We start from the raw sequence: 55660 nt of genomic DNA, 5'->3' as shown, positions 1-55660 counted from the left end.
GCCACCAGGCTTCGGTGCCTGGATCTTCTCGTCGAAGTTCGCGCCGATCGTCAACACGATCGCCCCGCCCAGGTCCGCCGACCCCTCCACCATCTCCGCACCGGGCACTGCGGCCTTGAGGGTCGCGGCCTTGTTCTCGTTGCCCTTCGCGTACGTGATGGTGGTCTTGGCCGAGTTCGGCGCGTTGTCCCGCCGGACGACCTTGAAACCGTGCTGCTGCAGCTCGTTCGACGTCCTGGCGACCGCGCCGCCGTTCGTCGGGTCACCGTTCAGCACCTGGACGTTGACGTCCTTCGGGTCGACCAGCGTGCCCGGCTGGACCGGGGTGTTCGCCTGCTCACCGGGCTTCTGCTCGGCCGGCTTCTCCTGCGGCAGCGGCGTTCCGTCGATGATCGTCTGGAACAGCGCCCTGACGTCGTCGTCCTTCAGTCGCTGAACGTCGTCGTCCGGGACGTTCTTCAACTTGTTGTCGTCGGTCCAGTGCGGCATCGTCACGAACGAGACGCGGCCCGCGTCGAGGCTCTGCAACGAGTTCGCGAGCTCCAGCAGCGACGTCACGTCGATGTTGTCGCCGGCCGTGGACTTCGTGAGCGCGCTGATGAAGTTGTTGAGCTTCGACGGGCTCAGCAACACCTCGTTGGACAGCGCCTGGCGCAGCATCGCCGACAGGAAGCCCTGCTGCCGCTTGATCCGGTCGAAGTCCGTGCGGCCGTCGCCCTTGGCCTGGACCTTGCGTGCGCGCACGTACTGCAGCGCCTGGTCGCCCTTGAGCGTGTACTTGCCCGGCTTGTCGAGGATGACGCCGAGCTCGTCGTCCACGATCGCCGTGGGCGAGCAGATCTGCACGCCGCCGATCGCCGTCGACATCTCGCGGAAGCCGACGAAGTCGATGCTCACGAAGTGGTTGATCTTGAGGCCGGACAGCTGGGTCATCATGTTCGCGACGCACTCGGGACCACCATCGTTGTAGATGGAGTTCGCCATGACCTGCGTCTCGGGTGCGAGAGGCCCGGCGTACTGCCCGGTGTCCGGGTTCCAGCTGCGGCAGGCAGGCCGGTCGACCCGCACGTCCCGCGGCAGGGAGACGATGACCATGCGCTTCCGGTCCGCGGGGATGTGCGCGAGCATGATCACGTCCGACCGCGCGCCGCCCTCCTGGGCCTGCGTGCCGACGTTGTCCCCGGCCTTCGCGCCCGCCCTCGTGTCCGAGCCGACGAGCAGGAAGTTCTCGTCACCGAGCTGCTTCTCCGCCTGCTGCACGGCCTGGGAGTTGCCGCCCAGCGCCTCGATCTTCTGGAACTTGGAGTCGGTCCACAGCGTTGCGGCCCAGGCGAAACCGGTCGACGCGAACACCGCGGCCGCGGCGGCGATCGCCGTGACCTTGGCGCCGCGCATCAACTTGCGCTGCTGCGGTGTGCGGCCGACGGGCTTCTTCTCGCCGTCCTCTTCGGCCTCGCCGAGGACGACCGGGTCGGCGAACTGGGTCGCCTCCTCGTTCTCGTCCTCGTCCTTGACCCACGGCATGAGCTTGGCGCGCCGCTCCTTGCGCTGGCGCTCCTGCTCGAGCAGTTCGTCGTGCACCGCGGAGAACCGCGCGAGGGTGTGGTCCACCTCGCGGCGCTTCTTCACGTCGTCGCCGATGGCCTCCATCTCGGTGGTGAGGCACATCTGGTCCATGTCTTCGCGCTTCTCGACCTTGGCCACCCCGGCCGCCGAGGCGATCTGGGTGGCTTCGGGACCGGGCGCGTCGGCCTTGGGCTCCTCGGCCGGTGCGTCCGGCGTGACGCCGAGCCGGTTGGAGATGGCCGCGCCACCTCCTGCCGCGGCAGGACGAGGCATCGGACGGGGTCCGCTGGACTCCGCGCGCGACGGCATGGGACGACGGCCGGCCGCGTCCGGCCCCTCGCCGGGGGCGGGAGGGCGCGCGACGGTGTTCGGCGATGGCGCTTCACCCGCGAGCAGGCGGCGGGGTGCGCCGGGCTCCGGCGTCCCTCCGGGTGCGGGGGGACGCGGCATGCCGTTGGCCGTCGTGTCGGGTGCCGGTGGCCGTGCGATCCCGTTGGCCTTGTCGGGCGCCGGCGGCCTGGGCATGCCGTTGGAGGTGACGTCGCCTGGTGTCAGCGCGCGTCCGATCCCGTTGGCCGGCATGTCGCCGGGTGCGGGAGGACGCGGCAGGCCGTTGGCGGTGTCCGGTGCCGGTGGGCGCGGGATGCCGTTGGACGACGGTGCGTCGCCGGGAGCGAGCCTGCGCGGCGGTGCGCCGTTCACGTCGGGTGCCGGGCGGCGGATGGTGCCGCTGGGCATGCCGTTCGCCTCGGGCGCGGGACGGCGCGGGACGCCGTTCGACGGCGGTACGTCACCAGGGGGCATCCGGCGCGGATCGCCGGTTGGCCTGGGCATGCCGTTCGACGTGGCATCGCCGGGCGCCGGGGGGCGTGGCATGCCGTTGGCCGTGCCGTCGGGTGCCGGTGGGCGCGGGATGCCGTTCGACGACGGTGCTTCTGGCCTGCGCGGCGGCGCTTCGGGCGCCGGCGGCCGAAGCAGGCCGTTGGACGACGGCGGGTCGACGGGCGCGGGCCGGCGAGGAGTCCCGTTGGGGCCCATCTCGCCGGGTGCGGGACGTCGCCGGGCACCGGTCGCGTTCGGGTCCGCGGGCGCCGGGCGGCGCTGCATCCCGGTCGCGTCCGGTCGCGGGCGCGGTCCGGTCTGCTCGCCGGGCACCTGGTAGGCGCCGGTCTGCCCGGGGTTCTGGACCGGGTTCTGGGCAGGCCTGGGCCGCGTACCGGTCTGTTCGACGGGGGCGTCCGGCCTGCGGCGCCTGCCCGTCTGGTCACCGGTGAAGTTCTGCGGGTCGGCCATCGGCGGCCGCGGGCGCGTACCCGTCTGCTCACCAGGCCGGTGGGCGACGGGCGGCTGCTGCCGCGGTTGCTGAGGCTGTGCCTGCGGTTGCTGTGGGGCCGGCGGGTCGGGAAGTGCGCGCCTGCCGGTCGCGGGGGGATCGGGCAGGGCACGCCTGCCAGTCGTGGGCACGTCGGGCGAGCCTGGCGGGACGGGTCGGGGGATGTTCGTCCTGCTGTGCTGCTCGATGAGGTCCGAGACGCTCAGGCCCCCAGAGCCTTCCATCGAGCGACGTCTACGGCCGGTCGGCTGGTCCTGGGGATCCTGATCACCACGGGAAGAGGGGCCGCCACGTCGGGGGTCGTCGGGCACCCAATCTCCCTTCTGGGTCAGAAGCTCAAATAGCGGTTCGTCATTACGAAGTGACGACGACCGGGACACAAGGGTTGCATCACCGGCGTGTCAGTTGCGCCCGCGATACTACGGATGTAGCCGACTTCTGACGACCACTCCGGGTGATACGGGTTTGACCTGTACGCGATTACGCGCAGTCCGCTTGCCCTGAACGGGTGAGCCAGCTCACTCAGTAGTAACCGAGAACACGTGTCTCAGTGATGGCACGGCGACCTGACGCCGCGCCTGCGAGGCGGACCCGTCCGTCCGCACGGTACGCCACCGCGTTCCGTCCAGACTGCTTGGCGGTGTACAGGAGGCTGTCGGCCCGCAGCAGTTGCTGCTCGGCGCCGACCGCCGGGCGTTGCGGAGCCTCGTCCGCAGGCGGCTCGTAGGCGAGGCCCGCGCTGACCGTCACGCGCAACCCCGGCGCGATCTCCTGCCAATCGTGACGCTCGACACGTTCGCGGGCCGCCTCGGCGATCTCCACGGCTGTCGCGGCGTCCACCCGCGGCAGCACGAGGACGAACTCCTCACCGCCGTAGCGGGCGCAGAAGGCGCCTTCGGGCAGACCTTGCTGCAGCAGCTCCACCACGCGTTGCAGCACGCGGTCGCCCAGCAGGTGGCCGAAGTTGTCGTTGACCTGCTTGAACCAGTCGAGGTCGATCAACGCGATGGCGAGCCCGTGCCGGCACGCGCCGTGCTCGGTCAGCAGGTCCATCAGCCGTTGGTCGAGGTAGCGGCGGTTGTAGGAGTCGGTGAGGCTGTCGCGCAGACTCTGCTCGCGGGCCTCGGCGTGCTCCCGGCGCAGCCGGTCGACCTCGCGGCGCAGCTGTTCCGGAACGTGCGGTTCCTCGTCCTGGTCGGCGTGGACGAGGTCGAGAGCGGAACGCAGGTGCTGGTAGGCCTGGCGCCACTGGCCGCGGGAGGCGAGCAACGTCGCGATGGACTCGTGCAGGCCGACCAGCCCGGGACCCTGCCTGTCGACGCTGGCGTCGGCCTGCTGGGTCTCTGCGATCTCGGGTCGCAGCGCGGTCATCGCGGTCACCTCCTTACCTGCCAGGTGTCGTCCCCTCAGAGGCGACGCTTGAGCAATAAGGACACGTCGAGGGGTGATTTCCCCCGTCCGGTTGACCGTCAACTGCTCCGATCCAGTGAGCTTGAATGATCAACAACCCGCTCAGCCACCGAGGCAGGGCGCGAACCCGTACACCTCGTCGTCGAGGAGCACGACGTGCAGCGATCCGATCTGGCTGCCCATCACCGTGTCCTCCTGCCGCAACGTGACGGTGACCGCGACGACGTAGACGTCCCCGCGCGGATGAGCCTTCTCGCCGGGGGGTGCCCAGTCGGCGTCCGTCCGAAGCGTCGACCAGGTCGGTTCCACCTTGATGGTGGCTCCGCGAAGATCGCAGGTCTTCTGCCGGAAGTCCGGGTGCTGGGTGTCCTTCAACAGCTTCTGCTGCTGCGGGGCACCCTCGTCGCCCGCCTTGTTGAGGCTCTCGTAGAACGCCTTGAACTTCGCTTTGTCGCCGTCGCTGAGCTGGACCGGTCGTGCCGTGCCCGTCACCGGACCGGCGCAGCCCGCGAGGAGCGTGAGCGAGGCGAGGAGGACCGCGACGCGTTCAGCCACCGGAGTGCATCACGTCCGCACCGGTCGGAACCGTCGCGTCCTCGGGGTCGTCCAGCCAGCCCTCCGGCAGCACTACCTTCGCCGCCGACCCCTGCCGGCCACGCGGGCCCTCGGCGTGCTCGGGGAAGGGAACGCTCTTGTCGAGAGTGCCGATGAGGTCGTCCAGCTGCTGCAGGCTCGACACCATCGCGAACGCCCGGCGCGTGTCGCCGCCCACCGGGAAACCGTGCCAGTACCAGGCCATGTGCTTGCGCAGGTCGCGCAGGCCCTTGTCCTCACCGTCGTGCGCCGCGAGCAGCTCAGCGTGCGTGCGCAGGACCTCGGCGACCTCGCCCAGCGTCGGCCCCTGGGGAACCGGCTCGCCGCGGAACGCCGCCTGCAGGTCGCGGAACAACCAAGGCCGGCCGAGACAGCCACGTCCGACGACCACGCCGTCGCAACCGGTCCGAGCCACCATGTCGAGCGCGTCCTGGGCACTGAAGATGTCGCCGTTGCCCAGCACCGGAATGCTCGTCACGGCCTCCTTGAGCCGGGCGATGGCAGTCCAGTCGGCCTTGCCGGAGTACCGCTGCGACGCCGTGCGCGCGTGCAGCGCCACGGCCTGTGCGCCCTCGTCTGCCGCGATACGTCCCGCGTCGAGGTACGTCAGGTGGTCGTCGTCGATGCCGATGCGGAACTTCACGGTGACCGGCATGTCTCCGGCGTTCCGGACGGCGGCCCGCACGATCTGCCGGAACAGCTCCCGCTTGTACGGCAACGCCGCCCCGCCACCCTTGCGCGTCACCTTGGGCACCGGGCAGCCGAAGTTCATGTCCATGTGGTCGGCGAGGTTCTCGTCCACGATCATCTTCGTGGCCTCGCCGACGTTCTTCGGGTCGACGCCGTAGAGCTGCATCGACCGCGGGTTCTCACCCTCGTCGAACGTGATCATGTGCATGGTCATCGGGTCACGCTCGACGAGCGCCCGCGCCGTGATCATCTCGCACACGTAGAGCCCGGCCCCGTACCGACGGCACAGCTGCCGGAACGCCACGTTGGTGATGCCGGCCATGGGGGCGAGCACGACGGGCGGGTCGACGGCGAACGGGCCGATCTTGAGGGTGGCGGGAACGGACACGCCCTTCAGGTTACGGCACTGACCAGCCGCGATCTTCGCCGAGCGCGGCCGCTACCAGGTCCTGGCTGCGACGTTCGTCACGCCGGTTCAGCCAGTCCGGCGGTGAGCGCCCGGCAGGTCTCCTCGTCGAACGCCACCAGCCGGATCCGGTCGATGATCGGCAACGATCGCACTGCCTTCGTCGCCACCTGTGCCGCCCGCTCGGTGGGAAAGCCGTAGATCCCGGTCGCGACGGCGGGAAAGGCGATGCTCTCGACGTGGAGTTCCGCGGCCAGTTGAAGCGAGTTCAGGTAGCAGTTCGTGAGCATCTCGTCCTCGCCCTGGTCACCGCCCTCCCAGACCGGTCCCACCGCGTGGATCACGTACCGCACCGGCGCGAGGTCGAACGCGGGCGTCGCGACCGCCTTCCCCGGTTCGCACGGCGCCAGTTTCGCTCCGGCTTCGGCGAGCCTCGGCCCGGCCGCGCGGTGGATCGCGCCGTCCACGCCGCCGCCACCGAGCAACGACTCGTTCGCGGCCGTGACGATCGCTTCCACCCGTTCGGCGGTTATGTCGCCCAGCACCACTTCGATCGTCCCCATGCCTCGCAGCCTGTCACCTGCGCGGTTCCGTTCGGGCGGACTTCACGCAGCGCGAACAGACCCCGGTGCCCCGATCGGGTGTCAGGGCCTTCTGCCAACATGCCCTTGGAGGTGCCTAAGCGTGGGGGCGGTTCAACTGATCAGGTCCGGGTTCGAGCGGTTCTTCGTCGACGGGCCCGTCGGCAAGCCGACCGGCGGTGGTGAGCAGCAGGTCGTCGCTGTGCAGCAGGTGGGCGAGCTCGCCCTGCCGACCGGCAGACTCGTGGCGGCAGACCCGTTCGTGGTGTGGCCGGATGACGCCGAGGCGTTCACGGACGTGGTCGAGCCCGGCACGTACCCGGTGTCGGTCTCCCTCGTCTCGTGGGTCGACGGCGACGGGTTCCCGGATCTCCGCCAGGGCTATCGCGTCGCCGCGGCCAAGGTGACGGTCCGGGACGAGCCCGCGTACTCGTGGACCCCGGCGGTGCGGCCCGGCGAGCTCGTGCCGATGCACGAGGAGTTCGGCTACGAGGTGAAGTCGAGCACCGGCGCGTTCTTCGACCTCGCCGCCGCTCCGGCGGTCGACCGGCTGGCCAGCGACGACGAGGTGGGCAACTGCGACCTCATCGACGCGCTCGGCAAGGTCGGTGGCGGCCGCGGTCCCGCCAACGTCACGGACTTCGAGTCCGGCCTGAACGTCGTGGCGTTCTCGACCGGATGGGGTGACGGGATCTACCCGACCTGGGTCGGCCGCAACACAGCGGGCGACCCGGTCGCGTTCGTCACGGACTTCTTTGTCATCAACCGTTTTTAGAACTGCACGTTCACACACGCGAGGCGGGGTCCGGCCGTACCCGCCTCGCCGGGCTTGGTGTGCGTGTGTTCGTTGTGGAGCACCACGGACTGCGCGTGCCGTTCGGTGAACTGCCAGTCCACAGTGGACTTGGTGAGGGCGAACCCGTGGGCGTCGGTGTGCACGTCGAGCCAGATCTCGTTGTCCGGGTTGGCATACGCCGGGTCGACCGACGGCTGCACCGGGTCCACCACGTTCTGGAAGTGCGGCCCCGCGTCCGCCGGCGCCGCACCGCATTTCTTCACGTGCACGTGCGCCCCGTACGCGCGATCCGGCAGCAATCCTTTCAGCATCAGCAAAACAGTTGTTCCACCATTGAAGGTCGGTACGCCGACGACGGTCACCTTCGCGCCGTTCGGCACCTTGGCGTCGTAGGTGATGGCCTCGGCCGTGTCGCTGAAGCTCTCGAACTTGGCAGACGTGTGGGCCACTCTTGCCGGTTCGGCATGCGCGGTCCCGGTGAACACGAGCGCGGTGGCGACCGCGATTGCAAACGTCTTCATGGGTCTATTGCTTAGTGGTACCTGGGCTACTCCGCCATTTTTGAGACCCGGCGTTTCAACTGGCCCTGACGGGGTATGCGTGCGACGTGAGCGAAGCCGAGGAGTCGAGCCAACGCAGACTCGCCCGCAACGTGAACGAGCTGCTGCAGGAGCTCCGCGTGGCTCAGGCCGGCGTGCAGATCCTGTTCGGCTTCCTGCTCTCCATCGCCTTCACCGACAAGTACGCCTCCACCAGCGGTTATGTCCGGGCGACCCACCTGATCACGGTCATGTGCGCCGCCGTCGCCGTGGCCTTCCTGACGGCCCCCGCCGCCTGGCACCGGATGTTGTTCCGCCAGGGCCGCCGCGAGGACGTGGTCCGGTCGGGCAACACCTTCGCGCTGGTCGGCCTCGCCTTCCTGGCCCTGGCGATGACCGGCACCGTCCTGCTGCTGGCCGAGGTGATCCTGGGCGGCTGGCCTGCGGTGATCGTCGGCGTGGTGGCGTTCGTCGTCTTCACGGGACTCTGGTTCGCCCTGCCGTCGATCTCATCCCATGGTGCTGAGGACCGCGAGCGCCCCTAGACCCACCGCCGCCGGCACCGTGATCAGCACCTGTCGCCGGGTGGGCCGGGACTGCTCGGCGAGCACCCGAATCCCCAACGGCACCAACGCGACGCATAGTCCGACGGTCCCCACGAGCGACACCACCTCGGTGCCCTTCAACACCCCGAGCGGCAACAGCCCCATGGTAGCCAGCGCTGCCGAACGGACGGCCCCGAGCACGCCACTCCGATAGGCCGCGAACGCCAGCACGAACCACCCGAACATGATCGTGAACGACAGGAAGCTGAACAGGTGCAGGTCGCCGTACCCCTTGGCCACCAGCTCCGTTGCCCCGTCGACCCCCAGGCGCCTGGTGGCGCTGAACGCCGCGTGGTCCACCCCGGCGTGAAAGGTCCGCTCGAACAGCCCGACGATCACCAGCGCCCCGGCCCAGGCAGCCCATGCGGGCCGCGTCACCCCGATCCGTTGCGCGAGAAAAGCCACCGCCGCCCACATGACGACGTTTCCCGCCAGAAACGACGTGTAAGCCGCCGTCATCAACGCCGGATGCTCCACCACGGCCCGCAACTGGTCCGGGAAGAAGAAGTTGAACGGCGACCGCAACAACGTGCCGGCCAGGAGCAGCGCCGGCCCCAGCACCAGCGCTGCCCCACCACCCCATGCCCCAGGAAATCTCATGTCTGAACGCTGTCACCGGCGACGCCCCGCCGGATCGGCCCGTGGTCCGGTCCGCTGACTCGGACCACGGTCCGAGTCAGCTCAGGGCCGCGGCGGCGATCTTCTGGACGATCAGCGGCTGGCCGTCCGGCGACTTCGTGGTCGGGTTGACCGAGTACACGAGCTTCCGCTCCAGGTCACGGGTGGCGAAGACGCCGCTTGAGTACCCGTGCCGGCTGCCGGTCTTCCCCCACACCTCGACGCCGTTCACCACGATCCTCATCAGACCCTGGCTGTAGAGGGCGGGGCCGCCTCCTCCGAACGTGGGCACGTTCGGAACGGTGAAGAGCCTGGTCACCATCTCGTTCCCAAGCAGCCGTCCGCCGAACAGACCGGTGATGAACCCGTCCAGGTCCTCAGCGGTGGAGATGATCCCGCCGGCCGCACCGGGGATCGACTGGTTCATCACGGTCGCGTCGACGAGCTCACCGTCCACGTCCAGGTACCCGCGAGCCGCCGGGTTGGGCAGGCCGGGGTCGTCCTCCGGGTAGTAGGTGTGGCACAACCCGAGTGGCCCGGTGATCCGTTCACGCAGGTTCCGCGTGTACGAACGACCGGTCACCTTCTCGACGAGCATGCCGGCCGTGACGTAGGAGGTGTTCGTGTACTTCTGGGCGGTGCCGGGCTGGAAGTCGATCGGATGCCGCAGGGCGGTGTCGAGCACCTGCTGCGGGCTCCAGTGGTCGAAGCGGTGTTCCAGGACCCAGCGCGGGTCGTTCAGGCCGGGGATGTCCACCGACGGCAACCCGGACGTGTGATCGAGCAGCGTGTACACCGGAACCGCCGGGTAGTCGGCCGGCAGCAAGCCCGGCAGGTACCGCTGCACGGGCTCGTTGAGGTCGATGCGCCGCTCCTGGGCCAGCTGCAACACCATCACGGCGGTGAAGACCTTGGTGACGCTGCCGATCCGGACGCGCCCACTCGCCTTGACCGGCGTGTTCGTGCGGATGTCCGACACGCCGGAAACCCCGGACCAGGAACCCGCCGACCCGGTGATCCGGACCAGCGCCCCGGTCGTTTCGTGGGTGGGCAACCCGCTGATCGCAGCTCGCAGCGCGGTGTCGTTGGGCGGCGGCACCTGGGTGGCCGCACCAGCCGGTACCGCGCTGATGGCGGCCGCGGCGGCGGCGATGATCGTGACAACTGCGGTTCTCATGCCGATGAGCTTGTCGGCCAGGGACGCCGCGAACCATGGAGCTTCCCCGAGCTTCGATGGTGGGGCCTGCCGGATCATGGCAACCGTGAACTCAAATCTCCCGGACTGAGTTGTCGATCCGCGCTCTCGCCGTTCGACGCATTGGCAGAAGGGCAAGGCCCCGGTCCGCCGAAGGCGAAATTCGGGTGAGAGCGACGCGGCGATGAGGAACACTCGGGTAGACCGATGAGTTCTGTCAGACCTGCCGGTCTCACCTGTGTCACCTCGACACCGGCGGCCTTGGCCGCGACACGACTGTGCCAGCAACCTAGTGAGGGCCTGACATGCCTGCTGCGATCCAAGACCGGCCGACCGAGAAAGCGAGCGGAACACCACTGGTGGTCCGGCTGCTCGTGCTGGCCACGTTCGTGGTGATCCTCAACGAAACGCTCATGATCAACGCCATCCCGCGCCTGATGGAGTCGTTGCAGGTCACCGAGCAGGCCGCGCAGTGGGTCTCCACCGCGTTCATGCTCACCATGGCCGCCGTGATCCCGGTGACCGGCTGGTTCCTGCAGCGCGTCACCACCCGCCAGGGCTACGCGATCGCGATGGGCGTGTTCATGGCGGGCACGGCCATCTCCGCCGCCGCGCCAACGTTCACGGTGCTGCTGCTCGGCCGGATCGTGCAGGCCGCGGGTACGGCCGTGATGATGCCGCTGCTGATGACGACGCTGATGACCGTGGTGCCCGAACAGGACCGCGGCCGCGTGATGGGCAACGTGACCCTGGCGATCTCCGTGGCACCCGCGCTGGGCCCGGCCGTGTCCGGCCTGATCCTGCAACTCGGCTCCTGGCGCCTGCTGTTCGTCGCCGTCCTGCCGATCGCCGGCGCCGTGACCTACTTCGGCCTGCGCCAGCTGGCCAACATCGGCGAGCCCCAGGTCAGCTCCATCGACTGGTTCAGCGCTCTCGCCGCGACCCTGGGCTTCGGCGGCCTGGTCTACGGCCTGAGCCTGTTCGGCGAGAAGGGCTCCCACCTGGGCCAGAGCATCGCCTTCGTGGCCGCCGGCGCCACGATCATCGCGATCTTCGTGTTCCGCCAGCTCAAGCTGCAGCGCACCGGCGCGCCCCTGATGGACCTGCGCACCCTCGGCCACCGCACCTTCGCCCTGGCGCTGGTCCTCATGTGCGTCGCGTTCCTGGCGATGATGGGCTCGATGATCCTGCTGCCGCTCTACCTGCAGAACCTCCGAGGCCTGACCCCGCTGGAAACCGGCCTGCTCCTCATGCCCGGCGGCCTGGCCATGGGCCTGCTCGGCCCGGTCGTCGGCAAGCTGTACGACCGCTTCGGCAGCCGCCCGCTGGTCCTGCCCGGTTCCATCGCCATCGTGCTGGCCCTGGCCGGCTTCACCCAGGTCTCGACGACCATGCCGTACTGGCAGATCCTCGGCCTGCACGCACTCCTGATGGTGAGCCTGGCCGCCACCTTCACCCCCATCTTCACCCTGGGCATGGGCGCCCTCCCGCCCAACCTGTACCCGCACGGCAGCTCGATCCTCGGCACCCTGCAACAGGTGGCAGCGGCCCTCGGCACCGCGCTGGTCGTGACCGTGATGTCCGCCCGCGCAGGCTCTCTGGTCGCCGAGGGTGCTTCCAACGCGGCGGCGCAGCTGAGCGGCATGAAGCTGGCCTTCGTGGTGGCCACCGTCCTCGCCGTGGCCACGATCGTCGCCGCTGCCCTGCTGCCCAACCGAACGAGCAGCACCACGACCCCCGCCCACTGACCTCGCCGCGCCGCGCAAGCCTCCCGTTCGCAGGCCCCGAACGGGAGGCTTCGTGCTGTCAGGAGGGCTGCGCGTCGGTCCCCACTGTCGCCCGCCGGTTCGGCCGTCTGGTCAACGCGAATGTCACGACCAGGCCCGTAACGGCGAGGACACCCAGCGCCTGCGCGAGACGGGTGGTCCTCCCGACCATGCACTTGTGCACGAAGTCGTCCCAGTAGTGGCGCTCGCTCGCGTTCGCGTAGCCCTGCGAGTCGAACGTCAGCGTGCTGCCGCAGTTCGTCATCTCGTGATCGCCCGGCGCCCGGAACGAGATCGGGGCCACCAACAGCAACCCGACGAACACGGCTCCAGCCAACGCGATCCGGACAGGAGTGAACCAACCCAGCACCTTGATCCCCATCGCACCGATGGTAGGCGTGGTTGCCGGCTGGGCCGGGAACCGCAGTTCCCTCGTCACCTCGCGCGGGTGGGGCCCCGGACATGTCCAGTCCAGGGCCCCGTTTTGCCGCCCATTTGCGCACACCAGCGACGTTTAAGAGTCGGATCAGTCCTTAGGTCGCCGCGCTCTTCCGTTGAGCTACGGCCGCATGGTTGGAGCGGCCAGAGGGATTCGAACCCCCACCTCGGCGAGTCTTGTCCGTTCTCGGGCGATCTGGCGTTCGGCGGAAATGCTGAATCTGGAGCGAGAGTCTGAGCTTGATCCCGGCTGCCTCTACCAATTGGGCTACCCCGGCGTGATGGTGCCGGGAGAGGGATTCGAACCCCCACCTGTGACCGAGTGGTTCAGGCTGACGTTTCAGTTTCAGCTTTCACGCTCCCAACGGGAGCGCACCCCCGCGCTCCAGCGGGGGAGTCTGTTGGCGTTACCGGAAAAGGTAGTCGAAGACCGTCTGACCGACACGCTGGTCAGTGATCTCCAGGCCGTTGGCTTCCTCCCGGGCGAACTTCACCGCGTGCTGCAGCTTCTCCACCCGGTCGACGAGCTCGTTCACCCGCCGAGCAGGCAGGGCACCGGAGAACTTCACCGTGGTCCAGTAACCCACCGGAATGTCCTCGTAGTACACCTCGACCTGCGCCGGGTGCTTCTCCGTGGCCTCGGCCTTGACGTGGTTGCGCGGCACCTTCTTGGTGCGGATGGTCCGAACCTGCTCGGTGCGCCAGTAGTCGGCGGACTGGTCGAAGTTCCAGTCCTCGGCCGCGTCCAGCAAGGGCAGCTTCTTCACGAAGGTGTGCAAGTCGGTCAGCTGCTTCTCGAGGAAGAGCAGGTACGACACAGGCACGTCGCGAAGCAACGCCTGCCCGTCAACCACGACATCGGCCTTCGCAACGCAGTTGGCCCAGTCCTTGGTAGCCGTGACGTCGAAGAGCCGAGTCATCACCGCGGCGGTCTTCCGCAACACGTCCTCGGCGTTGACCTGCACGCGAGTGGACTCCGGCGGCAACACCTCGCCGTCCTCGTCCTTGGGCTGGTACGTCCGGGAGATACCGGCCAACAACGCGGGCTTCTGCAACCCGTGATGCGCGTCGGTGAGGTCCCGAAGCGTGCCCCCTTTGACACTCTTCTCCACCGCGATGATCTGGTTCAGCTTCGTCATGCCGCACCCCCCTTTGGTCTCGCGGCACCCTACGCACCGAAAAGCCATGCGTGCACGCGATTTCCGCTCGGGGTCAACGCCGTGACCCCGGGAAAACGAGGGGGCGGTTCGTGCAATGACCAACTCGGTCGGCCGCTAGGGACTCGCCCCCGAAGCTGAGGAGTAATGGCCTTCGCTTGGTGTTGTACGCGGAACTTCCCCGACAGTGCTCACTACCTGCATAGATGCGGTCTTGATCTGAGCACTGTGGACAGTCGCTTCTCGACGCTTGCCGTCGTTTTCTGAGGCTAAAGCGCGCCGTCGATCTTGCTCCTCTGACTGCCCACGCCTCTGCCATCATCCCGACACTGAGCCTAGAACGCGGCCGGTGGCGCTGGGTCAAGGTACTCGTTCCAGCCTTGACGCGGCGTCGCTGTCGCCTGCAGCGCAGAAGTGGAACAGGTTATCGCGCTGACGATTGGCGAACGCTGCGTTCCCGTACGACCGAAATGCGGCATGCGCGGACGCGTTGCCCTTGCGAAAACCATTGGTGACCGACTTGCTCCGCTGATGTACTGATGGCCACCGTGAGTCTGCTGCGTGACGGAGGTAGCAGTTGTGAGTGGCTACAACGCGCTTGTCGAGGTGTACGAGTGGCTCATCTCAGATGCAAAGCTGGCTCCGGCCGAGTTCGCTGCGTCGTTCGATGACGTCCTCAGTCTTCTGCCGTCGAACGCTCACGTCCTCGATTGTTCGTGCGGGACCGGACAGTTGGCGGTTGGCCTCGCCGGTCTTGGCATGCACGTTGTCGCAACTGACGCCAGCGAAGCGATGGTTCGTCGGACTGCGGAGTTGTCTGAGGAGTTCGGGGCCTCTGTCCGGACGGTGCGGGCGGACTGGCAAGAGTTGCCCGACCATTTCGATGACGACACCTTCGACATGGTGTTCTGCGTTGGCAACTCGCTGCACCATGCCGAGGGCGCGCGAGGCAGACTTGCTGCTCTGGAGTCGATGTCACGGCTTCTGCGCCGTGGCGGGCGCTTGGTACTCACCTCCCGCACTTGGGAACTCGTGAGGGCCAGAGGTTCCCGGCTGGACATCAGTGACCGACTCGTCCGCCGGAACGGTCGCGATGCCGTCGTGGTCTACCGCTGGGACATTGCGCCTAACTGGGAGGACGAGCACCACATCGAGATTGCGATCGCGCAAGTGGATACGGCTGGGTCGGTTCTTGCCCGCTCGGAACTGCTGTCGAGCTGGCCCTATCGATACGAGGAACTCGAAGTCGAGTTGCACCGGGTCGGACTCCAGACGGAAATGTGCACGTTCAACCTTGAGGCCGAGAACTACATGGTGGTGGCGAGCAAGGTATAGACAACGGGCTCTCAGTCCGTGGCCGGACCGCGGTTGCAACCAGGAGGCTTGCGTCCTCTCGTTGGCATTTCCGGACGTTTGGGTCGCCGGCCGTTGTCATGCTCGCGGCGTCGGGTGGCTCGGTCTGGTGCTCGTTGAGCGTTCCCGCAGCTTCGTCCCGGCCCTGATGAGGTGGCAAGGCGGCGCAGCCGTCACGGCAGTCGAGCACCGCGCCCAACGGCCCGTGGTGACCCACTGGCGCTCGCAGGGAGCTGCAGGACGACTCAGCTCTATGGGTGAGCTCGTCGGCTGGCGTAAGGCCCGAGTTGCGGCGCGCAGCGCCGCCAGTGGCGGCGCCTTGAGGACGGTCCGCCCGATGCCGCAGCTTGAGAGTCAGAGGGGTAAAGCGTGTCAAAGGTGTGCCAGCGCGCCTGACATGCGAAACCCCCAGGTGGTTGACCTGGGGGTTTGGTGGGCCGCCAGGGACTCGAACCCTGAACCCGAAGAGTAAGAGCCTTCGCTTGGCGTTGTTCGCCGATCTTCTCCGACAGTGCTCGCTACCTGCGCGGATGCGATCTTGATCTGAGCACTGTGGACAGTCGCTTCTCGACGTTTGCGATCGTTTTGTGAGGGTTAAGTGTGGGTTGATCTTCTGTGCTCTCGCCTTGTAACCATGTGTGCTGTCACTGCGCTGAGGACAAGCGCGTCGCTGCGTCGAGCCCGATCTCTAACCGAGGGCTTTCCACAGCTTCGTCCGGGGACCTTATTGGCGATCAGAATTCGCGCAAGGCTACGGCTCTACTGAGCTGGGAACTGCCACTCCCAACCGCCCGAAAGGTTGATCGCTGGCGGCCTGTAGGTGATGGTCCCGCTCGTGTTGCGGCTGTCGAGCGGCAGCTTCCCGCGATAGGTCGAGGCGGGCGCGTACGGGTCTGTAGTCAGCTGTTCCGCCTCAGCGAGGCATGAGTACGCCGCTCCGGTAACGAGAGCCGTCTCGGTGACGCCGTCAGGGCCGACGATCTCGAAGTCGTGGCCAGTGATCATCCAGGCCTGTTCGGCGAGGTAAGCCGGCGTGGTCTTGACGGTGAAGGTCAGCACGATGACGTGCCCATGCTCGGGCTTCTCGACGTACGGCCCGGTGCACTTCGGGTCCACTTCGACCGCATCGAGTGTGAAGTCTGCCTGCTGCGCGCCGGACTTCTCGTTGGAAAAGCCGGCCGTCTGCCCGACGGCCTTCACGAGGAGCCCGCGGGGCGACTTCGACGGCGATGCCGGGCTGGTACTCGGCGCACTTGAGGTCGTCGAGGCTGATTGGGAGCTGGTGGGCGGCCCTGTCAGCGGCGGAGGTGTACCTGAGCAGGCGGTGGCGGCTGTGGCAACGACGGCTAGCACGGCGGTACGGCGCATGCCGGTGTGTCGGTCGAGTTCTGAAGCCTGTTACGTGTCGCCATCAGGTCCCACCTGACCGTGCACCGCGTCGAGCCGTCAACACTGCGGCCATCTCAATCGGTGGCAAGGCGGCGTAGCCGTCGCGGCAGTCGAGCGCCGTGACCAGCCGACCTGTGGTGACTGCGCTGGCGCTCGTGGGGAGTCTTGGGACGAGTCAGCCCGGATTGGGCAGTCCAGTCAGCTGGTGTTCGAGGTCCGGCGCGTAGCGCCGCCCGGCCGACCGGCGCAGCGAAGCGGATGCCGGGAGTGCCGGGATGGATGGAGATGCGCTCGGCCTGTAGGCGCCGCTCGGCGGCGCGCTTGATCCTGTAGAGCGGAATTCGGCAAGGCACGCACCTCACCTCCACTGACCTAAGGCCTGGCAACCCCACCTGCTGCTGATCGCGATCAATACGTTCCGCTCTGCTGCCGCGTCAAACGCTGGTTCCTGTGACTGGGAAGCTAGCCTGTAGTGGCACCGTGCCTGCTTAGCCGCGCTGAAGGGACCGACCGGTGATAACCAGCCTATCGCTCGAAAATTTCAAGGCTTGGGAAGATACGGAGACGGTTGACTTCGGTGCGATCACTGCCTTCTTTGGCAGCAACTCGTCTGGGAAGACTAGCTTCCTGCAGAGTCTCCTCCTGTTGAAGCAGACCGCAGATTCAGCGGACCGCGGCCGCGTGTTTGACCTGGGAAGTACGAACTCGCTGGTCAATCTTGGCACCTTCAACGATGTGATCTACGCGCATGACGACCGGCGATCACTAAGGATGGAAATCGAATGGCGTGAGGAACAGCCATTTCGGATCCTAAGCACAGAGAAGAAGGGCCAGCCTGTAATAGCGGAAGATCGCGACTTGAGCCTTGCAGTCTGTGTAGCTTCACTGCGGCGAGGGCCGATCGTCGACTATGTTGAGTATGGTCTCGGAGATAAGACCTTCACTCTTCAGCGTACCTCTAAGAGTGACTACACCCTTGAAGCGGAGAACTATAAGTTTCTGCGCGTGCAAGGACGGGCTTGGCCGCTGCCTCCACCCGGAAAGTTCTATAGTTTTCCGGACCAAATTCGGGCGTACTACAAGAACGCGGCGTTCCTCTCTGACCTTGAACTCCAGTTCGAGAAGCTCTGCGGCAAGATCTTTTACCTTGGTCCTCTTCGTCAGGATCCTGAGCGCACCTACACCTGGGGAGGGGGTCGCCCGTCGGACGTAGGTAAACGCGGTGAGCTCGCTGTGCAAGCGTTGATCTCCTCGCAAGCTGAAGGAAAGAGGGATAACGCCCGCGGGTTCATTCGTCGGCGCGACGGGGTTTGGAGGAGTGCTCTGATAACCGTTGAGCAGCACGTGGCCGCATGGCTTCAAGAACTAGGGCTTATCTCGTCCTTCGATGTAAAGCCTATTGACTCTCGAAACACGATCTATCAGGTTCTTGTCAAGCGCACTCCGGCGAGTCCTGAGGTTCTTCTTACGGATGTAGGGTTTGGCGTTAGCCAGGTGCTTCCGGTTCTGGTGCTTCTCGCATACATTCCAGAGGGATCAATAGTGCTGCTGGAGCAGCCGGAGATCCACCTTCACCCGGCAGTTCAGGCTGGGCTAGCAGACATAATCATCGAAGCTGCAAAGGTTCGGCGACTCCAAATAGTCTTGGAGAGCCATTCTGAGCACTTGCTCTTGCGGCTTCAACGCCGTCTAGCTGAGAAAGAAATGGAGCGCAACTACTCCCTGGAGCCAGACGACTGCCGACTCTACTTCTGCCAAGCAACGGGGACCGGGTCGACGATCGAGCGTCTCGACCTGGACGAATTTGGCAACATTAAGAACTGGCCAGACGACTTTTTTGGAAACTCGTTTGGGGAAGTAGCGGCAATGAACAAGGCGGCGCGCAAGCGTGCAGTTAGAGAGAGGAATGCATGAACCTTCCTCTGCGCGTAGCGATCGACACGAACGTGCTGAAAGTCGCCAATGGTCAGGCGCCTCAAGCCAGCGGGCAGTGCGAGATAGCGACCATCGAGTTCTTGGAGCACGCCGAGCAGAACTGCATCATCCTAATTGATGATCTGTACCAAATATTTGACGAGTACAAAAAGCATTGCAATTTCAGTGGTCAGCCGGGTGTTGGCGATCACTTTTTCATGTACCTCTACCGTGCGCAGGCCGATCGGCGACGTGTCAACACTGTGTCGATCCATCCTGATGGAGATGGCTCCTATCAAGAAGTTCCCGCAGCGCTGGCAAAATTTGACCCTTCGGACAAGAAGTTCATTGCCACAGTAATTGCGGATGCACGCAATGCGCCAGTGGTTAATGCTGTCGATTCGGACTGGAGTGAGTCGAAGGAGGCACTGCAAGAGTGTGGTGTCGACGTTTATGAACTCTGCCCGGGCTGTCTCAAGTCAACTTAAATGTGACTAATTCGAGCGTGCGCTTCAGGTCAGGGTGTCGATTGGTTATTGGTCAGAAGGTTGTCGAGCCAGAGAAAAAGGTTTGTCGCTGTTAGTAGGAGTTTTCCGGTTTCCTGTTCGTCGATCGCGTGGCCTCTGTGAATAATCAAGTTTCTCGCGGTCACCAGATCGTTGACCTGCCGAAATAGGTCGTTGTTGTCGATTCGAAGTGACGTGCCGACCACTGCTTTCAAGGTCTCGTCTAGCAGTGGTCCTAAGGTTGACTGCCTCCTTAGTAGAAGCTCGACGGTGTCTCGATTGGAAGCTGGAGATAGATCCCGAATGGACTGCTTGGTCTTTATCTCGCACGCGGTTGCTGCGGCTAGGACTGCGCGAGAATTGTCTGGTACTGAGTGATCGTCGGCCAGTGCCTTCGCGTCGGCAAGTAGAGTGAGCGCAACCGGAGCCGGCGTGTCTGTCAACGCGCCGGTAGCTGCAGTTTCAAGCTGGTGCGCGTCGGCGGCGAGAAGATCGGATCTCCAGGTCAATTTCTGCTTCGGGCCCCATGATCCTAGGCGGATGTCAGAGTCGATGTCGACAAGGTGGCTTCGTCCGTGTTGCTGAGCTGGCTCGGTCGCTATGCCAAGCCAGGGTTGGCCGGTCGTGGCTCGAACCCACTGTAAGAACAACTCTGCCACTTTTTGTGCGATTTCAAACGCCGGAGCCCATTCGCTCTCTGCTGCATCAAAGAACGCTTGAATTTGCTCTTTGGTAGCGCAGTTTCGTGGCTTGTTGAGTCCGTTTATGTCCGATTCGAAATCGACTTCTACTTGAAGTAAGTGAACCTGAAAGACCTGGCCGCGGTCGCCAAAGGTACCTGGCGCCTTTGAGATCGATGGGATTCTGACTGTTTCCGGCTCGTCGACGGCGGTAAAGTCGTGTTGGTTGACGGGGAAGTGCATCCGGACGTCATAGATACCGCGCGTGCCTGTAAATATCTTGCCAGCGCATTCGGGGAGAATCCAGAGTTCATAACATTGGAAGTTTGCGATGGCTCTTAAGCGTGACATCCGGCTACCTCCTGGACGCGTCAGCCTATACGACTCGGTTGGCTCGCGGTAGGGTCGCTCCATGCATGTCGATGTGGATCGCGCTTTCAGGCTGGCTGAAGATGTGCTAGGCACCTCGCTTCCTCGACGATGGAATCATGTACGGGGCGTAGCAAGTCGCGCGATGTTGTGTTGTCCTTTGTTTGCGGATGAGGATAATTCAATACTTGTCTCCGCTGCTGTTTTGCATGATATTGGGTACGCTCCTTCGCTGGAAGTATTCCGATTTCATCCGCTCGATGGTGCGCGGTACCTTCAAGAACGCGGATTTATGTCGAGGTTGTGCGCGTTGGTTGCACATCATTCTTGTGCATACCGAGAAGCTGAGCTCCGCGGGTTCTCTGCCGAACTTGCTGAATGGGTTGACGAGGAGACGCCGCTACGCGACGCCCTCTGGTGGGCGGACATGACAACGACGCCAGACGGTGAGCCGACGAACGTGCATGATCGGATCGAAGAGATCCAGAAGCGGTACGGGCCCGAAGATCTGGTTACGTTCTTTATCCGCCAGGCGGAGCCTGAACTTGTCGCTGCGGTTGAGCGGACTGAAGAGCGGCTTCGTGCGGCAGGGGTCGACTACACGGCGAAGTAGGGCGTCGAGCGCGCCTCGAACCCGTGCTCGATCCGGAGACGGATTGACGGGTGGACGTTCAGAGTGTCCAGGTCTCCGCGGCTGACCCAGTGAACTTCGCTCGACTCGTTGCTTGTCCGCAGTTCCCCGCCGATGAATCGCGCGCGGAAGCAGATGGAGAACTGCTGCCGCACCTCGCCGTCGGTGTACGCAATGACGTGCTTGGGGTCGGAGTAGACGCCGATGATGTCGACTGGCTCGACGTCGATCCCGGTCTCTTCCTTGACCTCGCGGATGACGGTGTGCCCGATGGTCTCGCCGACGTCCTGCATCCCGCCGGGGATTGAGTACAGGTCGTTGTCGGTGCGCCGGATCATCAACAGCCGGCCGTGCTCGTCCTGCACGAACGCGGTCACCGCCACGACGATGTTGGTTGCCTTGGGGGCGTTCGGGTCGTTGTAGTGATCGGTGCGCGCCATGCCTACTTGCCTACCACTTCGGCGGCTTCGCGCCGTCCCACACGCCCTGGAAGCTCTCGGCGTACGTCTCGAACAGGTCGCCGCCGGACAGTCGTCGCAGGTGCAGGACCGGGGCGTGAGCAGCCATGAAGCCGTGGACGTGTGTATTCACGAGCATCTCGTCGTCAAAGCGGTAGATCGAGTTGTAAAGCGTCGTACCGTGCACGCGGATCTCAGCGCCCGGCGTCTCGGCCAGCGGCTTGTAGACGGCCAAGGCGTTTCGGATCTTGGCCGAGAGCGTGCCCTTGCCGATGCCCTCTTCCTCGCTGCGGCGCGCTACCTCGCGGCTCGTGGGATCACCGAGCAACAGGCGGATCTTCACGCCCTCCCCAGCCTTCTGCCGGAGGGTCTTGAGCAGTGCCGGGTTGTCCACCAGGAACATGCCGGCGTAGACCAGGATCGAGATGCTGATCTTCGACTGCTCGATCAGGTGCGTCCAGATGTCCTGCGGTACCGCGTGGCGGTGCGCGTAGACCTGCACAACCTCGGACTCGTTGATCTCTTTCTTCTTCTCCGGCGCGACGGCGTCCGGCCAGAGATATGTCTCCGTCTCACGAACCATGGCGGCGATGGCGTGCCGGTGGCGTGGGTACGGCGTGCGGTCCTGGGTGATCCAGCGTTCGACCGTCTTCGGATCGACGCCGGTTGCCTTGGCTACCTCATCGAAGCCCAAAGTGTTGCGTAGCAACGCATCTCGTAGGCGTTGGTTTGGCATGGCCGCACCCTCCGTACAACTAGGGACGTCTTCAAGCTAGCAGAGACGTCTGTAGTTGTCCTGTTGTGTGGTGTTGACGTCCTGCGGATTCGTCGAAAGTCGTAGGTGTCGAGATGTCGGGGAACGGCCCCGACCGGCACGAACGACAGGAGAACGACGATGGCGATCACAGGTGGGAGCAGGCTCCCGGCGGGTCACGACTTCGTGTTCCCGAGGGGCGCGCTCGTGATGGGTGTCGAGCCGGTGCTGAAGTTCCAGTCCGCGGAGGACCGCGCCAAGGGCCTCCCGGTCGAGCAGGAGACGGACAAGGAGTCAGGCCTCCTCGTGTGGTCCGTGCTGGTGATCGACCAGGCGGCCGAGCGCAAGACTGACGCGGCGGTCACGGTCAAGATCTCCGCACCTCACCGGCCGGTCCCGCCCGAGGCGATCCCCGGCACGGACATCCGGCCGACGGTGTTCGAAGGGCTGACGGTCACGCCGTGGATCGATGACAAGGGCTGTCGCGCCACGCACGCCGGTGAGCGTCACCGTTGCCGCGCCAAGCTCGGCTACAGCCTGCGCGCCTCTGGCATGAAGTCCGCGGTCGCGGCCAAGCCTGCATCTAAGGCGGCGTGATCCGTGGCTGACCTGATGCGCCTGCACCTGACGGCGAACCTGCCGATTCGGGTGGAACCGCTGGTGTTCGCGGGGCGGGTCGAGTTCCGGCTTGGCAACGCCTTCCCGGCGGTCCTGGTCGTCGACGCCGAGGCGCTACCCCGGCTCGCTGAAGCGATCGCGGAGGGACAGGCCGCGCTCGACGCTGCGCCTGGTCGCTCGAAGGGCGGTCAGTGATGGGGTTCAACGCCACCTGCACGCCAGGCAAGGACGCGGCTGCGGCAATGGTCCGGGTAACGCCCGAGGTACCCGCTTTGGCGATCTTCCTCGACCCGGTCAACATCGCGATCCAGCTTCCGCCCTTCCCTGGTGGGTCGGACGTGCTGATGCGGTTCTGTCGGGAGCTGTCGCGAGAGGCGGCCAAGCTGGCTGATCACCTCGGCAGCCAGGAAGGTCGTCACGCACTTGCGGAGGGAGACCGGGATGTCCGCGGTTGATGCCGTGCAGTGGGGCCTGGCCGAGCAGGTCACGACGCTGAGTCAGGCGCATGACGTGTTGAGCAAGCTCATGCCCAACCCCAAGGCCAAGCCTGAGGTGCTGAAGGACTACTACCTGCGCTCTGCTGCTGTGTACGCGCGGATCGCCGAGATTGATCGGACTCACCACCACGAAGCCCTCTACTGGGCCACTCGTGAGCGCGAGAAGGGTGAGGCGATCACGACCGGCAAGCGCTAGGTCAGTCCTGTTTAGACGGAGCGCGTGACTCTGTTGGGTCATGTGGCGATGCCGCACGTCTTGTTGCGGCGCAAAGAGAACGTGAGACGCAGGAGCGGAACCGGCTACCAACCTTGCCGCTCCTGCGTTGTCCACCCAACGTGGGAGTGAACAAAGATGAGCGTAGAGCCTGAGCGCATCCGTGCGCTAGACGGGGCCACGAAGCAACTGCTGTGGGATCGGATGATCTCCAGCAAACAGATCATCTCCAGCTACGTCGTGATGCTCGACGGCGGCTCCTTGGAAACGATGGAACTCACGGCCGCGCAGGCTGAGGGCTTCGAGTGCCTGACCTGCAAGGCGCAGTGCACCACGGGGACCGGCGCGTTCCAGACTGTTGGACGGATCCCGAGCGTCGGAAGCGTCTTCCAGTGCATCAAGTGCGCGGGCGGTGCGCGATGAGCGGCAACCGATGGATCGATCCCGCGCCGTTCGAGGGCGCACGTCCTCAGTTTCCTTGGTGGGTATGGCTTCCCGGCTGGGTCAAGGTCGTGTTCGCACCGTTCGTGCTGCTGTGGCTGACGGTCCGCCTGGCCGTGAAACTCGTGGTGCTGACCGTTCGGTACCCGGTTGCAGTCACGGCCGGCGTCGGCGGCTACGTCGGCTATCGCCAGTTTGGCCTGTCGCCGCTGGTGCTGGCGCTGCTCTCGCTCGTGTGTGCCCTGACCGTCTGGTACGGGCTCGACAGGGCGTCGTTCCTGCGGCGCGGCTGGTACCGGCTGCTGACTGAGTGGCGACGACTCACGGTCTACGTGCCGCAATGGCGGACTGTGATGCGCCTGGCCGAGCTGGCCAAGGAAGTCCGCGGGAAGGAGTACCTCCCGAAGCTGCGTCATGTTCGGTCCGAGGGGTGGCGGGACAAGGTGCGGGTGCGGATGATCCCGGCGCAGTCTCCGGAGCAGTGGGAATCGCGGCGGGACAACCTGGCGCACTCCTTCAACGCTCGGTCCTGCCGTGTGCGAGTGGTCAGGCCGCGCGTGCTTGAGCTCGACTTCATCCACGCTGACCCGCTGTCGCGTCCCGTGGCGGTGCCGCAGCTCGCTGACGCGGGAGAGGTCGACCTTAAGCGCGTGGTCGTCGGCCGTACCGAGACCGGGAAGCCCTGGCGGCTGAAGCTCCTCGGCTCACAGGTGCTCGTGGTCGGTGTGCCTGGCGCTGGCAAGGGCTCGGTGCTGTGGTCGATCGTGTGGCAGCTCGCCCCGGCCATCAAAGCTGGCATGGTCCAGCTCGTCGGGATCGACCCCAAGGGTGGCATGGAGCTGGGCCAGTGCCCGGACGCGTTCGAGAAGGTCATCTTCGACAACGGCCCGGAAGCTGTTGCGCTGCTTGAAGAAATCGCCGCAGAGGTCAAGGAGCGCGCCTCTCGTTACCGGGGCATTCGGCGGCTCTGGGCTCGCAACACTGGTGAGCCGTTCACCGTCCTGATTGTGGATGAGCTGGCGGACCTGATCGCTTACCAGCCAGACCGGAACCTCCGCGAACGCGCCACGCGCGCTGTTCAGACGATCACTTCGCAGGGCCGTGCTCCTGGCTATGCCGTTGTCGGCTTGGTCCAGGACCCGCGCAAGGAAGTGGTCGCCTTCCGGCACCTGTTCACGACCCGTGTAGCGCTGCGCCTGGACGAACCGGTGCAGGTCGACATGGTCCTGGGTGACGGCGTGCGGCAACGCGGCGCGGCTGCTCACGAGATCAGTGAGAGCACGCCCGGTGTCGCCTGGCTCAAGGAGGACGGACAGCGCGAACCCGAGCGGGCTCGGGCCTTCCACGTCACCGATGCGGACCTGGTCGAGCTGGCCGTCTACCTCGCTCCGGCCACGGTGCACGAGTTCCCCGAACGGTCCGAGGGGAGTGCTGCGGCATGACCGAGTATCTGAACCGCTCGGAGCGGATGAAGCAGCCGGCCGCGCTCGATATCGCTCGCGCTGTCGCCGAGGAACACGGCGTGTGCGTTCGGCCGCTGGCCAAGGAACGGATCGACCTCGACACCGGACGCGTGGACATCGTGCCCGTGCCGTGCGGCGCGACGGTCGCGAGTGTCTGCCCCACCTGCGCGGAGAAGAACCGGCGTCTGCGGATGGCGCAGTGCCGTGAGGGATGGCACCTGACCGACGAACCGGACTTCACGCCGAACGCGCCGAGCAACGAACAGCGGGAGCTGACTGAGTACCGGGCTGACCTGGTCAAGGCCTTCCGCCTGGCCCTCGACGAGGGCGATGAGGTCGGCGCGGAGGAAGTGCGGGAAGAGGTCGCGGAGGTCGACGCAGAACTTCGGCAACTCGGAGTCCGCGGCTCACTCCCCTCTCTGGAAGTCCCGCTCAAGGCTGCGCGGAAGCGGTCGACCAAGCGGCGTCAGGACGCTCCGAACCTGCCTCGACGGCCGGTCAGCAAGCGCACCGTTGGCAAGGTCTTCGGCGGCAAGTACCAGCCCTCGACGTTCCTCACGCTGACGCTCGACAGCTACGGCAAGGTGCGTAGCGACGGCACGCCTGTCGATCCCTCGCGGTACGACTACCGCCGTGCGGCTCGGGACGCCGTGCACTTCGCGGCGCTGCTGGACCGGTTCGTGCAGAACCTTCGGCGCTGCGTCGGCTGGGAGGTCCAGTACTTCTCCGCCGTCGAACCACAGCGGCGGCTCGCTCCGCACTGGCACGCGGCGGTTCGAGGCAGCATCTCCCGCGCTGAGCTGCGGGCGGTCGCTGAGGCCACGTATCACCAGGTCTGGTGGCCTGCGCACGACGAGATCAAGTACAGCGGCGACAACCTGCCGGTGTGGGACGTCCGGACCAAGGGCTTCGTGGATCCGCACACGCGAAGGGCCTTGCCTACCTGGGAAGAAGCCCTTGACGAGGTTGAGCGACCGGCACACGTTGCGCGGTTCGGGGTGCAGGTGCACTCCAAGGGCATCCTAGGCGGCACGGAGGAAGCCGGCCGTCACATCGGCTACCTGACGAAGTACCTCACCAAGAGCATCAACGAGTGCTTCGAGGCGCAGACGGCACGTCAGGAAGACCACGCTGAACGTCTCTGCGCTGAGCTCGCGGTCACGCCCTGCTCGCCGCAATGCGGGCTGTGGCTGCTCTACGGCGTCCAGCCTCGTGGGGCTCGGCTGTCGACAGTGCCGGGCAAGTGCAAGGGGAAGGCACACAAGCGGACCACGCTCGGCGTTGCTGGGCGTCGGGTCCTGGTGTCGCGGAAGTGGTCTGGGAAGTCGCTCGCGGACCACAAGCACGACCGGAAGGCATTCGTTCGGCAACTGCTGGCCGACGTCGGGATCAAGCCCGATGACCAGCCACAATGCCTCGTCTGGAACAACGTCCAGCCTGGCGACCCGAACGTGCCGCCACGGGCGCACCTGCTGTTGAGCGCTGTCGCAGAGCGCCGCAGGTGGAAGGCCGAATACACGGCTGCGCTGCTCGCATCCGCCGGACCTCCGGGGAGTTCGGCAACACCGCAAGCTGCTTGATCTAGGGGGAGAACATCATGGAAGCACGCCAATTTGAACCACTGTGGACAGTGAATGACGTTGCTATCTACCTGAACGTCCCGGTCCACACGCTCTACGGCTGGCGAACGAAGAACTACGGCCCGCCTGCTCGGCGCATTGGCAAGCACCTGCGATACCTGCCGTCCGAGGTGCGGAGCTGGTTCGAGCACCTGCTTGAGGAGGCGGCCTGATGGGACGTCCGCCTTTGGACATCGGCACGTACGGCGCGATTCGTTGCTATGAAACGGATTCAGGCTGGCGTGCGACCACGAAGTATCGCGACTACGACGGCAAGACGCGGCCGGTCGAGCGGTGGGGGAAGACCAAGAGCGCCGCAGAGCGGAGCCTCAAGAAGGCGCTCGCCGAGAGGAAGGGACCGTCCGGCAGTTCGCTGACGCGCGAGAGCCGGTTCAAGGAAGCCTTGGACCAGTGGTTCACGAAGTTCCAGGCGCTCGCTGACGCTGGGAAGAGGTCGCCGAGCAGCGTCGACACGTACCGAAGCATCATGGATCGGCACGTGCTTCCTGGCCTCGGTGAGCTGCGCATTCATGAGATGTCGGTGGCGCGGATCGACGCTTTCCTGAGCGCGTTGTGGCGGTCGGTCAGCGTGGACACGGCGAAAACGGCTCGCTCGGTGATCTCGGGGGCTCTGCGGATCGCTGTCCGGGACAAGGCGCTGGACACGAACCCGGTCAGGGAGGTGGAGCCGCTGGAGGCCGGCCGCAAGAAGAGTCCGCGGGCGCTCACTCTGGAGGAACGGGTCCGCTGGCTGGAGATGCTGGAGTCGGACCCCAGGGCTGTGAAGCGGGATCTGCCAGATCTCTCGCGCTTCATGATGGCCACGGGCGTCCGCATCGGTGAGGCGTTGGCCGTCTACTGGGAGGACGTCGACTTCGAGGCCGGCACGGTCGCCGTGAACTACACGGTCATCCGGGTCAAGGGCATCGGACTGATCCGGAAGTCGACCAAGACGGAGGCCGGCGAACGCACGCTTCTGCTGCCGCAATGGGCGCTCGACATGCTGCGGCGGAGGCACAAGGCCACCAGCTTCCCGAACGGCCCGATCTTCCCGGATGCCCTCGGCGGCCTCCGCGACCCGTCCAACACCCGGAAGGACCTCCGGAACGCTCGTGGCGGGGACGAGTTCGCCTGGGTGACCTCGCATGTCTTCCGGAAGACGGCGGCCACCATCCTCGATGAGTCGGGGCTCTCTGCGAGGCAGGTCGCGGACCAGCTCGGCCACGCTCGGCCGTCGATGACGCAGGACACCTACATGGGTCGGAAGACGGTCGACCGGCGGGCAGCTGACGCCCTGGAAGGGGCGCTCGGAGAGCCCAAAGATGATCAGGCGGAAGACGACGAAGTTGAATGACCAGCGGTTTTGTGTGGGTTAAGTGTGGGGAGACCCGGACAAAGCGAAACCCCCAGGCCTGTGACCTGGGGGTTTGGTGGGCCGCCAGGGACTCGAACCCTGAACCCGAAGATTAAAAGTCTCCTGCTCTGCCAATTGAGCTAGCAGCCCTCGACGCGACAGCCTACCGATCGCCATCACCGGATGTCGCTCGGGTTGTCTATGTCGCACCTCACGCACCAATCGCGCCCAAACGACGAGTCAAGCCGCCAGTGGGAGGATTAGGCAAGACCGCGAGCGGATCTCAGTACCGCCAGCCCCAGGCGACAGCTTCCATTGGAGCAAGCCAAGAACGACTCCAAGGAGCCAAGAAGATGCCTCTCGACCACTACGTCACGCTCGGCCGGTCGGGCCTGCGGGTCAGCCCCTTCGCCCTCGGCGCCATGACCTTCGGCGAGGACCCCGGGGCTGCCGGGTGCAGCGTCGAGGAGTCCGAGAAGATCCTCGCCGCCTACCTCGACCGCGGCGGGAACTTCATCGACACCGCCAACTTCTACACCAACGGGCACTCGGAGAAGATCCTCGGCGACTTCTTCAAGGGCCGGAACAACCGCGACCGCGTGGTGCTCGCGTCCAAGTTCTTCTTCAACATGCACCCCGGCGATCCGAACGGGGGCGGCGCGGGTAGGAAGGCAGTCAGGGATCAGCTCGACGAGACGCTCCGGCGGATGAGCACCGACTACCTGGACCTCTACTGGATGCACAACTGGGATCGGCACACGCCGATCGAGGAGACGCTGCGGACGCTCGACGATCTGGTGGGATCGGGCAAGGTCAGGTACATCGGGTTCTCCAACGTGCCGGCTTGGGTGACCGCCAAGGCGCAGACCATGGCGATCCTCAGGAACTGGACGCCGTTGATCGCCTTGCAGGTCGAGTACTCGCTGCTGGCGCGGACGGTGGAGGGGGAGATCGCGCCGATGGCTCGGGATCTGGGGATGGCGCTGGTGCCGTGGAGTCCGCTCAAGAACGGGTTCCTCAGTGGCAAGTATCGGAGGAACGTGCAGGTCAGCGACTCGGAGCGAGCCAAGTACGTCAGCCCGCCCAGTGAGGAGGACTTCAAGGTCATCGACGTGGCCGACGGGATCGCTGAGCAGCTTGGCACGACTACCGCGGCGGTGTCGTTGGCGTGGCTCAGGCAGCGGGAGGGCACGGTGGTGCCGATCATCGGGGCGCGGCGGCTGAAGCACCTGGAGAGCAACCTCCAGGAGGTCACGCTCACCGAAGATCAGCTCAGGGCGCTGGACGAGGTCTCCGAGCCTGACCTCAACTACCCCGCGCCGCTGCACGGCGGGTTGCGGGCGATGTTGCAGTTCGCGGGTACGACGGTCGACGGTGAAGCGTCTGGCATCTACCCGCCGCTGCTGCAGAGCAGTGTCAGGTACTGAGGTAGAGCCTGCTCCACCTGATCAACGGCAGCGTGCGTGACTGTGCCGCGCAGCCGAAATTGAAAGCCTTGCCTCAGCCACGAAACGGGGAGGCACAGGATGAAGAAGACGTTGGTAGGTGTGTTGGCGGCGGCCATGTTGTTCAGCGGAACGGCGATGGCCGCGCCGGCCACCACGATCCAGAAGCAGCTCGACGGGCTCGTCAAGGAGCACGAGTTCCCGGCCGCGCTGTCTACGGTCACCGAGGCCAACGGCAGGAGCACGGCCCTCACCTCGGGCACGGCGGAGCTGAACAAACGTGTGCCGGTGCCCAAGAACGGGCAGGTCCGCGCGGGTTCCAACACCAAGGCGTTCGTCGCCACCGTGGTCATGCAGCTTGTCGCCGAAGGCAAGGTCGAGCTGGACCAGCCGATCACCAAGTACCTGCCGGGCGCGATCAAGGACGAGCGGATCACCGTCCGGCAGTTGCTCAACCACACCAGCGGGCTCGCGAACTACACGGCGTACATGGGGCTGGAGAAGTTCGAGGAGGTGCGGCACCGGTACTACGAGCCGCGCGAGTTGCTGGACATCGCGAACGCACACGAAACGACCAACCAGCCGGGCGAGAAGTTCAAGTACAGCAACACGAACTACCTGCTGCTCGGCCTGCTCACGCAGAAGGTCACCGGTCGCCCGATCGCCGAGAACGTCGACCAGCGGATCATCAGGAAGCTGAACCTCAGGGACACCTACTGGCCCGGCGTCGGCGATCAGACGATCGAGGGCAAGCACCCGCACGGATACGCCAGGACCAGCAACGGCGTGGAGGACGTCACCGAGCTCGACCCCTCGTGGGGCTGGGCCGCCGGGCAGATCATCTCCACGACGAAGGACCTCAACACCTTCTACCGCGGGCTGCTCAAGGGTGATCTGCTCCCTCAGGCCCAGCTCGAGGAGATGCAGAAGACCGTCGACACCGCGGGTGAGATGTGGCCCGGTGTCGAGTACGGGCTCGGCATCGCCAGCTCTCCGCTCACGTGCGGTGGCCGGTACTGGGGCCACGGCGGCGACATCCACGGGTACGAGACGCGTGGTGGTGTCACCGCGGACGGCAGGGCGTTCTCCGTTGCTGTCACGGCATTGCCCGGCACGGTTCAGGGCACGCCTGAGGCGGCCGACAAGGCGCACAACGCGGTTCTGGCCACTGTGGACGCTGCCCTGTGTGGTGCCAAATGATCGTGGCGGCGATCACTGCTCTGACCTTGCTCATTCCTCAGCAACTCGACCAGATCGTCCAGGACGGCACGCCCGGTGTGGAGGCGCATGCCAACGGCCACAACTACGCCAAGGGCAACGCGCCGGTCAACGGACGGGTGCGCGTCGGCAGCATCACCAAGTCGTTCGTCGCGGTCACCGCGCTGCAGCTCGTCGCAGAGGGCAAGATCGAGCTGGACGGCCCGGCCAGCAAGTACGTCTCGTACGTCAAAGACGACCGCATCACCGTGCGCCAGCTCCTGCAGCACACCAGCGGCCTGCCGGACTACCCGTTGGCCATCGGGGTCAACAAGATCGCCGACATCCGGAACAGGCACTTCGAGCCGCACGAGTTGCTGGATGCGGCACTGAAGCAGCCGCCGCGGTTCCAGCCGGGTGAGAAGTACGAGTACAGCAACACGAACTACGTCGTGGCGGGCCTGATGATCCAGAAGGTCACCGGCCGTCCGGTCGCGGAAGAAGTGCAGCGCCGCGTCATCGATCGGGCCGGTCTCAAGGACACCTACTGGCCCAAGCAGGGCGAACAAAGCATTCGTGGACGGCACGCCCGTGCGTTCGCGGTGAGCGACTTGCTCGACCCGAAATCGGAGGTCGTCGACGCGACGGAGCTCGACACGTCCGCGGCTTGGGCGTCCGGGGCGATGGTTTCCACGCCGAACGACGTCGCGAAGTTCTACAGGACGCTGCTCCAAGGCGGTCTGCTGCAACAGAAGCAGCTCGACGAGATGCGCAGGACGGTTCCGGTCGACGAGCGGAGTGCCTACGGGCTCGGGCTGGAGAGCACCAAGCTGAGTTGCGGTGGCGTCCACTGGGGGCACGGCGGCACGATCCACGGCTGGGCGTCGCTCGGCGGCGCGACCGACAGCGGCAAGAGCGCGGCCATCACGCTGACCGCTTTGCCCGGCACGTTCGACAAGGATCCGGCCAAGACGTTCCAGCGGATGTTCGACGTGCTCGACACGGCGCTTTGCAAGAAGTGATCAGTCGCGGACGAACCGGAGCACCCAGAGCATGTCCTGCTCGGTGACCGGACCGTCCGCGACACACGCCGTCAGCCAGTCGGTCAACGAGTCAGGATCGATGCCCGCCCCGATCAGCACCAGCTGCGTCGGGGCGTCGTCGACCCGCGTGAACGAGACGTACCCGCCCACGGTGTGCAGCATGAACGTGCCGTGCTCGAAGCGCACGAAACCCTTGGCGCGGAACAGACCCTCGGGCCGCGCCTTGAGGAAGTCCATGAACAGCTTGGGGTGAAACGGCTCAACGGACGAGAAAGTCACGCTGTCGTAGGAAGCGTGCGCGTGCGTCGAGTGGTCGTCCAGATCGTCGAACGACAGCTGCCGCGGTCCCATGTCCGGCGGCCGCACCTCGAACAGCAAAGCCGGATCGACGCGCCCGAAAGAAACCGGCAGCATCGGCACGTCGAACGAAGGCAGCGAAGCGACCCGGTCGACCTTGTTCAGCACCACCAGATCGGCGAGCTCGAGATCCCGGGACAGGTGCGGCACGGCGGCGAACTCCACCGCGTCGACCACGTAGATCAACCCGCCGTACGACACGCCTGGTGCCTGCAACACCATCCGGACCAGCGCGGACGGCTCGGCCAGACCGGACGCCTCGATCACGATGACGTCCAGGTCCGCCGCGGCCAGTTTCGCCAGCATTCCGTCCAGCTCGGTCCCGTCGACCGCGCAGCACAGGCAGCCGTTCGACAGCGACACCATCGAGTCGACCTGCGCCGACACCGCGAACGCGTCGATGTTGATCTGCCCGAAGTCGTTCACCACGACACCGATCCGCGTGCCGCCGGACGTGCGCAGCAGGTGGTTGAGCAGGGTGGTCTTGCCGGCACCGAGAAAGCCGGCGAGCACGACTACGGGGATCACGACGACCGAGGTTAGCCAATGAACTCCGCGTTCCGGTGCAGCACCTCGTCCACGGTGCCGTCGAACATCGGCGGGTAGATCACCAGCTCGTCCACGCCGAGGTCCTCGTACTCGCTGATCACCGCGGCGGACAGCGGAACCTGCGCGGACACGCTGATCCGGAACCCCTCAGGGCGCTCGGGAAAACGCGCGAGATGGCCGCGGATGTCGTCGGGCGTGCCGATGCCGAACCACCCTTGTGCGCGCCCCACGGCTCGCCGGAAGGCGGCGGCGCTGTGTCCGCCGACCACAACCCGCACGTTCGTCGGCCGCGGATGGGCGTCGACGCCGGAGAACGACACGAACTCGCCCTCGAACGACGGCGACGGCGAATGCCACAGCTGGTCCATCGCGTCCAGGTACTCGTCGGTCCGCGCGCCCCGGTCCTCGAACGTCGCGCCCACCGCCGTCATCTCCGGCTCCAGGTAACCGGCGCCGACGCCCAGCGTGAACCGCCCGCCGCTGAGCAGGTCCAGCGACGCCACCTGTTTCGCGAGCACCAACGGGTTGCGCTGGGGCAGGATCACGATGCCGGTCGCGAGTTCCAGCCGGGACGTCGAAGCCGCCACGAACCCGAGGTGCGTGAGCGGATCAACGATCACGGTGTCCGGTTCGGACGGTGACGGGTCGACCCTGGGTGACGGCAGCACCACGTGATCGGACGCCCACCACGAGTGATAGCCGAGCGACTCCGCCAACTGGGCGAGTCGTCGCGTTTCGTCCGGTCCGGCGGTGTCGCCGATGTTCAACCCCTGCACCCCGATGTCCATGATCAGGTCAACCACCGAGTGACCTGGGTCATTCCCGCGAAAACTTCGGTATCAGTGCAACGGATCGGGCCTCCAGAACATCTGAGGGGGCAAGAAGGGGGGCGAGGATGACCGAGTTCGTTGCTGCCGCGCTGGCGTTCCCGACCGTGCTGTTCAGCTTTCTGGTGCTCGTGGTGCTGGCGTACTGGCTCACCGTGGCGTTGGTCGGCATCGACTTCGACGCCCCGGTACTGCCGATCTCGATCTCGCTCTTCGTGTTGATCACGTGGTTCGCGGCGCTGGTCGGCACGGTCATCACGCCGGAGGGCAAACTCCGGTACGTCGTCCTCCTCGGCGCGCTGCTCGCGGGCGCGCTGCTCACCAAGATCTTCCTGATCCCGGTCAGGAACTGGACCAAGCCGGAGAAACCCGCGTCCCGCAACGATTTCGTGGGCCGCACGGCGATCGTGAAGACAGCGCGGGTCACCGAGAACTACGGGCAGGCCGAGGTCACCGCCGACGACGGCGGCACCGCGGTCGTGCAGGTGCGAGCGGCACAGAGCACCGAACTGAAGGCGGGACAAACCGCGCTGATCTTCGACTACGACTCCGAGGGCGAGTTCTTCTGGGTCGTGGACATCACCACAGGGGGCTGACAATGGGTGCGATTTCCACGGGGTTGCTCGTGCTGATCGCCGTGATCGTCGTCGTGCTGATCTTGGCAACGATCACGCTGAGCAGGTTGTTCAAGAAGTGCGAGCAGGGCAAGGCGCTCATCGTCTCGAAGATGAGAAAGGTCGACGTGACCTTCACGGGCACGGTCGTCCTACCCGTCCTGCACAGATGCGAGACGATGGACATCTCGGTGAAGACCATCGAGATCCGCCGGGCCGGCAACGAGGGCCTGATCTGCAAGGACAACATCCGCGCGGACATCCGCATCACGTTCTTCGTGCGGGTCAACAAGACCGTCGAGGACGTCATCAAGGTCGCGCAGGCGATCGGCACCGAGCGGGCGAGCCACGAGGCCACGCTGCAGGAGCTGTTCAACGCCAAGTTCTCCGAGGCGCTCAAGACCGTCGGCAAGCAGCTGGACTTCGTCGACCTCTACACCCACCGCGACGAGTTCCGCGACCGGATCGTCCAGGTCATCGGCACCGACCTCAACGGCTACAGCCTCGAGGACGCGGCCATCGACTACCTGGAGCAGACGCCGCTCAAGCAGCTCGACCCGGCGAACATCCTGGACGCGCAGGGCATCCGCAAGATCACCGAGCTGACCGCGATCGAGCACGTCAAGACCAACGAGTTCACCCGCAACGAGGAGAAGGAGATCACGCGCCAGAACGTCAGCGCGCGTGAGGCGATCCTGGAACTCGAACGCCGTCAGGCGGACGCGGAGATCCGGCAGAGGCGCGAGATCGAGACCGCCCGCGCGCAGCAGGAGGCCGAGACGCAGAAGGTCCAGGCCGAGGAACGGCTCAAGGCCAACACCGCGTTCATCCGCACCGAGGAACAGCTCGGCATCCAGACCGAGAACAAGGCCCGCGAGATCGCCGTCGCCGAGAAGAACCGCGAGCGCGTGATCGCCGTCGAGACCGAGCGCATCGAGAAGGACCGTTTGCTGGAGGTCATCGCCCGCGAGCGCGAGACGTCGCTGCGCATGATCGAGAAGGACAAGGAGCTCGAACACGAGCGCCGCGCGATCGCCGACCTGGTGCGCGAGCGGGTCGCGGTCGAGAAGACCGTGGCCGAGCAGGAGGAGAACATCAAGCGCCTGCGTGCGGTCGAGTCGGCCGAACGCGACCGCCAGCAGATCGTGATCATGGCCGAGGCCGAGGCGCAGCAGTCGCTGGTCAAGGACATCAAGGCCGCCGAGGCCGCGGAACAGGCCGCGCAGCACAAGGCTCGCGAGGTCGTCGTGCTCGCCGAGTCCCGTCAGCAGGCCGCGGACCTCGACGCCCGCGCCAAGATCCGGCTCGCCGAGGGCATCCAGGCCGAGTCCGCCGCGGCCGGCCTGGCGAACGTCATGGTCAAGGAACGCGACGCCGAGGCCATCGAGAAGGTCGGTCGCGCCGAGGCCGTCGTGGACCGCGAGAAGGCTCTGGCGGACGCCGTGGGCATCAAGGAACGCCTCAAGGGCGAAGCGGAAGGCTTGTCGCACAAGGCCGAAGCCATGGCCGCGCTCGACACCGCCACCCGCGAGCACGAGGAGTACCGCCTGCGCCTCGAGGCCGAGAAGGAGATCCGGCTCAAGGGCATCGACGTGCAGCGCCAGATCGCCGAGGCCCAGGCCATGGTCCTCGCGGCCGGTCTGGAGAAGGCCGACATCGACATCGTCGGTGGCGACACGATGTTCTTCGACAAGATCGCCAGCGCCATCACCGCGGGCAAGCAGGTCGACAGCTTCGTCGGCAACTCCGACGTGGTGCAGGCGCTGGGCGCCAAGTGGATGGACGGGACCTCGAACTTCCCGGAGGACCTGACCAAGATCCTCAGCTCGTTCACGACCGGTGACGCGCAGAACATCGCCGCGGCGATCGCGCTGACCCAGATGGCCAAGAACAACGGCCAGAACGCATGAGCGGTCTCGACGCGGGCACCTACGAGGTGCTGCGGGCCCGGCTGGCCGAACAGGCCGCCGGGCTCGCCCGGAGCACGGAAGCGCTGAACGCCCAGCGCGTCGAGACGTTCGGCAGCACCGCGCTCGAACTCCTCGCCACCGAACGGATCCGCACCGAGAACAACTGCGTGCCGCGGGACATCGTCGCGCTCGGCGACGAGATGTTGTTCGGTTACAACGTGTTCATGGGCCTCAAACCCGAGACGGCGGTCAGCGACGTCTTCGCGGTGCACGGCAGGGACTTCAGCGCGGTCGAGGCCTCGTTCCTGCAGGACCCGAGGTTTCGCAACGACTTCGCCGAGCTGTACCGCTACTACCGCGAAACGCGTCTGCTCCAGCTGCGGATCGTCGAGTCACGGTTGCTCGCGGTGTTCCAGACCGGCGCGCGGATCGAGGACATCCGCGTGCTGCGCTGGGACGTCGGGGTCGACGGCACGGTCACCTACCTCGACAACCGCGGCGACCGCGACCACGTGTTCCCGCCCTCGCACGACGTCACGTGGGTCGAGACGACCCGCGAGCAGCACGTGCTCGGGCGGCACCCGCACATCGCGATCGAGAACGAGGTCTTCGTCGAGACGGTCGGCGGCACGCTGACCGTCAAGATCGAGAACAACACCGAGGTCGGCCAGGGCATCTACGAGGAGCCCGTCGACGAGCCGTTGCAGAGCCTCGCGGACGCCGACGTGCACTACGCCCGCGTCGGCCCGCTCATCCTGCTCAGGATCCGCCCGTACAACGAGACCGCGTGGCGTCACCTGGTCTTCAACACCCGCACCAAGACCGTGGCCAGGCTCGACGGCATCGGCCAGGCCTGCCAGCGGCTGCCGGAGGACCAGGGGATCATCTTCCCCGGCGGCTACTACCTGGTCACCGGTGCGGACAAGACGTTCGACGTCGAGACCGGCGACCTGGAGTTCGAACGGGTCGTCCGCTCGGCGAACGGCGAGGACGTGCTGTTCGTCTACCACGCGCGTCGCGATGGCCGCAGCTTGCTGTTGCCCTACAACGTGATCCGCAAGGAAGTCGCGACGCCGATCACCTGCCACGGCTACTCGCTGTTCGCCGACGGCACGCTGGTGGTCTTCCGCGAGACCAGTTCCGAACCCGTGCGCGTGCACCCGATGCAGGTCTGGCGCACGCCGTTCGTGCAGGACGAGGTGCTGCCGGAGCAGGCTGGTCCGCTCGCCAGGATCGGCAACGCCGAACTGGTCCGCGGCATCTCGGACTGCCTGTCGATCACCAGGATGAGCGCCGAGATGACGCCCAGCGCGCCGGTGTTCGAGGGCCTGATCGCGTTGTGCACCAGGGTGATCGACGGGGTGCACTGGCTCGACGAACTGGGGTTGAAGCAGGACGTCCTGGCCGTTCGCGCCACCGCCGAACAGGTGCTGGACGAGTTCGAGGCGGTCCGCACGCTCACCGAGCACGCGGCCCAGCAGCTCCACGCGGCTGCGGAGAAGCTCGCCTCGCTGATCAGGCTCGCCAGATCCGCGGCGCCACGAAGCGCCGACGAGTGGGTGCGGCTGCTGGCCGACCTGCGGTCCGCGCAGGGCCGGTTGATCACGCTCAAGGACCTCAGGTACGTCGACCTGGAGGAGATCGACCGGCGCGAGGCCGAACTCGTCGAGGAGCTCGGCGCGTCCGCACGCCGGGCCGTCGCGTTCCTCAGCGGTGAGGGCGCGTTCGCCCAGTACCACGAGGAAATCGAGCAGATCGCCGCCGCGGAGCTGAAGACCGCCGCCGAGGCCAAGCCGCTCAACGAACGGCTGGCGCAGCAGCAGACCGGGCTGGAGGTGCTGACCGAGGTCGTCAGCACGCTCGACGCCGCCGACACCACCACCCGCACGGCGATCCTGGCGAGCATCGGCGAGGTGCTGGCCGCGGTCAACCGGGCACGGGCCACTGTGGACGGTCGCCGGTCCCAGCTCGCGAACGCCGAGGGCAGGGCCGAGTTCGCCGCGGAGTTCGCGCTGCTCGGACAGGCCATCACCGGTGCGCTGTCGGTCGCGGACTCCCCGCAGCGCTGCGACGACCAGCTCGGACGACTCCTCCTCCAACTGGAGAACCTGGAGTCGCGGTTCGGCGAGTTCGACGACTTCCTGGCCCAGGTCGGTGCCAAGCGGACGGATGTCTACGAGGCCTTCTCCGCCCGCAAGCAGACGTTGCTGGACGAACGCGCGCGCAAGGCCGACCGGCTCGTGCAGTCGGCCGAACGCGTGCTCGGTACGATCCGCCGTCGCCTCGGGAAGCTCACCTCGACCGACGAGATCAACACGTACTTCGCGGGCGACCCGATGGTCGCCAAGGTCCGCAACGTCGCCGAGGAGCTCCGCAGTCTCGGTGACGTGCGGGCGGACGAGCTCGACGCGAGTCTGCGTGATGCCCGGCAAGAGGGAGGCCGGGCACTGCGCGACCGGGCCGATCTTTACGACGGCGCGTCGATCGTGCTCGGTCGTCACCGTTTCCCGGTGACGACCGAGCCGATGAACCTCACCCTGGTCCCGCGTGACGGCCGGCTGTTCTACGCGGTCACCGGCACGGACTACCGCAGCGAGGTCACCGATCCGGCGTTCGCCGAGACCAGGCCGTTCTGGGACCAGCTGCTGGTCTCGGAGACCCAGGACGTCTACCGGTCCGAGCACCTCGCGGGGTGTCTGCTCGCCGAAGGCCGCACGGACGTGGTGAACGCCGCCGCTGAGCGTTACGACGAGGGCTACGAGAAGGGCGTCCACGACCACGACGCCGAGAAGATCCTTGCTGTCCTGCAACGACTTCACTCCGGCGCCGGGCTGCTGAGGTACCCGCCGGCCGCCCGTGCCCAGGCCCAGCTCTTCTGGTCGGAACAGCCGGAGGACCAACGGTTGACGTGGGCGCGCAAAGCCGAGTCGCTGGCTCGCGCCCGCAGGATCTTCGGTGGCACGCACGGCATCCCTGAGCTCACGAGGCAGTTCGGCATCGACGACCTGGCCGCCGAGTACCTGTTCGAGGAACTGGCCTGCGAGCCGCGGGGATTCGTCACCAGCAAGGCCGCCCGGACCGTGATCGACAGGTTCAGAGCCGTGGTGACCGAGGACCTGTGCGACCGCGACCTGATCGAGGCGTGGCTGCGGGCGTTCCTCGGCGACGAGGACTGTCGTGAGTTCCCCGAGGTCGTCGCGGTCCTGCTCACCGACCTGCCGCGGTACGACTCCAGCGCCTCGCTGACCGAGACGGTCACCGGGCTGCTCGGCACGCACCCCAGGATCGAAAGCCAGTCGATGGACCTGCGCCTCGACGAGGCCCTGACCAGGCTGCGCGCGTTCCAGCGCACACAGGTCCCCGCCTTCCGCGCCTACCAGCGGAAACGAGACACGCTCATCGCCGAGGAACGCCGGCGGCTCCGGCTCGACGACTACCGGCCTGCGGTCCTGAACACGTTCGTCCGCAACAGGTTGCTCAACGAGGTGTACCTGCCGCTGATCGGCGACAACCTCGCCAAACAGCTGAACGACGGCACCGGCCTGCTGATGCTGATCTCCCCGCCCGGCTACGGCAAGACGACGCTGATGGAGTACGTCGCGAACCGGCTGGGCATGGTGTTCGTCAAGGTCAACGGCCCGGCGCTGGGCAGCGGCGTCACCTCGCTCGATCCCGAGGAGGCTCCGAATGCCACCGCACGCCAGGAAGTCGAGCGCATCAACTTCGCGTTCGCCCTCGGCAGCAACGTTCTGCTGCACCTCGACGACATCCAGCACACATCACCTGAGCTGCTGCAGAAGTTCATCTCGCTGTGCGACGCACAACGACGCGTTGACGGCGTCTGGGACGGCGAGGCACGCACGTTCGACCTGCGAGGCAAGCGCTTCGCGGTGTCGATGGCGGGCAACCCGTACACCGAGACCGGGCGCGCGTTCCGCGTTCCGGACATGCTCGCGAACCGCGCGGACGTGTGGAACCTCGGCGACGTGCTGTCCGGTCGCGACGCACTCTTTGCGCTGAGCTACCTGGAGAACGCGTCCGCCTCGAACCCGACGCTGAACGGCGTCGACGTGGAACCGTTGGTGCGCTTGGCGAACGGCGAAACCGTCCGCCACGAGTACGAGACCGTCGAGCTGGACCGGATGTTGTCGGTGGTCCGGAAACTGCAGCGGATCCAGGAGGTCGTGCTCGCGGTCAACCAGGAGTACATCGCCTCGGCCGCGAGCGGCGGTGAGTTCCTCCTGCAGGGCAGCTACCGCAACATGAACCGGATGGCGGCGAGGATCGTCCCGGCGATGAACGACGACGAGGTCGAAGCGTTGATCGACGACCACTACCTCGGCGAGGCTCAGCTGCTCGGCATCCGTGCCGAGGCGAACCTGAAGCGGCTGCGAGAACTGAAGAGCTAGCCGCAGTCCAGGTCGAGGTCGTCCAGGTCGCGCCCGTCCGGTCCGCGCAGGTCGATCGGGTGCAGGTGGTGCTGCTTCAGGAAGTCGCAGAACTCGTCGGTGTCGAACGGCCACGTCAGGCAGCGCTCGAAGTCGTCGTCCCCGATGTACTTCGAGTCGCAGCGCAACAGGTCGTACAGGCTGGGCGGACGCGGCTTCGGTGGCGGCGCCACCGAAGCCGGCGGTTTCTGCCGGGGCAACGGCTTGGCCGCCGGAGGAGGCGGTGGCGGCGGGGGCGGCGGCAGCACCACCACGGGACCGACGGCGGAAACGGTCGTGGTGGCGGTCGCGATGATCGGAGGTGGAGGAGGCGGAGGCGGTGGAGCGACCAGGCGGATGTCCACCGGTCTGTTCGGTGCGGCGAACAGCGCCGCGAGCAGGGCGGCACCCATCACCGCCACCGCGGCCCCGAAGTAGCCGCGGCGTCTGACATCAGTCATCGCTTCCGCTCCCCAGGTTCCGCCTGCCCGGTAGCCGCCGTCCCCGTGGAATCGTTGCGCCCGCTAACGGTGTTACTCAGCCCGTCTTGTCGGGTCCGGCAGCGGTCAGCGAGATCCGCAGGATCACCCGCTGCTCGCGTTCCATCGCGGCCCGGTAGTCGTTCCAGTCGGAGTGCTCGCCGGAGATCGTCCGGTAGTACTTGACCAGCAGGTCCATCGCATCGGGCAACGGCACGACCGTCGCCGTTCCGTTGATCTGGATCCACCGCCCGAAGAAGCTGTCCGGCAGCACACACAGTGCGACGTTCGGATCACGTTGGACTTGCTTGGTCTTGTACGCCGTCGCTCGTGTGGAGACGAGCACATCGCCGTTGTCGTCCAGCGCGACGAGCACCGGCGACATGGCCGGCGTCCCGTCCGCCTTCAGCGCGCAGAACACCGCGCGGTGCTGGCTGCGGAGCACTTCCCGTGCCTGATCCAGGTCCATGGCCATCATCTTCGCGAGACGAGACGATGTCCGCATGCCCGACCCGAACTCCGTGAGCTGGCAGATGCACGCCGACCCGACGATGTGGATCGCCGGGATCGCGAGCCTCTACCTACAGGCGTTGCACCCCAAGGCCGTTGCCGGCGTGGTGCAGAACTCGAACTTCCAGGCGGACCCGCTCGGCCGGTTGAAGCGAACAGCGGACTTCGTCGGACTCGGCGTCTACGGCACCGACGAGGAGATCGCGGCCGCCGCGGCACGGGTGCGCGCCACCCACCGCGGCCTGCGCGGTGTCGTCGACGGCCGGACGTTCCGCGTCGACGAGCCCGAGCTGTTGCTGTGGGTGCATTGCTCGGAGGTCTACTGCTTCGAAACCGTTCTCGACCGCGCGGGGTACGGACTGACCGATCGACAGAAAGATCGTTACTACGCGGAGCAGCGTTTTGCCGCGACGCTGGTCGGTCTGCACGAGGACGAGGTCCCGGGCTCGCGCCGGGAAATGGCCGAGTACTTCGAACGGATGCGTCCCGAGCTGTGCCGAACGGCCGACTCCGACGTGATTTACACCTTCCTGCACGGTCCTCCTGTGCAGGGTTGGGTTCGCCACGGACTCCCGGTCTACCGGGTGCTGGTGGGCCACCTGGCGTATTCGGTGCTACCCGATTGGGCGCTCGAACTGCATGGTCACAGGCCGTATGCGCACGCCGACAGATGGTTGCGAATGATGCGCCGAGCTGCGCTTTTGGTGCCGGGCAAGATCAGAAGACTCGCTCCGCCCGGCCACCTCAAACGCGCGATCGAGCGGCACGGACGCCATGTGACACCCAGCAAGGCGAGGCTGCCGTAGTTGTCATACATCACAGTCGATCATCGCCGCAGATCCGTAGCATTGCTCACGACTCCACCACCCCCTTGGAAGGCTTGTCGTGATTCGTCGTGCTGTGCTCCTGACCGCCGTAGCGGTGTTCGCCACCGCCTGTGGGAGCGGTGACACGAGCACAGTCATCGGACGTGCTGACACGGGCAAGCTGACGATCGGCATCCGCTACGACCAGCCGGGCCTGAGCGAGCGACGGCTCGACGGCCGGTACGTCGGCTTCGACGTCGACGTGGCCAAATACGTGGCGAAGGAGCTGGGTGTCCAGGACAGCGGCATCACCTTCAAGGAGGCCCGCGGCGCCGCCCGCGAGTCGATGCTGCAGAACGGTGAGGCCGACCTGATCGTCGCCTCCTACTCGATCACCGACGCCCGCAAGGAGAAGGTCGCCTTCGCCGGCCCGTACTTCGAGACCGGCCAGGGCATGCTGGTCCGCTTCACCGAGGCGTCGATCCAGGGCCCGGAGACGCTGAACGGCCGCAAGCTGTGCTCGGTCAAGGGATCCACCTCCGCGCAGAAGGTGAAGAGCGACTACGCCCAGGGCGCGCAGCTCGTCGAGTACGGCCAGTACTCGGACTGCGTGATCGCGCTGATGGCGGGCAACGTCGACGCCGTCACCACCGACGAGGTCATCCTGGCCGGGTTCGCCGCGGAGAACCCCGAGCTGCTCAAGCTGGTCGGCAAGCCGTTCTCCAAGGAGCGCTACGGGATCGGCGTGCCGAAGGGCGACGGGAAGTCCCGCGACGCCGTGAACGAGGCCATCGAGAAGATGATTTCGAGCGGTGAGTGGAAGCGGGCCCTCGAACGCAACGTCGGTCCGTCGGGTTACGAGATCCCGCAACCACCCCAGGTCACCGAGAAGAGCTAGTTGGTGGCGGCGGACTTCGACGTCCAGGTCGCCCAGTCCAACGCCCAGTCCCAGTAGTCGCGGTCTTCCGGCCCGAGCTGGATCGTGGTTCCCACGACCTCCACCGGGTCACCGGTGATCGTCAGGTCGTAGAAGATCTTCGCGTTCTGACCGGACAGGTTCGCGCATCCGTGCGAGACGTTCCTGTTGCCCTGCGCGGAGATCGTGCCGTTGTTCTCGTGCACGAACTCGCCGTTCGCGGAGATCTGCACTGCCCACGTGACCGGGATGTCCCGGTACTTGAAGTAGTCGCTCGTCATCAGCTTCCTGGCTTCCTTGGCCATCACCACGTGGGTACCGGACCGCGTCGTCGACATCGCTTCGTCCGCCTTGCCGTACGACGCGGGGAAGTCGTGCAGCAGCACGCCATCGCGGTAGACCTCGAACCGATGCGTCTGGGTGTTCGCTTTCGCCACCAGCGCGCGATCGGCGATCTTGAACTGCACGTGCACGTCCTCGGCGCCGAAAGCGCCACCCCCGAACGGCACCCCGTAGACGTCGGCGTTGACGGAGACCTCGGTGTTCGGCTTCCAGTACTCGCGCGGCCGCCAGTGCGCCTCGGTGTCGGACAGCCACGCCCACGCGCCTTCGGTCGGCACGGAAGTCGTGACGGTCATGGCTTTCTGCACCGAAGCCTTGTCCTGTACCGGCGAACTGAACGTCACTTTGACCGGCATCGCGACGCCGTAGGTCTGGTGGTCGCCGACGTTCATCGACGCGCTGGTGAGCCGCTCCGGCCTGAGCGTGCGGAACGAACCGGAGACCGGCACGTCCGCGCCGTCCTCGCCCTTCGCCGAACCGGACCACGTGTAGACCTTGTCGTAGCCCAGGTCCTCGGTGGCGACCCACTTGCCGGCGGTCAGCTCCCCCTTGACCACCTTGCCGTCGGCGCCCGTGAGCGCGACGGAGGTCAGCGAACCTCCAGTCACGTCAACCTGAAACGGTCCCGCCGGGCTGATCCCCTCGCCCTGCGCGGGCGTGACGGTCAACGCCGCCTTCGCCTTGTTCGCAACGACCGGCGCGGCAGGCGCCGACGGTCCGCCGGGCGAGGCGCTGCAAGCGGTCAATCCCAGTAGTACAGCCAAGATCAGCGGCCGGATCACGTTCTCTCCCCAAGATCCCCAGTGCAATGCCTCAAGAGACGCGTAGGGGTACCGGCACGTTGCGTGGCAGTTCGCGATCACCCACCCGGACCAGCGGGTTTCCTCCTATTGAGGCAGCCAACTGGCCAGTAATGACCTGTAGTGCTATGACGCATCACACGTTAGGCTGACCCGCGCAGGCCGTGGTTTCTGTGTTCGTGCTTCACACGCTCGCGGAACGACACGCGGGCGTGATGCGCGCTCTCACGAGCGAACTGACCGCCCCCGGGACGGCCGGGGTTGCACGGTGCAGCCCCAAGCTTTCCTGCGATGGAGGCAGGTACATGGCACAGGGCACTGTCAAGTGGTTCAACTCCGAGAAGGGCTTCGGCTTCATCGCCCAGGACAACGGCGGCGCAGACGTCTTCGTCCACTACTCGGAGATCCAGGGTCAGGGTTTCCGCACCCTGGAGGAGAACCAGCGCGTGGAGTTCGAGGTCGGGCAGGGCACCAAGGGCCCGCAGGCGCAGAACGTCCGCGCCGTCTGATCAGCCGCAGTTGAGTCGTAAGTGAGAATGACCCTCGGCCGGGCTCGGCCGAGGGTCATTCTTCGTTTGTTCGAGGGCTTTCGAACGACCTAGTGGCCGCGCTGGCGCGCTTCCCACTCCAGTCGCTGCATGACCCACTCCGTGGCGAGCGCCTGCGGGGAGGTCTGGCGCTCGGCGGCGAGCTCCTTGAGCTGCTCGTTCGCCATCAGCTGCAGTCGCAGCTGGTACACCTGCGCGTTGCCGAAGCCCGAGGCGGTGGTCTCGTTGTCCGCGTCCGGGGCCAGGGCAGCCAGGTAAGAGGTCAGCTCCTCGTCGGGCAACGTCTCCTGCTGCTGCGGTTCGTCCGCGGGACGGTGACGGCCGGACTTGGAACGTCCGAGGGATCCTATGGGCACCGGGACACGATAACGGCTCGGTCACGGAAGCCAAACCCCTGTGACCTGAGTCACCCCAAGGTGTAAATGGGTCTACTCAGAGTGGATCTCCGCCGGGTCGCACCGAGGACATGGAGAGGCCCCCGCGCCAGGGGGAGGAACGCGGGGGCCGGAGGGGATCTCCACAGGCGCTGACCGGGGGTGTGTCAGCTTTTGGATTGTTGCACGCGCACAAGCCGTGTGGGGAGTGGTTGCGCGCAAGATTCTTAAGTTGCCGATGGACGGAAACCCCGCAGTCGCAAGCTATTGGTAACAACGAACACGCTGCTGAAGGCCATTGCGGCCCCCGCGATCATGGGGTTCAGCAGTCCCAGTGCCGCGAGTGGAAGTCCAGCGACGTTGTAGGCGAACGCCCAGAAAAGATTCCCCTTGATGGTGCCCAACGTCTTGCGGGACAAGCGAATCGCGTCCGCCGCCACGCGCAGGTCGCCGCGCACGAGCGTCAGGTCGCTCGCCTCGATCGCGACGTCCGTCCCGGTTCCCATGGCCAGTCCCAGATCCGCGGCCGCGAGCGCCGGCGCGTCGTTCACGCCGTCGCCGACCATGGCCACAACTCGGCCCTGTGCCTGGAGATTCCGCACCGCTTCGACTTTGCCGGAGGGCAGGACGTCGGCGATGACCTCGTCGATGCCCACCTCGGCCGCGACCTCGGCGGCGACCGCGGCGTTGTCGCCGGTCAGCAGCACCGGCCGCAGCCCCAGTTCGCGCAACGACCGAATCGCCTGTGCGGACGTGGGTTTGACGACGTCCGACACGACGACGAGTCCGACAACCTTGTCATCAAAGGAAACCGCGACAACGGTTCGAGCGCCCTGTGCAACTGCGGCCTCGGTCAATTCCTGAGGTAGCGAAACGTTGCGCAACCGTCCGACGACAACGCGTCGGCCTTCCACCACGCCGCTGACACCGATGCCATCCGTGGAAACGAAATCAGAAACCGGTTGCACTTCGTCGACTTCGCGCACGATCGCCGCCGCGATCGGATGTTCGGACGCGTTCTCGACGGCCGCCGCGAATCGCAGCACCTGGTCCCGGGACACACCGTCCGCGGGAATGACGTCGACCAGGGTCAGGCGACCGGTGGTGACGGTGCCGGTCTTGTCCAGCACGACGGTGTCCACCCGCCGCGTCGACTCCAGCACCTCGGGACCCTTCACCAGGATCCCGAGCTGGGCGCCGCGCCCGGTGCCCACGAGCAACGCCGTCGGCGTCGCCAGCCCGAGCGCGCAGGGACACGCGATCACGAGCACCGCCACGGCCGTCGTCACCGCGAACTCCAGCGGCCGCCCGGCGAGCAGCCACGCGCCGAACGCCGCCAGTGCGATCAGCACGACGACCGGGACGAACACGGCCGACACGCGGTCCGCCAGCCGTTGCACCTCCGCCTTGCCCGCCTGGGCCTGCTCGACCAGCTTTGCCATCCGGGCGAGCTGGGTGTCCGAGCCGATCGACGTCGCGGAAACGACCAGCCGCCCGCCCGCGTTGACCGTCCCGCCGACGACCGGATCGCCGGCGCCGACCTCGACGGGCACCGATTCCCCGGTGACCATCGAGCGGTCCACGGCCGAGCTGCCCTCGACCACTAGGCCGTCCGTGGCGATCCGCTCACCCGGACGGACCAGGAAGCGTTCGCCGACCTGGAGCTGGCCGATGGGTACACGGGTCTCCACGCCGTCGCGCAGCACCGCCACGTCCTTGGCGCCCAGCGCGAGCAGCGACCGCAGGGCGGCACCCGCGCTGCGCTTGGACCGGGCCTCCAGCCAGCGTCCGAGCAACAGGAACACGGTGACGCCGACCGCGACCTCCAGGTAGATGTCACCTGAGGTGGTGGGACGCGGCAGCAGGCTGAACTCGTGCCGCATGCCGATCGTCCCGGCCTCGCCGAACACCAGCGCGTAGAGCGACCACAGGTACGAGACCGTGACGCCCATCGACACGAGGGTGTCCATCGTGCTGGCGCCGTGCCGTGCGTTCACGAAAGCCGCGCGGTGGAACGGCCAGCCGCACACCCACACGACCACGCTGGCCAGCGCCAGCGACACCCACTGCCAGGTGGGGAACTGCCACGCCGGGACCATCGAGAACGCGATCACCGGTAGGCCGAGCATTGCGGCGAGGGTGACCCTCAGCCGCAGCTCACCGGCCTCGTCCGCCTCGGGAGCCTCCGGCGGGGGCTCCTCCGCGTCGTAGCCCGCCGCGCGCACGGTCGACACCAGGTCGTCCACGCGCAGGTTGTCCGGGAACTGGACGCTGGCCTTCTCGGTCGCGTAGTTCACGGTGGCGGAGACGCCGTCGAGCTTGTTCAGCTTGCGTTCGATGCGATTCGCGCAGGAGGCGCACGTCATGCCGCTGATGCTGAGCTCGACGTGACGAGGCTCGGTGGTGGTCATCAGGCGACCTGGTACCCGGCCTCGGTGACGGCGGCGACGACCTCCGCGCGGTCGAGTTCGCGGTCGCTGGTCACGGTCACCGCGCCGGTTTCCAGGACGACGTCGACGCCCGTGACGCCGGTGACCTCGCCCAGCTCCTCGGTGACGGAGCTGACGCAGTGACCGCAGGTCATGCCGGTGACGGTGTAGGTGGAGGTGACGGACATCGGAGCCCTTTCTCTCTACGGGTCTCCGAGTCTATACCCCCCTGGGGTAGGAAGATCTACTGAGGACTGTCGGGTTTCGGCTGGTCCAGGTTCTGGATGTCCGACTCGATCTTGTTGACCAGCTCGTCCAGGCCCTCGAGCATCTTGTCGAGCTCGGCCATCCTGGAGCCGAACGCGGACTCGATGTCGGCGTCGATGGTGTTCAGGTCGATGCCGCTGAGCGCTTTGAAGATCGCCTCCTGGTCGACCGCGGGCGGTATCTGAGATGCGTTTTGGCCCTCTGCATCGGGGGAAGGCTCCGGCGTGGGGTCGGTCATCGGTCCATCATCCCCTGGCCAGTTCCCCACGAGACGCGGACCGCACCAGTACGGAAAGTAACGCTGGGTGGCGGTGGAATCACTCTGCGGGGGGCTGCGGCCGTTGTCCCAGGTCGCTTAGCCTCGCGCCACACCTCAAGTCGGGGAGGGTGCTATGAGCGGGTCACTGGAAGTGCGGAAGTTCCTGTTCACACAGGACGACAGCATGTCGCGACAGGGCGGGCCGAGCGTGCCGGCCCAGCGCAGCGGAGAACCTTCACGGATCTCCGACGATCAGGTCCACCGGGCGAGGCTCGCGGTCGCGCGGAACGCCCTGGGCACCGAGGACTGCCGGATGCTGCTCGACATGCTGGGGCTGTCGCCGGGCGAGGACGGCGGTACGCCACCGGTGCAACGGTGAAGTGATGCGTACGCGAATGCGGCCCTGACTCCAGACGCGCACCCCCCGGAGCGCGTCTGCAGGACAGGGCCGCATCTCGAAACATACCCACGGGTCTCTTTAGCGGCAACGGCTAACCTCTACTCATGCCCCAGCAGGACCGGGCGTATGCGACGCGAGAGGCGATACTCCACGCCGCGGCGGAGGAGTTCGACCGGCTCGGCTACGAGCGCGCGTCGCTGACCGCCGTGTTGGCGCGCGCCGGGCTGACCAAGGGCGCGTTCTACTTCCACTTCCCCTCCAAGGAAGCCGTCGCCGGTGCCCTCATCGAGCGGCAGAGCGACCTGTGGGCGCAGATGAGGGAGTCGTGGCGGGCGCGCGGTGTCGATCCGCTCAGTGCCCTGCACGGCATGTTCCTCGAGTCCGCCGACCGGATGGCCGCGGACGTCGTGCTGCGCGCGGGCGTGCGGCTGAACGCCGACCGCGAGATCGGTTATCCGGGCGTGCCGAGCGCGCACGCCATGTGGGAGAAGTTGATCGCCGGTTATCTGGCCGAGGCGCTGGAACGCGGAGACCTGCGGGCCGGCGTCGATCCGGAGGCCGTGGCGCGGACGTTGTGCGGGGCCACCCTGGGCGCCCGGCTGATCTCTTCGGCGACCACGGCGTGTGCCGATTTCCCGGCTCGCATCCGTGAGGTTCTGGCGCACGTGCTGCCGTGCGTCGCAGCTGCCGAGTGGAAGTTGTCTGGATCACAAAACGCGGTTGACGGGGCTGTTGGGCCCTGAGCAGGCATTTGTTGATCGGGGAGCACTGGCCCTGAAGGTGGTTTGGGCAGGTCAGCACACAAGTGGGACCCCCGTTTTGGAGGTGCGTGGACCTATGCCATATGCTTACGATGCTTCCAGAGACCAGCTAGTCCCCATCATCTAGCGGCCTAGGATCCCGCCCTTTCAAGGCGGTCGCGCGGGTTCGAATCCCGTTGGGGGCACGCAGTAAGATAGAGTAAGATCTGCAAGTGCAAGAGCAAGGCCCAGTGGCGCAGTTGGTTAGCGCGTCGCCCTGTCACGGCGAAGGTCGCGGGTTCGAGTCCCGTCTGGGTCGCTTTCTTGTTTCATGGCCAGGTAGCTCAGTTGGTACGAGCGACCGCCTGAAAAGCGGTAGGTCGGCGGTTCGACCCCGCCCCTGGCCATCCCTCTTCGAAAGAAGCCCCGCAGCGTGCTGCGGGGCTTCTTTCGTTATCCGGTGATTCGGGCGATGGCCTGGTCGTCGTGTGTTTTGTGGCGGGGCCAACGCTGGTGTTCCGGATCACTGCGCTCTGCAGTGCGGATTTGGTCCAGCACTTCGCCCAGTGGCATTTCTTCCAGGTCCTCCCAGGAGAAGAGTCCGTAGTCGGACACTCCACATGAGACGCCGTCGGTGAGAGCGATCACTTTCCTGATTTCCGCTCGCGGCCAGCTCGCCGTCCGGGCCTGGTGTGCGGCAACGGGTTCCGCCTCGGCGACCCACCAGCCGTCCGGCTTGTTCTTCCACGCCAGGATATCCGGCTGCGGTCGCAGATCTTCGAGCCGGGTGTCCTCGAGCACGTGGGTCGTCCGTCCGAACGCGACAACCGGGGTGTCGCACAGGACCAGGGCGTCGATCCTGTCGTCGGTCCAGCGCACGATCGACGCGGTGGCGGACGGGGAGTCGCCAGGCACGAGGTCGTGTTCTCGCACGAGGTTCGCGATGGCTTCGGCGAGGACGTCGGTCAGCGGGTCGGTGTCGTTGATCAGCCTGGCCAGTTCGTCGGCGAGTTTCGTTGCGTACCAACCGCCGTTGCGGTCCGGCGGCCTGGTTCGCGAGGTGACGCCGTCGAGAACGATCACGGCGTTCGGCAGTACGCGGATCCGATCCTCGGTGACTCGCCCGGGAGCACCCTGCTCAGCGGTCTCGATCATCACGGCTCCACCGTACGTGTCAACCTTGGTTGACGGATCCCGATTGTCAACGTACGTTGACAGCATGACTGAAGCGACGGATCTCGCCACGGCGGCTGGAGACCGCGACCCGAAGGTCGGGTTGCGGGCCGTCACCGCGCTGCGGCGACTTTTGGAACATCTGGAGGCCGCCCAGGTCCGCAGTGCGCGGGCTCAGGGCTGGTCGTGGCAGGACATCGCGGCGGAACTCGGGGTGTCCCGCCAGGCGGTGCACAAGAAGCACGGGGGTCGATGATGGTTGGCGAGCGGTTCACCAAGGAGGCCCGCGAGGCGGTCAGGGCCGCCGTGCGGGACGCGGAGAAGGTGCACGCCGGCGAGGTCGGGGTGGAGTTCCTGCTGCTGGCGTTGCTGGACGCGCCGGTGCTGGCCGGCTTCGACCTGCCGCGGGAGGAGTTGGAGACGGCGTTCCGCGAGTACCGGCGCAAGGGCGGGCTGACCAAGGCCGACGCGGAAGCGTTGCGGGGCTTGGGGATCGACGTCGACGCGGTGATCGACTCGGTCGAGCAGTCGCTCGGGACCGGCGTGCTGCGACCGGGGCCGCGCCGGCGGTGGTTCGGGATGCCGCTGGAGCCCGCGTTCAAGAAGGCGCTGGAGAACTCGCTGCGCGAGTCCCGCGACCTCGGCCACAACTACCTGGGTGCCGAGCACATGGTGCTGGCGTTGTTGCAGGGCAAGGGAATCGTGGCCGAGGTGCTGACCGAGCGCGGGGTCACCTACGAGGAGATCAGGAAACGGGCTGCGAGCGCTCGCGCCAGGTGAGCGCGGGCAGGAACAGCTGTGAGAGCGGGCCGATGCTGACCGCGTAGAGGATCGTGCCGATACCGACGGTGCCGCCGAGCAACCACCCGGTGCCGAGCACGAGCAGCTCGACGACGGTGCGCACGACGCGCAGGGAAATGCCCGTGCGGCGGCAGAATCCGGTGACCATGCCGTCGCGCGGGCCCGGCCCGAGACGGGAACCGACGTAGGCGGCGAACGCGACGGCGTTGAGCACGATGCCGAGCGTGAGAAGCACGATTCTGGGCAGAAGTCCCTGTGGCTCAGGGATGATCGCGAGTGACACGTCGACGCTGACGGCGATCAGCACGACGTTGGCGATGGTGCCGACGCCGGGCTTCTGCCTCAGCGGGATCCAGGCCAGCAGCACGACCACGCCGGTGATCGCGGTGATCAGGCCGAAGCTCAGGCCGGTGCGTCTGGTCAGGCCCTCGTGGAGCACGTCCCACGGATCGAGGCCGAGGGTCGCGCGGATCTGCATCGCCATGCTCGCGCCGTAGAGCCAGAGGCCGGCGAAGAGCTGGGCGAGACGACGGGTGGGCGCGATCCGGACGGAGACCTGGTGGAGTGCGGTCATAGTGGCCATGTGGCCATACTGAGCTCCGATTGGCCTGGTAATCCATAGCCAATTCGGGATAATTGGCCTCATGCTCCCACCAGGTGGACGTGTATCGGGTGCCCGGCTCGCGCGGTTGCTCGGATCGTGGCGGCGCGGCGGCGCCCGGCAGGGGTCGGCCGACCTCGCCGCGGCGTTGAAACTGCTGGTCGCGGACGGCCGGCTGCCCGTTGGGACGCGGTTGCCGTCCGAACGCGAGCTCACCGACGCGCTGCCGGTGAGCCGCACCACGATCACCTCGGCTCTGGACCAGTTGCGCACCGAGGGGGTGGTGGAGTCGCGGCGCGGGGCTGGGTCGTGGATCAACGGACCGGTCGGTGCCGGGGGTGGCATCACCGGTGGCGACGACACGTTGATCGACCTGTCCCGCGCCGCGCCTCCCGCGTTGCCGTCGGTGCGACTCGCGATGGACATCGCGCTGGGCCAAATGCCGGAACATCTCGCGTCGCACGGGTACGACGAGCGCGGGTTGCCGGCTCTGCGGCAACGGATCGCGGACCGGTATGCCGCTCGCGGACTGCCGACCTCGGCTGACCAGATCGTGGTGACCTCGGGCGCGCAGCACGCGTGGGCGTTGGTGCTGCGGCTCTTCGTCGGGCCCGGCGACCGGGTGCTGGTGGAGCAGCCGAGCTATCCCAACGCGCTGGAGGCGGTGCGGGCGTCGTTCGGGATCCCGGTACCGGTGCCGATGCTGAACGACGGCTGGGACGTCGACGGCTACGAGGCCGCCTTGCGTCAGGCAGGCCCCCGTTTGGCCTACCTGATCCCGGATTTCCAGAACCCGACCGGACTGCGGATGTCGTCCGAGTCGCGGGAGGCGCTCTCCGCCGTGCTGCGCAGGGCCCGCACTCCCCTGGTCGTCGACGAGACCTTGGTGGAGCTCGCGCTGGACGGTGCCGAAGCGCCGTTGCCGATGGCCGCGTTCGGCGGCGATTCCGTGGTGACGCTGGGATCCGCGAGCAAGTCGCACTGGGGCGGACTGCGGATCGGGTGGATCCGGGCCTCCGCCGACATCGTGCACCGGCTGCTGACGACGCGGGCCGCGATTGACCTGGGCACGCCGGTGTTCGAGCAACTGGTGCTGGCCGCGTTGCTGGAGAACCCGGAACCTGTTCTGCGGCAACGACGTGCGGAGGCTCTGGAGCAGCGGGACGTGACGGTCGCGGCGCTGCGCGAGCATTGTCCACAGTGGAGCTTCACGGTACCGGCCGGCGGGCTCGGGGTGTGGTGCACGCTCGACGGCCCGGTGAGCACGCGGATCGCCGTGGTGGCGCAGAACCACGGCCTGCGGCTCGTGCCTGGTCCGAGGTTCGCGGTGCACGGCGGATGCGAGCAGATGCTCCGAGTGCCGTACACGCAGTCGTCCGAAGTGCTGCGCGATGCGATCGGCCGTTTGGGTGTGGTGGCTGCAACCGTTGCCGGAACAGGGTTTCCGGCGGATGCCGATCTGTCGGTGCCGGTCGCGTGAGACACGTCAGCCCGGTCTCCCACAGCGGTGGAGACCGGGCCGACGAACTTGCCAACGGGTGGCCTGCGGCGGGGAACGTCCCAGGGATTGACGTCCCCCGTCCGCAGGTTTCCCGTGTGGTCCGAGACTGCGGGGGCAGCGCGGCACTCGGACCAGACCCGACCTGCCAGGGCGCGGTTGGCAGGTCAGGAAGACTGGGTTCCTTGCGTACAACGGGAAATGACAGGAGGAGTTACTGGCGCGACGGAACTAGACGGTCACAAATCGCGCAGAGGGCAGAGATGTCCCGTCTTGCTCAGTCGGGTGACGTGCTCGGCAGGCCGGGAAGGCTGCCGGGCGAACGTCCGTCGCTGCGTTCCTCCACCGACCACGTGGCGGGCGGGAACAGCGAGTTGTGCGACGTCAGAACGGCGAGCACGCCGCGCGTGCCGCCGGAGTTGTCGGTGTGGCCGGACGACGCGGAGGCCGTCGCGGTCACGGGTGCCTGCTGCGGCGTGGGCAGCGGCGCGTCCGGTCCGGGGGTGGTCCAGGTGAGGTCGCTCACGGGCGCCGGCGCGGTCTTCGTGGTGGCCGGCACGGGCAGGTCGGGCAGCAGTGGCACGACCTTCTTGACGGACACGACGGGCGGCGCGGGAGGCGGCGGGGCCGGCAGTGCGGCGGCGAGCTTCGCGGCCTTCTTGGCGGCGCGGACCTCGGCCTTGACCCTGAGCACCTCGGGCGGGGCCTCGTTCGACACGGTGCCGGACCGGGTGTTGCCCTGGGTGCCACCGGTGAAGTCGAGGACAGGGCCCTCGTCTTCCTGGGGCTCTTCCTGGGACGGGCTCGGCTCGACCGCGACGGGTGGCACGAGCCTGGCCGGCTGGTGCTGTTCGATCACCGCGGCGGTGAACGCCTTGGCCCAGCCCGCGGGATCCTCGAGCAGCTGCGGAGCCTCGGCGGCGGATTCGGTGGTGATCTCGACGACCGGTGGTTCCTCTGCGCTCGCGGACGCGTTCGTCCCGCTCAGCAACCAGGCGGCGGCGGTCAGCCCGCCGAGCGCGGCGGCCCGCAGCAGCAGTGCGCCAGCTCCACCGTTCGCCACAGGATCACCACCCGTCCACCGAAGAGGTCACCGCCAACGCCACAGCGCCGTCGGAGGTCGACGTTGAGCTATGTCTAGCACTGGTGAGTGACTTTGCGAACCAACTCGGCACAAAACACTCGGAAGGGCGGTCACGTGCGGCTGTCCGGGTTGCCCTGATCAGGCATGAACACCGTGTGTGTCGTCATCGGATCGAGTGACATTGCGCCTCGGTCCCCTGTGGACCGTGTCGCGGCGGGGGATGGTGTCCGATGTGGACACGCCCAAGCAGGTCAACAGCCTCTCTGAGCTGGTCGATCACGCCCATAGTGCCCTCGGCCCGGTGCACGTGCATGATCCTGAGGGTCCAAACGAGTGTTTGGTCCGTTCGGGCGAACTGATCGTGCTGCCGCCGGAAGCACCCACTGTGCGCAAGCGCTTGCGAGGCGTCTACTCGCACGAGGAGATCTCAGCAGGCGCCATCCGGATGTTCTTGAAAGCGTCCGAACGAGCGCACGTCGTGGACATCGCCGCAGACGTCGGTGCCACGCCGAACCACGTCCATCTCTCCTGTCCGATCATGATCGGCACCTCCCGGCCGGTGGTCGGCGAACGCCTGCCGGAACTGCTGGGCGAGGGCACTGTCGCGTTGCTCGACACCCCTCTCGACGCCCCGCACGGTTCCTTGGTGGCCGGCGTCCTGCGCCACCACGGCGCCGCCGTCCGTCCGTTCCCGGTGCTCTCCGCCAGCGGCTTCGGTGACGACCTGGCCCTTGCCGCCGCCCTGCGCGCCACCCGCTCGCTGCCGGTCGTCGTGGTCGCCTCGGGTACGTACACGTTCAACGACGAGTGCCCGCCGGTCCTGGCCTCCTACGGTCACAACGTCGTGGCTGCCGCGGGCAACGGCGGCTCGTCTCGACCGTGGTGGCCCGCTGCTTCGCCATCGGTGACGGCCGTGGGCGCTTCAGCCCCGTTCTCGGGGCACGGCCCGTGGGTGGACGTAGTTGTTGACGGCGTCGACGTACCGGCCACGGTGGGTTCGACGCAGTTGCTGTGCACCGGCACCTCCTTCGCCGCCGCTCTTCACGCCGCCACCCTGGTCCCGGTGCCGTAGCAGCTGAACCCGAGATGGGCGACGGCTCTGGCCGCCTCGGCCGGGTGATCGATGAGCCGATGCACCTCCGCCATGGCCGCGCTGACCTGCGCGTCCGGCACCGGCAGCACGCTGGCGATCACCGCTCTGGTCCCCGCGTCCAGAAACGCGCGCGCCAGTCCCGACTCGCAGGCGGACAGCACGACGATCTCGGGCGGGTGCTGGATTCGCGCGATGTCGTAGCCGTAGAGCGGCCCGT

General features: G+C 66.6%; 58 protein-coding genes and 4 tRNA genes (2 of these 62 cut by a window edge). 34 read left to right on the top strand and 28 right to left on the bottom strand.

Translation table 11 applies throughout. The features are described 5' to 3' along the window. From B0F77_RS25605 to B0F77_RS25585, 5 genes are all read right to left on the bottom strand, one after another. Window positions 1-3123 carry the 5' portion of an LCP family protein gene (locus B0F77_RS25605; RefSeq protein WP_143466907.1) on the bottom strand. 93 nt of this gene lie to the left of the window's left edge, so the window shows 3123 of its 3216 coding nt (coding positions 1-3123); its start codon is at window positions 3121-3123; its stop codon lies beyond the left edge, outside the window. Window positions 3124-3421: 298 nt separating this feature from the next. Continuing rightward, entirely contained in the window at window positions 3422-4270 is an 849-nt protein-coding gene (locus B0F77_RS25600; protein WP_086665590.1) for a GGDEF domain-containing protein, read from the bottom strand. Window positions 4271-4411: 141 nt separating this feature from the next. Further along, entirely contained in the window at window positions 4412-4864 is a 453-nt protein-coding gene (locus tag B0F77_RS25595) for a hypothetical protein (RefSeq protein ID WP_086665512.1), read from the bottom strand. Continuing rightward, window positions 4857-5981: a tRNA dihydrouridine synthase DusB gene (gene dusB, locus B0F77_RS25590; RefSeq protein WP_245848612.1), complete on the bottom strand. Its 1125-nt coding sequence runs from the start codon at window positions 5979-5981 to the stop codon at window positions 4857-4859. The genes B0F77_RS25595 and dusB overlap by 8 nt, the downstream gene beginning before the upstream one ends. A 77-nt stretch (window positions 5982-6058) precedes the next feature. After that, entirely contained in the window at window positions 6059-6562 is a 504-nt protein-coding gene (locus B0F77_RS25585) for a macro domain-containing protein (RefSeq protein WP_086665589.1), read from the bottom strand. 121 nt (window positions 6563-6683) lie between these two features. On the opposite strand from B0F77_RS25585, the gene B0F77_RS25580 reads away from it, so the two are divergent. Continuing rightward, window positions 6684-7355: a DUF4241 domain-containing protein gene (locus B0F77_RS25580; protein WP_158102823.1), complete on the top strand. Its 672-nt coding sequence runs from the start codon at window positions 6684-6686 to the stop codon at window positions 7353-7355. On the opposite strand, the gene B0F77_RS25575 is transcribed toward B0F77_RS25580, so the two are convergent. Continuing rightward, entirely contained in the window at window positions 7352-7897 is a 546-nt protein-coding gene (locus B0F77_RS25575; protein WP_086665509.1) for a superoxide dismutase family protein, read from the bottom strand. The two genes, B0F77_RS25580 and B0F77_RS25575, sit on opposite strands and share 4 nt — an antisense overlap. 86 nt (window positions 7898-7983) lie before the next feature. Here B0F77_RS25575 and B0F77_RS25570 point away from each other — a divergent pair, with 86 nt between their 5' ends. After that, entirely contained in the window at window positions 7984-8460 is a 477-nt protein-coding gene (locus B0F77_RS25570; protein ID WP_086665508.1) for a DUF6328 family protein, read from the top strand. Here the strand turns inward: B0F77_RS25570 and B0F77_RS25565 are convergent. Together B0F77_RS25565 and B0F77_RS25560 are read right to left on the bottom strand one after the other, a co-directional pair. Further along, window positions 8425-9120 (bottom strand): hypothetical protein, encoded by a 696-nt coding sequence (locus B0F77_RS25565; protein WP_086665507.1) that lies wholly within the window; start codon window positions 9118-9120, stop codon window positions 8425-8427. The two genes, B0F77_RS25570 and B0F77_RS25565, sit on opposite strands and share 36 nt — an antisense overlap. A 76-nt stretch (window positions 9121-9196) precedes the next feature. After that, a complete protein-coding gene (locus B0F77_RS25560) occupies window positions 9197-10315 on the bottom strand; it encodes a serine hydrolase domain-containing protein (RefSeq protein WP_086665588.1) in 1119 nt (372 codons plus the stop codon). A 323-nt stretch (window positions 10316-10638) separates the two neighbouring features. On the opposite strand from B0F77_RS25560, the gene B0F77_RS25555 reads away from it, so the two are divergent. After that, entirely contained in the window at window positions 10639-12081 is a 1443-nt protein-coding gene (locus B0F77_RS25555) for an MDR family MFS transporter (protein WP_086665506.1), read from the top strand. Window positions 12082-12139: 58 nt separating this feature from the next. On the opposite strand, the gene B0F77_RS25550 is transcribed toward B0F77_RS25555, so the two are convergent. Together B0F77_RS25550 and B0F77_RS25545 are read right to left on the bottom strand one after the other, a co-directional pair. Beyond that, on the bottom strand, window positions 12140-12481 hold the full coding sequence (locus B0F77_RS25550) for a hypothetical protein (protein WP_143466905.1): 342 nt from the start codon (window positions 12479-12481) through the stop codon (window positions 12140-12142). 463 nt (window positions 12482-12944) lie between these two features. Beyond that, window positions 12945-13676, bottom strand: a complete 732-nt coding sequence (locus tag B0F77_RS25545; RefSeq protein WP_086665504.1) for a DUF7873 family protein — start codon at window positions 13674-13676, stop codon at window positions 12945-12947. A 579-nt stretch (window positions 13677-14255) separates the two neighbouring features. Between B0F77_RS25545 and B0F77_RS25540 the strand changes: the two genes are divergently transcribed. Further along, window positions 14256-15029, top strand: a complete 774-nt coding sequence (locus B0F77_RS25540; protein ID WP_245848610.1) for a class I SAM-dependent methyltransferase — start codon at window positions 14256-14258, stop codon at window positions 15027-15029. Between the two features lie 777 nt (window positions 15030-15806). Here the strand turns inward: B0F77_RS25540 and B0F77_RS25535 are convergent. Further along, on the bottom strand, window positions 15807-16247 hold the full coding sequence (locus B0F77_RS25535; protein ID WP_086665502.1) for a hypothetical protein: 441 nt from the start codon (window positions 16245-16247) through the stop codon (window positions 15807-15809). Between the two features lie 702 nt (window positions 16248-16949). On the opposite strand from B0F77_RS25535, the gene B0F77_RS25530 reads away from it, so the two are divergent. Both B0F77_RS25530 and B0F77_RS25525 read left to right on the top strand, forming a co-directional pair. Continuing rightward, window positions 16950-18350 carry a DUF3696 domain-containing protein gene (locus tag B0F77_RS25530; RefSeq protein ID WP_086665501.1) on the top strand — a complete coding sequence of 467 codons (1401 nt, stop codon included), beginning with the start codon at window positions 16950-16952 and terminating at the stop codon, window positions 18348-18350. Further along, window positions 18347-18838 carry a hypothetical protein gene (locus tag B0F77_RS25525; RefSeq protein ID WP_211294015.1) on the top strand — a complete coding sequence of 164 codons (492 nt, stop codon included), beginning with the start codon at window positions 18347-18349 and terminating at the stop codon, window positions 18836-18838. Before B0F77_RS25530 ends, B0F77_RS25525 begins: the two co-directional genes overlap by 4 nt. 29 nt (window positions 18839-18867) lie before the next feature. Here B0F77_RS25525 and B0F77_RS47275 read toward each other — a convergent pair whose 3' ends face one another. Next, window positions 18868-19779: a hypothetical protein gene (locus B0F77_RS47275; RefSeq protein WP_143466904.1), complete on the bottom strand. Its 912-nt coding sequence runs from the start codon at window positions 19777-19779 to the stop codon at window positions 18868-18870. Between the two features lie 169 nt (window positions 19780-19948). Between B0F77_RS47275 and B0F77_RS25520 the strand changes: the two genes are divergently transcribed. Further along, complete coding sequence (locus B0F77_RS25520; RefSeq protein WP_086665500.1) at window positions 19949-20518, top strand: HD domain-containing protein; 570 nt, start codon at window positions 19949-19951, stop codon at window positions 20516-20518. Here the strand turns inward: B0F77_RS25520 and B0F77_RS25515 are convergent. Both B0F77_RS25515 and B0F77_RS25510 read right to left on the bottom strand, forming a co-directional pair. Continuing rightward, complete coding sequence (locus B0F77_RS25515; RefSeq protein WP_086665499.1) at window positions 20503-20976, bottom strand: NUDIX hydrolase; 474 nt, start codon at window positions 20974-20976, stop codon at window positions 20503-20505. The two genes, B0F77_RS25520 and B0F77_RS25515, sit on opposite strands and share 16 nt — an antisense overlap. A 10-nt stretch (window positions 20977-20986) precedes the next feature. Beyond that, window positions 20987-21730, bottom strand: coding sequence for a DUF5919 domain-containing protein (locus tag B0F77_RS25510; RefSeq protein ID WP_086665498.1), 744 nt, complete (start codon window positions 21728-21730; stop codon window positions 20987-20989). A gap of 159 nt (window positions 21731-21889) precedes the next feature. Between B0F77_RS25510 and B0F77_RS25505 the strand changes: the two genes are divergently transcribed. From B0F77_RS25505 to B0F77_RS25465, 9 genes are all read left to right on the top strand, one after another. Then, window positions 21890-22345, top strand: a complete 456-nt coding sequence (locus tag B0F77_RS25505) for a hypothetical protein (RefSeq protein ID WP_086665497.1) — start codon at window positions 21890-21892, stop codon at window positions 22343-22345. A 3-nt stretch (window positions 22346-22348) separates the two neighbouring features. Continuing rightward, window positions 22349-22561, top strand: coding sequence for a hypothetical protein (locus B0F77_RS25500; RefSeq protein WP_086665496.1), 213 nt, complete (start codon window positions 22349-22351; stop codon window positions 22559-22561). Continuing rightward, complete coding sequence (locus B0F77_RS25495; RefSeq protein ID WP_143466903.1) at window positions 22561-22821, top strand: hypothetical protein; 261 nt, start codon at window positions 22561-22563, stop codon at window positions 22819-22821. Before B0F77_RS25500 ends, B0F77_RS25495 begins: the two co-directional genes overlap by 1 nt. Then, a complete protein-coding gene (locus B0F77_RS25490; RefSeq protein WP_143466902.1) occupies window positions 22808-23059 on the top strand; it encodes an AMED_5909 family protein in 252 nt (83 codons plus the stop codon). The genes B0F77_RS25495 and B0F77_RS25490 overlap by 14 nt, the downstream gene beginning before the upstream one ends. Window positions 23060-23215: 156 nt before the next feature. Then, window positions 23216-23500: a hypothetical protein gene (locus B0F77_RS25485; protein ID WP_086665494.1), complete on the top strand. Its 285-nt coding sequence runs from the start codon at window positions 23216-23218 to the stop codon at window positions 23498-23500. Next, on the top strand, window positions 23497-24960 hold the full coding sequence (locus B0F77_RS25480; protein ID WP_086665585.1) for an FtsK/SpoIIIE domain-containing protein: 1464 nt from the start codon (window positions 23497-23499) through the stop codon (window positions 24958-24960). The genes B0F77_RS25485 and B0F77_RS25480 overlap by 4 nt, the downstream gene beginning before the upstream one ends. Beyond that, entirely contained in the window at window positions 24957-26561 is a 1605-nt protein-coding gene (locus tag B0F77_RS25475) for a replication initiator (protein WP_086665493.1), read from the top strand. Before B0F77_RS25480 ends, B0F77_RS25475 begins: the two co-directional genes overlap by 4 nt. 17 nt (window positions 26562-26578) lie before the next feature. Further along, window positions 26579-26773 (top strand): helix-turn-helix domain-containing protein, encoded by a 195-nt coding sequence (locus B0F77_RS25470; RefSeq protein WP_086665492.1) that lies wholly within the window; start codon window positions 26579-26581, stop codon window positions 26771-26773. Then, window positions 26773-27954 (top strand): tyrosine-type recombinase/integrase, encoded by a 1182-nt coding sequence (locus tag B0F77_RS25465; RefSeq protein WP_086665491.1) that lies wholly within the window; start codon window positions 26773-26775, stop codon window positions 27952-27954. The genes B0F77_RS25470 and B0F77_RS25465 overlap by 1 nt, the downstream gene beginning before the upstream one ends. 74 nt (window positions 27955-28028) lie before the next feature. Here the strand turns inward: B0F77_RS25465 and B0F77_RS25460 are convergent. Then, window positions 28029-28104 (bottom strand) — tRNA-Lys (locus B0F77_RS25460). Between the two features lie 203 nt (window positions 28105-28307). Between B0F77_RS25460 and B0F77_RS25455 the strand changes: the two genes are divergently transcribed. The 3 genes from B0F77_RS25455 to B0F77_RS25445 all read left to right on the top strand — a co-directional run bounded on the left by B0F77_RS25455 (window position 28308) and on the right by B0F77_RS25445 (window position 31618). Next, a complete protein-coding gene (locus tag B0F77_RS25455; protein WP_086665490.1) occupies window positions 28308-29381 on the top strand; it encodes an aldo/keto reductase in 1074 nt (357 codons plus the stop codon). Between the two features lie 99 nt (window positions 29382-29480). Next, on the top strand, window positions 29481-30599 hold the full coding sequence (locus tag B0F77_RS25450) for a serine hydrolase domain-containing protein (RefSeq protein WP_086665489.1): 1119 nt from the start codon (window positions 29481-29483) through the stop codon (window positions 30597-30599). Window positions 30600-30601: 2 nt separating this feature from the next. Next, window positions 30602-31618 (top strand): serine hydrolase domain-containing protein, encoded by a 1017-nt coding sequence (locus B0F77_RS25445; protein ID WP_158102822.1) that lies wholly within the window; start codon window positions 30602-30604, stop codon window positions 31616-31618. On the opposite strand, the gene B0F77_RS25440 is transcribed toward B0F77_RS25445, so the two are convergent. Both B0F77_RS25440 and B0F77_RS25435 read right to left on the bottom strand, forming a co-directional pair. Further along, window positions 31619-32524, bottom strand: coding sequence for a CobW family GTP-binding protein (locus B0F77_RS25440; protein WP_086665487.1), 906 nt, complete (start codon window positions 32522-32524; stop codon window positions 31619-31621). 11 nt (window positions 32525-32535) lie between these two features. Further along, the gene (locus B0F77_RS25435; RefSeq protein WP_211294013.1) at window positions 32536-33348 is read right to left on the bottom strand and encodes an LLM class F420-dependent oxidoreductase; all 813 of its coding nucleotides are present in this window, start codon (window positions 33346-33348) and stop codon (window positions 32536-32538) included. 92 nt (window positions 33349-33440) lie between these two features. Here B0F77_RS25435 and B0F77_RS25430 point away from each other — a divergent pair, with 92 nt between their 5' ends. From B0F77_RS25430 to B0F77_RS25420, 3 genes are read left to right on the top strand one after another with little or no spacing between them, the layout of a single operon-like run. After that, window positions 33441-33968: a hypothetical protein gene (locus B0F77_RS25430; protein WP_086665486.1), complete on the top strand. Its 528-nt coding sequence runs from the start codon at window positions 33441-33443 to the stop codon at window positions 33966-33968. A 2-nt stretch (window positions 33969-33970) separates the two neighbouring features. Then, on the top strand, window positions 33971-35896 hold the full coding sequence (locus tag B0F77_RS25425; RefSeq protein WP_086665485.1) for a flotillin family protein: 1926 nt from the start codon (window positions 33971-33973) through the stop codon (window positions 35894-35896). Beyond that, window positions 35893-40305, top strand: a complete 4413-nt coding sequence (locus B0F77_RS25420; protein ID WP_086665484.1) for a DNA repair ATPase — start codon at window positions 35893-35895, stop codon at window positions 40303-40305. Before B0F77_RS25425 ends, B0F77_RS25420 begins: the two co-directional genes overlap by 4 nt. Here B0F77_RS25420 and B0F77_RS48075 read toward each other — a convergent pair. Both B0F77_RS48075 and B0F77_RS25410 read right to left on the bottom strand, forming a co-directional pair. Further along, entirely contained in the window at window positions 40302-40784 is a 483-nt protein-coding gene (locus tag B0F77_RS48075; protein WP_158102821.1) for a hypothetical protein, read from the bottom strand. The two genes, B0F77_RS25420 and B0F77_RS48075, sit on opposite strands and share 4 nt — an antisense overlap. Window positions 40785-40860: 76 nt before the next feature. Continuing rightward, complete coding sequence (locus B0F77_RS25410; protein WP_086665482.1) at window positions 40861-41271, bottom strand: PPOX class F420-dependent oxidoreductase; 411 nt, start codon at window positions 41269-41271, stop codon at window positions 40861-40863. 34 nt (window positions 41272-41305) lie between these two features. On the opposite strand from B0F77_RS25410, the gene B0F77_RS25405 reads away from it, so the two are divergent. After that, complete coding sequence (locus B0F77_RS25405; protein WP_086665481.1) at window positions 41306-42118, top strand: oxygenase MpaB family protein; 813 nt, start codon at window positions 41306-41308, stop codon at window positions 42116-42118. 82 nt (window positions 42119-42200) lie between these two features. Beyond that, on the top strand, window positions 42201-43016 hold the full coding sequence (locus tag B0F77_RS25400) for a glutamate ABC transporter substrate-binding protein (RefSeq protein ID WP_086665583.1): 816 nt from the start codon (window positions 42201-42203) through the stop codon (window positions 43014-43016). On the opposite strand, the gene B0F77_RS25395 is transcribed toward B0F77_RS25400, so the two are convergent. Continuing rightward, window positions 43013-44122, bottom strand: coding sequence for a L,D-transpeptidase (locus B0F77_RS25395; protein WP_245848608.1), 1110 nt, complete (start codon window positions 44120-44122; stop codon window positions 43013-43015). The two genes, B0F77_RS25400 and B0F77_RS25395, sit on opposite strands and share 4 nt — an antisense overlap. 359 nt (window positions 44123-44481) lie before the next feature. Here B0F77_RS25395 and B0F77_RS25390 point away from each other — a divergent pair, with 359 nt between their 5' ends. Continuing rightward, entirely contained in the window at window positions 44482-44685 is a 204-nt protein-coding gene (locus tag B0F77_RS25390; protein ID WP_030477903.1) for a cold-shock protein, read from the top strand. 89 nt (window positions 44686-44774) lie between these two features. Here B0F77_RS25390 and B0F77_RS25385 read toward each other — a convergent pair whose 3' ends face one another. From B0F77_RS25385 to B0F77_RS25370, 4 genes are all read right to left on the bottom strand, one after another. Beyond that, complete coding sequence (locus tag B0F77_RS25385; protein ID WP_086665480.1) at window positions 44775-45080, bottom strand: hypothetical protein; 306 nt, start codon at window positions 45078-45080, stop codon at window positions 44775-44777. A gap of 245 nt (window positions 45081-45325) precedes the next feature. After that, window positions 45326-47509, bottom strand: a complete 2184-nt coding sequence (locus B0F77_RS25380) for a heavy metal translocating P-type ATPase (protein WP_086665479.1) — start codon at window positions 47507-47509, stop codon at window positions 45326-45328. Next, on the bottom strand, window positions 47509-47715 hold the full coding sequence (locus B0F77_RS25375) for a heavy-metal-associated domain-containing protein (RefSeq protein ID WP_086665478.1): 207 nt from the start codon (window positions 47713-47715) through the stop codon (window positions 47509-47511). The genes B0F77_RS25380 and B0F77_RS25375 overlap by 1 nt, the downstream gene beginning before the upstream one ends. 56 nt (window positions 47716-47771) lie before the next feature. Beyond that, a complete protein-coding gene (locus B0F77_RS25370; protein WP_086665477.1) occupies window positions 47772-48032 on the bottom strand; it encodes a hypothetical protein in 261 nt (86 codons plus the stop codon). Between the two features lie 154 nt (window positions 48033-48186). On the opposite strand from B0F77_RS25370, the gene B0F77_RS25365 reads away from it, so the two are divergent. From B0F77_RS25365 to B0F77_RS25345, 5 genes are all read left to right on the top strand, one after another. Next, the gene (locus B0F77_RS25365) at window positions 48187-48432 is read left to right on the top strand and encodes a hypothetical protein (RefSeq protein ID WP_086665476.1); all 246 of its coding nucleotides are present in this window, start codon (window positions 48187-48189) and stop codon (window positions 48430-48432) included. Between the two features lie 125 nt (window positions 48433-48557). Next, entirely contained in the window at window positions 48558-49196 is a 639-nt protein-coding gene (locus B0F77_RS25360) for a ScbR family autoregulator-binding transcription factor (protein ID WP_086665475.1), read from the top strand. Between the two features lie 130 nt (window positions 49197-49326). Beyond that, window positions 49327-49399, top strand: a tRNA-Glu gene (locus B0F77_RS25355). Window positions 49400-49438: 39 nt separating this feature from the next. After that, window positions 49439-49512, top strand: a tRNA-Asp gene (locus B0F77_RS25350). 14 nt (window positions 49513-49526) lie between these two features. Further along, window positions 49527-49600 (top strand) — tRNA-Phe (locus B0F77_RS25345). Between the two features lie 46 nt (window positions 49601-49646). Here the strand turns inward: B0F77_RS25345 and B0F77_RS25340 are convergent. Next, window positions 49647-50348, bottom strand: a complete 702-nt coding sequence (locus tag B0F77_RS25340) for a protein phosphatase 2C domain-containing protein (protein ID WP_086665474.1) — start codon at window positions 50346-50348, stop codon at window positions 49647-49649. 64 nt (window positions 50349-50412) lie between these two features. Here B0F77_RS25340 and B0F77_RS25335 point away from each other — a divergent pair, with 64 nt between their 5' ends. Together B0F77_RS25335 and B0F77_RS25330 are read left to right on the top strand one after the other, a co-directional pair. Then, window positions 50413-50622 carry a helix-turn-helix domain-containing protein gene (locus tag B0F77_RS25335; protein WP_086665473.1) on the top strand — a complete coding sequence of 70 codons (210 nt, stop codon included), beginning with the start codon at window positions 50413-50415 and terminating at the stop codon, window positions 50620-50622. Beyond that, on the top strand, window positions 50619-51146 hold the full coding sequence (locus B0F77_RS25330) for a Clp protease N-terminal domain-containing protein (protein ID WP_245848607.1): 528 nt from the start codon (window positions 50619-50621) through the stop codon (window positions 51144-51146). The genes B0F77_RS25335 and B0F77_RS25330 overlap by 4 nt, the downstream gene beginning before the upstream one ends. On the opposite strand, the gene yczE is transcribed toward B0F77_RS25330, so the two are convergent. Then, window positions 51112-51750: a membrane protein YczE gene (gene yczE / locus B0F77_RS25325; protein WP_086665471.1), complete on the bottom strand. Its 639-nt coding sequence runs from the start codon at window positions 51748-51750 to the stop codon at window positions 51112-51114. The genes B0F77_RS25330 and yczE overlap by 35 nt on opposite strands. 61 nt (window positions 51751-51811) lie before the next feature. Here yczE and yczR point away from each other — a divergent pair, with 61 nt between their 5' ends. Then, window positions 51812-53248: a MocR-like transcription factor YczR gene (gene yczR, locus B0F77_RS25320; RefSeq protein WP_086665470.1), complete on the top strand. Its 1437-nt coding sequence runs from the start codon at window positions 51812-51814 to the stop codon at window positions 53246-53248. Window positions 53249-53543: 295 nt separating this feature from the next. Here yczR and B0F77_RS25315 read toward each other — a convergent pair whose 3' ends face one another. Continuing rightward, window positions 53544-54329 (bottom strand): hypothetical protein, encoded by a 786-nt coding sequence (locus B0F77_RS25315; RefSeq protein ID WP_086665469.1) that lies wholly within the window; start codon window positions 54327-54329, stop codon window positions 53544-53546. Between the two features lie 406 nt (window positions 54330-54735). Here B0F77_RS25315 and B0F77_RS25310 point away from each other — a divergent pair, with 406 nt between their 5' ends. After that, window positions 54736-55422, top strand: a complete 687-nt coding sequence (locus B0F77_RS25310) for a S8/S53 family peptidase (protein WP_143466900.1) — start codon at window positions 54736-54738, stop codon at window positions 55420-55422. Here B0F77_RS25310 and B0F77_RS25305 read toward each other — a convergent pair. Beyond that, on the bottom strand, window positions 55392-55660 hold the end of the coding sequence (locus B0F77_RS25305; protein WP_086665467.1) for a CHAT domain-containing protein. 1723 nt of this gene lie beyond the right edge of the window; only the last 269 of its 1992 coding nucleotides appear in the window; the start codon falls outside the window, past its right edge; the stop codon is at window positions 55392-55394. The two genes, B0F77_RS25310 and B0F77_RS25305, sit on opposite strands and share 31 nt — an antisense overlap.

The organism is Lentzea kentuckyensis (assembly GCF_002150765.1).
Taxonomy (GTDB): domain Bacteria; phylum Actinomycetota; class Actinomycetes; order Mycobacteriales; family Pseudonocardiaceae; genus Lentzea; species Lentzea kentuckyensis.
This window is presented reverse-complemented; position numbering and strand designations above follow the sequence as displayed.

Coding starts and splice junctions, on each gene's coding strand:
- B0F77_RS25600 (WP_086665590.1), bottom strand. CDS start 4,270: ATGACCGCGCTGCGACCCGAGATCGCAGAGACCCAGCAGGCCGACGCC.
- B0F77_RS25585 (WP_086665589.1), bottom strand. CDS start 6,562: ATGGGGACGATCGAAGTGGTGCTGGGCGACATAACCGCCGAACGGGTG.
- B0F77_RS25575 (WP_086665509.1), bottom strand. CDS start 7,897: ATGAAGACGTTTGCAATCGCGGTCGCCACCGCGCTCGTGTTCACCGGG.
- B0F77_RS25565 (WP_086665507.1), bottom strand. CDS start 9,120: ATGAGATTTCCTGGGGCATGGGGTGGTGGGGCAGCGCTGGTGCTGGGG.
- B0F77_RS25560 (WP_086665588.1), bottom strand. CDS start 10,315: ATGAGAACCGCAGTTGTCACGATCATCGCCGCCGCCGCGGCCGCCATC.
- B0F77_RS25555 (WP_086665506.1), top strand. CDS start 10,639: ATGCCTGCTGCGATCCAAGACCGGCCGACCGAGAAAGCGAGCGGAACA.
- B0F77_RS25550 (WP_143466905.1), bottom strand. CDS start 12,481: ATGGGGATCAAGGTGCTGGGTTGGTTCACTCCTGTCCGGATCGCGTTG.
- B0F77_RS25545 (WP_086665504.1), bottom strand. CDS start 13,676: ATGACGAAGCTGAACCAGATCATCGCGGTGGAGAAGAGTGTCAAAGGG.
- B0F77_RS25525 (WP_211294015.1), top strand. CDS start 18,347: ATGAACCTTCCTCTGCGCGTAGCGATCGACACGAACGTGCTGAAAGTC.
- B0F77_RS47275 (WP_143466904.1), bottom strand. CDS start 19,779: ATGCACTTCCCCGTCAACCAACACGACTTTACCGCCGTCGACGAGCCG.
- B0F77_RS25520 (WP_086665500.1), top strand. CDS start 19,949: ATGCATGTCGATGTGGATCGCGCTTTCAGGCTGGCTGAAGATGTGCTA.
- B0F77_RS25515 (WP_086665499.1), bottom strand. CDS start 20,976: ATGGCGCGCACCGATCACTACAACGACCCGAACGCCCCCAAGGCAACC.
- B0F77_RS25510 (WP_086665498.1), bottom strand. CDS start 21,730: ATGCCAAACCAACGCCTACGAGATGCGTTGCTACGCAACACTTTGGGC.
- B0F77_RS25505 (WP_086665497.1), top strand. CDS start 21,890: ATGGCGATCACAGGTGGGAGCAGGCTCCCGGCGGGTCACGACTTCGTG.
- B0F77_RS25495 (WP_143466903.1), top strand. CDS start 22,561: ATGGGGTTCAACGCCACCTGCACGCCAGGCAAGGACGCGGCTGCGGCA.
- B0F77_RS25490 (WP_143466902.1), top strand. CDS start 22,808: ATGTCCGCGGTTGATGCCGTGCAGTGGGGCCTGGCCGAGCAGGTCACG.
- B0F77_RS25485 (WP_086665494.1), top strand. CDS start 23,216: ATGAGCGTAGAGCCTGAGCGCATCCGTGCGCTAGACGGGGCCACGAAG.
- B0F77_RS25480 (WP_086665585.1), top strand. CDS start 23,497: ATGAGCGGCAACCGATGGATCGATCCCGCGCCGTTCGAGGGCGCACGT.
- B0F77_RS25475 (WP_086665493.1), top strand. CDS start 24,957: ATGACCGAGTATCTGAACCGCTCGGAGCGGATGAAGCAGCCGGCCGCG.
- B0F77_RS25470 (WP_086665492.1), top strand. CDS start 26,579: ATGGAAGCACGCCAATTTGAACCACTGTGGACAGTGAATGACGTTGCT.
- B0F77_RS25465 (WP_086665491.1), top strand. CDS start 26,773: ATGGGACGTCCGCCTTTGGACATCGGCACGTACGGCGCGATTCGTTGC.
- B0F77_RS25455 (WP_086665490.1), top strand. CDS start 28,308: ATGCCTCTCGACCACTACGTCACGCTCGGCCGGTCGGGCCTGCGGGTC.
- B0F77_RS25450 (WP_086665489.1), top strand. CDS start 29,481: ATGAAGAAGACGTTGGTAGGTGTGTTGGCGGCGGCCATGTTGTTCAGC.
- B0F77_RS25430 (WP_086665486.1), top strand. CDS start 33,441: ATGACCGAGTTCGTTGCTGCCGCGCTGGCGTTCCCGACCGTGCTGTTC.
- B0F77_RS25425 (WP_086665485.1), top strand. CDS start 33,971: ATGGGTGCGATTTCCACGGGGTTGCTCGTGCTGATCGCCGTGATCGTC.
- B0F77_RS25420 (WP_086665484.1), top strand. CDS start 35,893: ATGAGCGGTCTCGACGCGGGCACCTACGAGGTGCTGCGGGCCCGGCTG.
- B0F77_RS48075 (WP_158102821.1), bottom strand. CDS start 40,784: ATGACTGATGTCAGACGCCGCGGCTACTTCGGGGCCGCGGTGGCGGTG.
- B0F77_RS25410 (WP_086665482.1), bottom strand. CDS start 41,271: ATGGACCTGGATCAGGCACGGGAAGTGCTCCGCAGCCAGCACCGCGCG.
- B0F77_RS25405 (WP_086665481.1), top strand. CDS start 41,306: ATGCCCGACCCGAACTCCGTGAGCTGGCAGATGCACGCCGACCCGACG.
- B0F77_RS25390 (WP_030477903.1), top strand. CDS start 44,482: ATGGCACAGGGCACTGTCAAGTGGTTCAACTCCGAGAAGGGCTTCGGC.
- B0F77_RS25380 (WP_086665479.1), bottom strand. CDS start 47,509: ATGACCACCACCGAGCCTCGTCACGTCGAGCTCAGCATCAGCGGCATG.
- B0F77_RS25375 (WP_086665478.1), bottom strand. CDS start 47,715: ATGTCCGTCACCTCCACCTACACCGTCACCGGCATGACCTGCGGTCAC.
- B0F77_RS25370 (WP_086665477.1), bottom strand. CDS start 48,032: ATGACCGACCCCACGCCGGAGCCTTCCCCCGATGCAGAGGGCCAAAAC.
- B0F77_RS25365 (WP_086665476.1), top strand. CDS start 48,187: ATGAGCGGGTCACTGGAAGTGCGGAAGTTCCTGTTCACACAGGACGAC.
- B0F77_RS25360 (WP_086665475.1), top strand. CDS start 48,558: ATGCCCCAGCAGGACCGGGCGTATGCGACGCGAGAGGCGATACTCCAC.
- B0F77_RS25340 (WP_086665474.1), bottom strand. CDS start 50,348: ATGATCGAGACCGCTGAGCAGGGTGCTCCCGGGCGAGTCACCGAGGAT.
- B0F77_RS25335 (WP_086665473.1), top strand. CDS start 50,413: ATGACTGAAGCGACGGATCTCGCCACGGCGGCTGGAGACCGCGACCCG.
- B0F77_RS25330 (WP_245848607.1), top strand. CDS start 50,619: ATGATGGTTGGCGAGCGGTTCACCAAGGAGGCCCGCGAGGCGGTCAGG.
- yczE (WP_086665471.1), bottom strand. CDS start 51,750: ATGGCCACTATGACCGCACTCCACCAGGTCTCCGTCCGGATCGCGCCC.
- yczR (WP_086665470.1), top strand. CDS start 51,812: ATGCTCCCACCAGGTGGACGTGTATCGGGTGCCCGGCTCGCGCGGTTG.